Below are 57,060 nucleotides of genomic sequence, written 5' to 3' on the forward strand. Positions count from 1 at the left end.
GTGTCAACGGCCTGGAAGACGTCAGCCAGATTGAAACCCTGACGCTGGAACTGCTGCGCAAAGGCTATTCCGAACAGGATATCGCTAAAATCTGGGGCGGTAACCTGCTGCGGGTGCTGGGCCAGGCGAAAGTGGCGCCGTAACGCCGTAGCCGTGCGCCCGGAATTTTTCCGCCATTCCAACGCAAGGCCGGGTAGCGGAGTCTTAAGCAGAAACGGTCGTTGGCTATGAAACCAATTCAGTTGCTTTGGGGCCTGCTGTGGCTGGTGAGCGCTTGTAAATCCGACAAAGTACAACCGATTCCCGCTACCCTTGAACGGATCGAACTACGGGCCGGTGATCGGGTTCAGGAAGAGGTGGTATGGAACCGGCAGGCCAATCGGGTTGATATCCGGCTGTACGAAACTGCGTTGGTGGATTCCAGCGGTAAGCCGCCCTTACTGGCCCGAAATACGTATTTTTTCAATGCCCAAAACCAGCTTTCCTCCAGCGAACACGAGGGCTATTACACCATCTGCGGATTTTGCTCGACGCCCATCCCTCCATCAAAGCACCCCACCAGTTCCTACACCATGACGTATCAGTATCAAAACGGGGTGCTGACCCAGGCCGAACGGCAGGAAGTTCGAAATAACCAGACGGTTGTTGTGGGCAAGCAGGTTTTCCACACCGATTCCAAAGGCCAGATCGGCCGTGTGGAGCAATGGTACGGCTTTTCTGGTCCGCTGGCGTTATTTGAAACGCTGACCTTCCGGTACGACTCCAAAGGCAACCTACAGCAGCGGGAGACGTTTGCGGCCAATGGATTTCGTCAGGAAGTTCTTACTTTTCAGTACGATAACAAACCGAATCCGTTCCGGACGTTGGGCCTGATTGATTTCGAACCTCGTTATTTGAGTCCCCATAATGTTGTCTATCGGCACCGGCGAATTTTTGAAGACGCCGACCCGCCGGGCACCGTCCGCCAGAACGAACAAACTATCCGGTACACGTACCATGCCTCCGGGTGGCCGGTAACGATGGACGACGGAAACCGGCTTCTGAGGATTAGCTACGACTAAAACTAATGCAAGAAAAAAGCCGGTAACGCTACGTTACCGGCTTCATTTTTTAAAAGCTATTGCTTATGCTTTTTCGCAGAACTCTTCGAACGCCATTTCCAGGTGTTGAGCGATCATTTGCGCCGAACGTCCTTCAATGTGGTGACGCTCAATGAAATGCACCAGCTCGCCATCCTTGAAAATACCAATGGCAGGTGAAGAAGGAGGATAGGGCAGCAGGTATTCGCGCATCCGGGCCGTAGCTTCCATGTCGACACCGGCAAAAACCGTTACGAGTTTGTCGGGTTTAATCCCGCTGTGGGCCAAGGCCGCCTTCACGCCCGGACGAGCCGCACCAGCCGCACAGCCGCAAACCGAGTTAACAACTACCAGCATGGTGCCGTCGGCGTTTTGCATCACCTCATCAACCTTCTGGGCCGAATTCAGGTCCTCAAACCCGGCGCTCAGGAGGTCATCCTTCATCGGGGCAACTAAATGTGGAGGATACATTGTATGGAGTTTTAAAGTTTATTTTGAATGATTACTATGTGTATGATCAGATGGTTAGGAGTGGATTAACCCACCGGCCACCAAGGCCATTTTAACCCCTAACCACAACAACCGCCTAACCGTTCCTTTTACATAAAGCCTAATTCCAGTTTGGCCACTTCCGACATCATTTCGGTGCTGTAAGGCGGGTCAAAGGTCAGCTCGACGCTCACGTCGTTTACGCCCTCAATGGCCCGTACTTTGGCTTCGATCTCCGCTGGTATCGTGCCCGCCGAAGGACAGGAGGGTGAGGTCAGCGTCATCAGGATGTAAACGTTGTTGATCGGAAATATCTTGATTTCATAAATCAGGCCCAGTTCGTAGACATCAACCGGAATTTCCGGGTCATAAACGTCTTTGAGGGCTTTTATCACTTCTTCTTTCAGTTCGGATTCACTCATGACTGTATGCATTAAAGAGTTGACTGTTCCGCCGTTTGGTTTTTGCCCGCCTGCTTGGTAGCAAACTGTTTCATTTGTTGAATCATGGAAGCCAGACCACCGGCGCGTCGCGAGGTTACCAGGTTACTCAAACCGATTCGGTCGATGAAATACAGATCGGCGTTGGCAACGGCTTCGGGTTTTTCATCCGACAGAATCCGGATGAGCAGACTGACCAATCCTTTACTGATCTGGGCCGTCGGTTCGCTATCCGCTTCAAAATGGACGTGATTGCCCTGCATTTCGGAATGCAGCCACACTCTCGACTGACAGCCCCGGATCAGATTGTCATCCGTCTGAAACTGCTGCGGCATGGGAGGGAGCTTTTTGCCCAGATCAATAATATATTGTGTCTTATCGAGCTGATCATCAAACAGATCAAATTCTTCGATAATCTCGTCCTGTTTCTCGTTAATTGTCATAATGATAAGGTACCCAAAAGTAGGGCTTGTTGGGCGACGACTTCAAGCAACCGGCGGCCGTTACAGCATCATCTTCTGAACGCGGTGCAGACCCTGCACCAGCCGGTCAATTTCTTCTTTTGTGTTGTAAACCGCAAAGGAAGCCCGGGTGGTTCCCGTAATGTTAAACCGGCGCATCAGCGGCTGGGTGCAGTGGTGACCTGTCCGGACGGCAATGCCCTGCTGGTCGAGAATAACGCCCGTATCCTGGTGGTGAATACCGTCCAGAACAAACGAAACAACGCTGATTTTTTCGGCACCCTGACCAATGATTCGCAGCCCTTCGATGCTCTGGAGCGCTTCCGTGGCGTATTCAAGCAGGCTGTGCTCGTAAGCCGCTACGTTTTTCTTCCCGAGCGTTTCCAGGTATTCCAGGGCCGCATACACCGCAATAACGTCGGCAATGTTGGGCGTTCCAGCTTCAAATTTATAAGGCAGATCGTTGTAAGTCGTCTTTTCAAACGTAACCTCTTTGATCATTTCACCTCCTCCGCGCCAGGGCGGCATGGCGTCCAGCACATCCCGTTTGCCGTAGAGCACCCCCATACCGGTCGGGCCGTAGAGTTTGTGCGCCGAGAAAACGTAGAAGTCGGCATCCAGGTCCTGAACGTCAATGTCGAGGTGTGAGCTGGCCTGCGCGCCGTCAATTAGCACTTTGGCGCCGACGGCGTGGGCTTTCTCAATGATGGTTTTCACCGGGTTGATGATGCCCATTGCGTTGGAGACGTGCACGACCGAGACGAATTTGGTCCGTTCGGAAAGCAGTTTTTCGTATTCTTCCAGAATCAGATCTCCGTTGTCGTCGATGGGAATTACTTTCAGCACACAGCCTTTTTCCTCGCACAGCATCTGCCAGGGAACGATGTTGGAGTGGTGCTCCATCGTGGTGATGATGATCTCGTCACCCTCCTTCAAAAACCGGCGGCCGTAGGTCTGCGCCACTAGGTTGATACCGTCCGTGGTGCCGTAGGTAAAAATAATTTCTTCCACGTGGGCGGCATTCAGAAACTGCTGAATGGCCCGGCGCGACGACTCAAACGCGGAGGTGGCTTTTTCCGCCAGCGCGTGAATCCCGCGGTGGATGTTTGCGTTGTACCCCTCGTAATACCGGGTCAGAGCGTTCAGCACCGGCAGCGGTTTTTGCGTGGTGGCCGCATTATCAAAATAAACCAGCTGCCGACCATTAACGAGCTGATCAAGGATCGGAAAGTCCCGGCGGATGGCTTCTATATCAAGAATTTCGTGTGGTGCAAGTTGCATAGGAATGGGTAAGCTGTCAAAAAATAACACGAAATGGCGGAGAATGGTGCGGGAAATTAACGTAAAAAACGAATAGCGAACGCTGTTTACGTCGCTATTCGTTTCACGGAGATCGGTAGAACGATTCGGCTATCTGGCCAGCTTGGCCTGGATCCGACGTTCGATCTGCTCGCGCAGCGGATCGATCTTGATCTTTTTGATGACATCTTCGGCAAAGGCATACATCAGCAGCGACTGCGCTTCGTCTTTCGGTATACCGCGTGAGCGAAGGTAGAATAAGGCTTCTTCATCGAGTTTACCGGTCGTGGTGCCGTGTGAGCACTTCACGTCATCCGCAAAAATTTCCAGTTGCGGCTTGGTGTTCATCGTGGCGTCGTTTGAAAGCACCACGTTTTTACACGACTGGTAGGCGTTGGTCTTCTGGGCGTCCTGCCGCACGAAAATCTTGCCGTTGAAAACTCCCGTCGAACGGTCTTCCAGAATCCCCTTGTACAACTCGTTGCTGTGGGAATTCGGTTGACGGTGATCCACCAGCGTGTGGTTGTCGATGTGCTGGCGGCCGTTCGGGAAATACAGACCGTACATGTGCGCTTCGCATTCCGAGCCGTCGAGGGCGATGTTCAGGTTGTTCCGGATAAAACCGCCGTCGAGCGTCACCGTGGCCGAATAGAAGTAGCTACGGTCTTTCTGATCGACCTGCGTGGTCCCAATGTGGTAGGCCATATCCGACTCGTTCTGGACTTTGTAGTATTCCATCCGGGCGTCTTCGGCTACCACGATTTCCGTTACGACGTTGGTAAAACTGGCCTGATCGCCCAGCGTGCGGAACGATTCGGCAATTTTTACTTCGCCGTTCTTTTCAACGATAAACAGGTTTCGGGGTTGCGAAGCGACGTTTACCGAGCGGGCATCGGAGATAAACCGCAGAATCGTCGGGGCTTCCACCGTGGTGTTGGCCGGAACGTGAATCACCACGCCTTCCTGGGCAAACGCCGTATTTAAAGCCGTAAAAGCATCTTGCTGGTAGTCGGCGTACTTGGCAAAATATTGGTTCAATAAATCCGGCGAAGTTTTCAGGGCTTCGTCCAGCGTGGTAATGGTCAGCTGATCGGCCGGGCTGACAATCTTCGACAACTGGGGCTGATACAAACCGTTGACGAAATACAGCACGTTGCCTTCCAGCCGGGAGGATTCCAGTTGCACCAGGTCTTCGACCGTGACCTGCGAAGCCGCATTGAACTCGAATACCTCTTTAATTAAACTATTGACATTGGTATATTTCCACTCTTCGTGCTTGATGGTGGGAAAACCCAGCCGGTCAAACTGATTGAGTGCTTCCCGCCGAATTTGGTGCAAAGCCGTCTTACTGGCACCGTTCAGCCGCTCTTCCAAGCGCTGGAAATCGGCCAGCAGTTTAGCTTTCAAGTCGTTATTCTGATTAGGAGTCATTCTAAAGGAGTTAAAGTTAAGACGGGTCCGCCCGCGCGGTTAAGAAGTAAGAATGAGAGGTAGACCGTACAAAGAGAAAGCCGTCAGCCAACTCATCATTCATAGCTCATCCCTCTTAACTTAAAATTAAACCGTTTCCACTTCGGCCTTGATCCAGTCGTAGCCTTTTTGTTCGAGTTCGAATGCCAGTTCTTTCGGACCCGACTTCACGATGCGGCCTTTGTAGAGAACGTGCACGTAATCGGGAACGATGTAATCCAGCAGGCGCTGGTAGTGGGTCACCACGATGGTGGCCCGTTCCGGCGACCGCAGCTGGTTGACCCCTTCGGCCACAATCCGCAGGGCGTCGATATCCAGACCCGAGTCGGTTTCGTCGAGAATCGCCAGTTTCGGTTCCAGCATGGCCATCTGGAAAATTTCGTTCCGTTTTTTCTCACCACCCGAGAAGCCTTCGTTCAGCGACCGGCTCAGCAGCGATTGATCGATGTTGACCAGCTTCATCTTCTCCTTCATTAACTTCAGAAACTGAACAGCGTCCAGCGGCTCCTGCCCCCGGTATTTCCGGATCTCGTTCATGGCCGTTTTCAGGAAGTTGGTCGTGCTGACGCCCGGAATCTCGACGGGATACTGGAAAGCCAGGAAAATGCCTTCAGCGGCCCGCTCTTCCGGCGCCATCTCCAGCAGGTCCTTGCCTTCGAACGTCACACTGCCGTCGGTTACGTCGTAATCTTCACGGCCCGACAAAACCGATGCCAGCGTGCTTTTACCGGAACCGTTGGGACCCATAATGGCGTGTACTTCACCGGCTTTGACTTCCAGGTTGATACCCTTCAATATTTCTTTACTGCCAATGGATGCTTGTAAATTGCTAATAGTTAGCATGATGGAAGTTTGATTGCTACTTAATTAAACTGCAAAGGTAATGCATGAAGCGATAGCTACACGATAATGTAACAATTTAGAGTCGTTAAAAGTTGACACTCACCGCATTTCGTGAGCCGCCGAAGGGCTGCTTTTTTTTTCAGTACCCAAAGCCGTACTTTGTAACCTGAAAGTTGAGATTTTTTTGGCAATGAGTGCGATGCAAAACAGTAAACAACAGATCGACAGGCAGGAAATCAGCGTAACGTCCGAAGTCGGAACGCTGAAACGGCTGCTGATTCACAGCCCCGACCGCGGCCTGGGCAAGGTCGTTCCGTCCAAGGCGCAGGACTGGCTCTTTGAAGATATTGTGCACCTGGAAACGATGCGCAAGGATGAGTACGATTATTACGTAAAAATTCTGCTGTACTTTCTTGACCCCGATAAAATCCGGGGGAAGCTGGCCCAGATCGATTCGGACACCCAGCGGAATTTCTTCAAACCCGACAGCCCGGACTATTTTCGCTCCGATGCCGTCATTGATATTCAACTCCTGCTGACCGAAATTCTGGAAGATGAAGTAATCCGGACCCGGCTGATCGCGGGCATCTGCGCCGTCGAACGCTGTAGCTTCGCCATTCAGAATCAATTATATACTTACGATTCGGTGGAACTTGCCAAAATTCTGATTTCCGGATCACTGCCCGATCGGACGATGCTCTTTGCGCCCCTGCCCAATTTTATCTTTACGCGCGACATCGGGATTGTCATCAACCACCACATTCTGCTCAACAAACCCGCCAAACTGGCCCGCACACGCGAAGCCTTCCTGGCGCAGTATATCTTTTTTTATCACCCGCTGTTCAGCAGCTACCGCGACAAAATCATTGAAATTCCGGACAACGAACACCATTTTCTGCTGCCCGACAATGACCTGACGCATACGTACTCCCGGTCGACGCTGGAAGGAGGGGATGTCATGACGGTTTCGCCGAATCACCTGCTCATCGGTTGCAGCGAACGCACCACCCTGTACGCGGCCCAGCAGGTGATCCGGCTGCTGTTTGAAAAGAATGTAGTTCAGAAGGTGACGATTATCCAGATTCCCAGAAAACGGGATTACATGCACATCGATACGGTTTTTACGCAGGTCAAACGCAACGTCTGGGTGCTGCTGGGTTCGCTGGGGCGTCTGGGTGAGGAAGCTAAAAAACGGGATTTGCTGCATTTTCTGGCCCCGAGAGATGCCTCGGAAGATTTGCGGATCATTCAGTTTACGAAAGGGGCGGAGCAAAAGCCCGTTGAGATTGAAAATCTGGAGGATCTGCTAACGTCCATCAGCCGGGATGATTTGGGGTGTACCGAGCCCGTCCGGTTTATCTATTCGGGTAATAACGAATTTCCGTTCGGCGCCCGCGAACAGTGGACGGATTCGTGTAACTTGCTGGCGCTGAAAGACGGCGTGGTGATTGGCTACGACCGGAACGACAAAACCCTGGAAGCGTTTCGGCAGGCCGGTTTCGAAGCCGTTGGGGCGGCCGAGTTGCTGCAACGGTTTGAGCGCGGTGAGGCCGATCCCGAGCGGCTGGAAAATACCTTTATCATGTTACCTTCGGCAGAATTGTCGCGGGCGCGGGGCGGTTCTCACTGCATGAGTCTACCCTTGTTACGCGCTGACTTATAACATTTATCCTATTCCATGCAATCACAGGCAACGTCCAACATACTCATGATCCGGCCTATGCGGTTTGGATTCAATCAACAAACTGCCGAAAGCAACGCATTTCAAAACGCCGATCTGGCAAGCTATGACCCACTGGCTACCCAGGCCAAGGCCCTGCGCGAGTTCGATGAAATGACCCACCAGCTGATTGCCGCCGGAGTGAATGTGATTGTCTATAATGACACGGCGGAGCCGCACACCCCAGACTCTATTTTTCCCAACAATTGGGTGTCCTTTCACTACAGCGGTACAGTTGTGCTGTATCCGATGCAAGCCCCTAACCGGCGGCTCGAACGGCGGCTGGACATCATCGACGATTTGGCGAAGAGGTATCAGGTTGCCAAAATTGTGGATTTGACCCGCTATGAGCAGGAAGGCAAGTACCTCGAAGGGACAGGCAGCATGGTGCTTGACCGGATGAAACGGATTGCCTACGCCTGCCTGTCGCCCCGCACCGATACCAGCGTGCTGGCTGAGTTTAGTAAACGCACGGGCTATCAGGTGGTTACCTTTTCGGCGGCTGATGCCAACGGGGTTCCGGTGTACCATACCAACGTGGTCATGTGCATCGGTGATGTTTTTGCCGTGGTCTGCCTGGCGGCCATTTCCGATCCCGATGAGCGTCTGATGGTCCGGCAGTCGCTGGTCAACAGCGGTAAGCACGTTATTGATATTACCCTCGAACAGATGGCCCATTTTGCCGGTAACATGCTGCTGACGGTTTCCAATAAAGGACAAAAACTACTCATTATGTCAAACCAGGCGTTTGACTCACTGACTCTCCGGCAGCGCGACGAATTGGACGATTTTGCTACTCTGTTTCATTTTGATCTATCCACGATTGAAGGCCACGGGGGCGGTTCGGCTCGCTGTATGATGGCGGAAATTCATCTGCCTCTTAAATAATTATCTTTTTTTCAGGTGGTCTTTCCGCAAAAGCCGGCAAAATTATTTTACTAGTCGGTTTTATGGTACTTTTTTTATATTTTTTTGAATTACTACTACCGTTTGATAATATAATTGTTGATACAACTATTATTCATTTTTGATTTTGACAACTACTTCTGTCATTTGTCTCAATAAGTGCCGACTATGGTCGTTAAATAATTGTTTTTACAAACTAATTTTTATTAAGTTTGTTTAATTTGTAATTCAGTAACATATCTTTATTGACTTACATTAACCCTAGCAATCATGATCGCAGAGAAACAACGGATCTCAAAGTACAGTAACTGCCTAAACTTTACGGCCAACGCCTTAGCCCGTGTGATGACGAACATTTCCGACGAGGAATTTGGCCGCTTGGGTCTGACGGCTTCGCACGCCTTTGTATTGAAAGAAGCAATTGAAAACCCGGGCATCCAGCCGAAGGAACTCAGCGGAGAGTTGCACCTGACGCCGTCGACGATTACCCGCCTGATCGAGAAGCTTGAACTGAAGAAACTCGTTGAGCGGAAAATCGAAGGAAAACATACCTTGGTTTACGCGACCGAAAAAGGAATCACAATGTTGCCGGACATCAAAAAGGCCTGGGAAAATCTGATGCGTCGTTATGCTGAGATTCTGGGCGATGAAAGCTCCCGGAAAATGACAGACATGCTGTACGGCGCCGTGAAAGCGTTGGGTAAAGACGCCTGATTGCCGTTTTATACGGATCGGCGTATTGATTGCGCAATCATGGATGAAATGCCTCCTGAGCGCACAACCGCTTTTTTAAACAATTTCGGTGGTTGAATTGTAGAATTGATACGGTTACAACAGACGCAAGCGGAAACGTTGTTCAATTCTATAATTCAATCGTCGAACGTATGAACACCAACCACGAGAAAGTTGCTTTGGTGACCGGTGCTAACCGGGGCCTCGGAAAAGAGATTTCGAAACAGTTGTGTGCAAAAGGATATGCGGTTTTTATGGCCTCCCGCGATATTGAAACGGGCCGGGAAGCCGTTTTTGAATTGTGTGACCAGGGCTACGAAGCCATTTTCCTCCACATGGACGTGACCGACCCGGTCAGTATTAAAAACGCCTACGGTACCTTCTCTCAAAAAGCCGATCACCTGGATGTTCTGGTGAACAACGCGGCCATCCTGGAAGACACGGATCGGTACGTTTCCATTCTCAGACTCAGCATCGAATCATTGGAACGAACCATGAAAACCAACCTCATTGGTCCCATTATGGTGGTTCAGGACTTCATGCCGTTTCTGGAAAAGAGCAAGGAGGGAGGTCGAATCATCAACATGACGAGTGATCTGGGATCGCTGGCCCACATGCAGGACAGCTATCCGGGTTACAGCCTTTCCAAAACCGCCCTCCACGCAATGACGCGGCAGTTCGCGGCCGCACTGGTGGGTAAAAACATCGCCGTCAACTGCGTCAATCCCGGTTGGGTACAGACCCGCATGGGCGGCCCCGGTGCCAACCGGTCGCTCGAGCAGGGGGCCGAAACCACCGTCTGGCTGGCTACGGAGGCACCCCTTCAGGAAACCGGTAAATTCTGGAAAGATAAGCGCGAAGCGCCCTGGTAATCGGAATATGCTATATTTGTGTATTCCCATACCTTAACAAAATTCTCATGCATTTTGGTCAAAAAGCCGGATTCCTCTTCACGGTTCTGCTGCTGTGCAGCGCAAAGACGTACAGCCGCGGAGCCGAACCCGGGCGAGCCGATTCGGTGAAAGTAACGGCGCCGGGCGCTACGCCGAAGCAGATTTCCAGCCAGTTTAAATTCACGGAAGGACCCGCCGTCAACAAGAAAGGCGACATCTATTTTACGGATCAGCCTAACGACAAAATCTGGAAGTACGATACTGACGGAAAACTGTCGCTGTACATGGACAAAACGGGGCGCTCTAACGGGCTTTATTTTGACCAGAAAGGTAACCTGATTGCCTGCGCCGACGAAAAAGACGAGCTGTGGTCGATCAGCCCGAAGGGAAAAGTAACGGTTTTGCTGACGGATTTTGAAGGCAAACGACTCAACGGCCCCAATGATCTGTGGATCGACTCGAAAGGCGGTATTTATTTCACCGATCCGTACTACCAGCGCGACTACTGGGAACGCACCAAACCGGATCTCGACGGCCAGAAAGTTTATTACCTGCCGAAAGGGAAAAAGCAGCCGGTCATTGTGGACGATAAGCTGATGCAGCCCAACGGAATTGTCGGAACGCCCGACGGGAAATTTCTGTACGTGGCCGACATTCGTGATAATAAAACGTATAAATACCAGATCAACAACGACGGCTCCCTAACCAACCGTCAGCTTTTTGTTCCGCAAGGCTCCGACGGGATGACGCTTGACGAGCAGGGCAACCTGTACCTGAGCGGCCGGGGTGTTACGGTATACAACCCCAACGGCGAAAAGCTCCAGACGATTCCGGTGCCTTCCCGCTGGGTCGGCAACATTTGTTTTGGCGGGAAAGACCGTAAAACGCTGTTTATCACGGCTTCAGAGTCGGTCTACACGATTGACATGCAGGTGAGGGGTGTCGAGTAGAAGAATTAAGATTTAGTAATAAGTCACAAAAAAGCCGTTCCCATTCAGGAACGGCTTTTTTATTGACCTCATTCGGTTTATGCCAGAATTCGGATCCGAACCGGTGTAGCCGTGATCTGGCTGCCGTCGTCCAGCGTTACCAAGAATATGAAAGCGATTTCCCGGAAGTTGGGCAGCGCCACGGGAGTGATCGGAACCGTGGGGCGCTTCGTCGCAAAATCCTTCAGCGTGGTGGTAAATTCTGCCGTGGTGCCGTTGACGGCGATGGGATTCGCGTTGTAATTTCCCGCCGTTCGCAACGTACCGGCGTTGATGCTGGTCGCACCGGCTGCTATTTTACTGATTTCCTTAATGGTCCGCCCGCTGGAAGCCGGGATTGACAGGGTAATCTTGATGTTACCGCCACCGGCTACCGACGTTTCATAATAGGGGTCGAAACCGTAGGTAGTAGAACCCGGAAACGTAACCGGTACGAGCGGTCGGTTATCCTGAACCAGTTCGCTATACACGTAATCGTCTTTGCAGGATGTGCCCGCCAGCGCCACCAGGGCCAACAGCAGAAGTTGAAAAGTTATCTTTTTCATGAGTGTGTTTCGTTAACGAATGTTTGATTAATCGACATCCCACCAGACGCGTTCGTTGGACTGCGGACCCGGGTTGGGGAAGTTCGGATTCCGTTCAATTTCCTGGGTGATGTAAGCCGCCCGCACCGGCCGGGTGCCGTCAATGCCCACCGCATTCTGGGAAGCGGTTAGCCGGGGGTAGCCTGTGCGTCGCCAGTCGTTCCAGGATTCCAGGCCGTTACCCGTCCAGGCAATCCACTTCTGGGTGATGATTTGCTCCAGCTTTTGCTGCGTGGTTCCAGTCAGCGTTGCCACGGTGGGGTTGGCCGCCAGATACGCCGTAATATCTTCTTCTTCAATCTCCGCCAACCGCATCGACGCTTTAATCCCTTCGGTATACAACGCCTGCGGATCGCCGGGCGTACCTAGCGTCAGGGCGGATTCGGCCAGGATGAACGCCCGCTGGAAATTGGTCAGCAACCGAACGGGGCCTTCGCCCTGTTCACCGGTAATGTACGGCGCGTAGCGGGACCAGGAGCTCGTTGGCGTCGGCAGCGAACCGCGGAAACCGTTGTCGATCGTTACGTAATCAGCGCCAGGTTTGGTAAAAAATACCGGGAGCCGGGGGTCGGTTTTCGTCGGGTCGGCGGGGTTGGGCCGCAGAACGTTCAGGAAGCGGGTACTCATGATCAGTTCGTTGCTGAAGGACCCGAAGATCGCCAGGTTCCAGATGGGCGAGGTACTTCCCACGCTGCTGCCAAACTGCACGTTCAGGTCCTGCGAGTTGTCGGTGATGTACATGTTTTTCTGGAGAACTTCGTTGATCACCTGCGTGGCCAGTTGCGGCTCTTTCCGGCTGATGGTGTTTGCAAATTTGAGCATCAGCGTGTACCCCGCCCGTTTCCAGTTGTTTACATCCCCACCGTAGGCGATATCGTCCGTGCTGGGAGTGAGCGTCGACGCGCTGTCGAGGTCGGCAATGCCTTCCCGCACCAGATCGAACAGGCTCTGGATTTGCAGCGAGGCATTTCCTTTGTAAATATCCTCCTGTTTGTCCCGGCGGGGTTGCAGGTTGGCTTCGCCTTGTAACGCCTGGGAATAAGGCACATCGCCCCAGATATCGGTCACCAAGCTGAACGTGTAGGCTTTCATGATCTTGGCAATACCGGAATACACCTTCGAATCGTTGGCATCGGCCACCTCAATCAGTTTCTGGTAGTTGATCAGCGCCCCGTCGTACAGGTCGAAGCGCCATTGGTTGCCGAAGTCGGCGCCGTTGGTGTTAAAAATGTCGTAAGTCGCCGGACTGCCCCCGGCCCCGGCCAGGTAGTTCATCAACACCGAAGCAAAGCGGTTCAATTCCCCGTTGTTGGCAAAGGCGGTTCCGGCCAGCGCGTTGGGGAGCAGGGCCGACGGTTTGGCCGTTGGCGAGTTGTTCGGCGATACGTTGATGTTATCAACGAAGCCACCGCAGGCACCCATGGTCAGCAGAATGGGCACCAGCAGAAATTTTTTATAGTTTGAAAAGTTCATTGTCAGCGAAAAAATAAGATTCGTTAAAACGTAAACCGCAGATTGACCCCGTAATTCCGGGTGTTGGGCGCGCCGTTCAGGTCAAGCCCCTGAATGTTTCCAGCCCCTTGCGTATTGACCTCCGGGTCCATGTAATAATTGGGTGCGAAGTAGTAGAGGTTGCGGCCGCTGATGCCCACCGAAATGCCCCCGAAAGGCGTTTTGCCGATTAACCGGGTGGGCAGGCTGTACGTCAGGGCTACTTCGCGAAGCCGGTAAACCGTTGCGTCGAACACGGCGGCTTCGGACGCCAGCCCGCCGAGGTTGGCCCAGTAGGTTTGCGCACTCACCTGGATGTTGTTGGGAACGTACGATTTAGAACCGTCGGTGTTGGTAACTTCAATCACCCCCGGCAGAACGCGTGGCTGATCCCGGTCGATGCCCGTAACCTCCAGGTGTCCCTGACCCCGTAAATCGATGGCGCCGAACGAATAAAGCTGGCCCCCCTGACGCGTATCCACCAGCACCGAAAGCGACAATCCCTTGTAACCGAAGGTATTTGTCAAACCGGCGGTCCAGTTCGGGTTGGGGTTGGCAATGACCTGCCCCGCAATCCCCGGCACGAACAGACCGGTATTGGGATTGATCAGGTATTCCCCCTGCGGGCTGCGGGCGTTGGCCGTTCCGACAATCACCCCGTAGGGCTGCCCCAGTACGATAGATGGGTTGATGCCAATAAACGCATCACCGGTAATGGGCGATTGGGTAACCCCCGGCGCGATTTCCTCCACTTTGTTGCGAATCCGGGTGAAGTTCAGGACCAGGTCCCATTTGAAACCGTTGGCGAGCCGAACCGGCGTGGTGTTGAGCACCAGTTCAATACCGCGGTTGCGCATCGAACCGACGTTGACCGTCCGGGTGTCGTAACCGCTGGAATTGGATACCGAAGCGTTGAAAATCTGGTTGGTGCTCCGGCTGTCGAAATAAGCAAAATCAATACTTGCCCGGTTGCGGAACAACCCCAGATTGAGCCCGAATTCGTAAGAGCGAATAAACTCCGGTGTCAGGTTGTTGTTGCCAATCTGGTTGTTGATGCCGAAACCCAGCAGGGGAGCGCCCCCGACCGTAATCGGAAACGTCAGGCTGGCGGAGTTGTTGCCGTACGAAGCGGGAACATAAAGCGTATTGAGCAAATAAGGGTCGGCATCGCGTCCCACCCGGGCAATGCTGGCCCGCACTTTGGCGTAAGACAGCACGTCCGAATTCAGCTTAAAGGCATCAGTGGGAACAAAACTGACGGCCGCCGAGGGGTAAAAATAGGTGTTGTTGGCTTTCGGCAGCGTCGATGACTGATCGACCCGGCCCGTCAGCTCCAGAAACAGGTAGTTCTGGTAAGCCAGCGAAAGCTGACCGTAATAACCGGCCAGCCGGCGCATGGTGCTCGACTCGGTGCTGGACGAAAAAACCGATCCGTTGCTGACGTTGTAGAAACCGGGTATGGTCAATTGCTGGCTGACGATCGTGGGGTTCTGCGTTTTACGCTGATTCAGGTTGTTGCCCAGCAAAAGCGTGGCGTTCAATCCTTCCAGAAACAGGTTGTCTTTCTGGGCCGTGATGATCAGGTCGCCGTTCAGCTCCGAACGGAAAAATATATCTTCCCGGATTTCACCCGCCGGTGAGCGGGCGGCTCCGATAGCGGCCACAAATTTCCGCCGGTCGGTGTAGGTGTCGGCCGTTGCCCGGTACGAAATGTTCAGCCATTTGGTGACGTCGTAGCCAATCTGGATGTTGCCGAAAACCCGGTCGACCTGGCCCTGCAACGTTTCGTTGTAAGCGCTCCACAAGGGGTGGTTTTGGGTTAAGCTGTAATAAATGCTGTTTCCCTGCTCGTCAGCGTACGGACGACCCACCAGATCATAACTGCGCGGAATACGGGTAAGCTGCCCGAAGGCGCTACCGCCATTTCCACCCGGAACGCCCCGCTGAACGGTCTGCACGTAGGTTACCGTACCGTTAACTTTGATCCCGTTATTCAACCGCGATTCCCCGCCGACCTGCACGTTGGTCCGGTTGAATCTCGTATTTGGGATAACCCCTTGCTGCGCGGTATTACCCACGGCCAGAATGAAGTTCCGGCGTTCGTCGCCCGACGCAATGTTAAACGAGTTTTGCAGGATGCTTCCCTGACGGTAAAAATCCCGGACGTTGTTGGGATACGCCTGATAGGGAACGGTTTCGCCCTGGGTGTTTACCACCTGCGTGATCGGACCGCCAAAACGGGGTCCCCAGGAGTTGGCCGTGTTGTTGACGTAGTTGTTCTGCGTACCCTGGCCGTACTCATTTTGCAGATTCGCCAGACCGTAAACATTCTGGACGTTAAACGAAGAGTTCACCGTAACCTCCGTCTTGCCCTTCATGTTCCGGCCCGTTTTGGTGGTGATGACAATGGCCCCCGCCGACGCCCGCGAACCGTACAGCACCGCAGCCGCCGGGCCTTTCAGGACGTTGATCGATTCGATGCTTTCGGGGTTGATGTCGGAAAGCCGGTTGGCGGGTTGCGAACCAAACAGGGTATTTTCGGACTGGTTCAGATCGTTGCTGAAAATAATACCGTCGACCACGATCAGCGGCTGGTTGCTCCCGTTGAATGACGTAATACCCCGGATGTTGATGTTCGTGGAAGCGCCCGGCGCACCGCTGGAGGACGTGATGTTTACCCCGGCCAGTTTACCCTGGAGGGCATTCAGCACGTTGGGTTCCGAGCGCTGGGCGATGGCCTCACCCCGCACATCCTGCGTTGAATACCCCAACGAACGCCGGTCCCGTTCGATGCCCTGGGCCGTTACCACCACTTCGGTCAGCTGGCTGGCGTCCGATTTAAGCTGCACATTGATGGTCGTTTGATTCCCCGCTTCGATTTCCTGCGTAGCGGTTCCGATGAAGCTAAAAACCAGCCGGGCGCTGGCTGGTACATTCGTCAGGCTGTAATTTCCCTCGGAATCAGTTGTGGTACCCCGGCTGGTACCTTTCAGTTGGATGCTCACCCCAGGGAGAGCAGAGCCGTCGTCGGCGGAGGTGACCTTACCCGTCACCGTCCGATCCTGGGCCAAGGCGGGCAGGGCAAAAAGCACGCACAGAAGCCAGAATCCAGTTAAACATTTGCTCATGGATAGGTTATTTAAAAGATGAACTAGGACAATTGTCGTAAAAGTACGCCTTGGCGCCTAATAAACAGGCCGTTGAATAAGTTTGGCCGTTCTTTATTTGGTTAGGGTTAGAGCAAACCGTTACCGGCGTTTTCGAAACGAATCCAGAAGCCGGCTTGTAAACGGAAAAGCGCTGCCCTAGAGAATAAAAAGGGCCTTCTGAATAAAAATGGAAGGTTTTCTGAGCTTTTTTGCTGGATGAATTTACGACGGGTCTTCAGTCTTCCCGCATGGAATGATCAGCACCTCGTCAAGAAGAAGAGCCTCAATTTGCAACGGCACGTTAGCCAAGGAGAGATCCTCAACAGAAGCAGGCAAACGCGTCGGACAAAGTGATTTTTGGGAAAAGTAGGGCAGCTGTGCTGGGATAAAGAAAGCAGCAAGGTGTTGTTACACTCATAGAAATAGGAAGGAAATAGGCGTCTTACCGTATATTTGTTTAGGATATTCGTAAAAATGCTTCTAAATTTTTTTTGCCGATTGCCGTTTACCTGCGTTTTTTGATAACCCGTAGAAATCACGCAAGAGAATCTTATGAAAACTGCTACAAGATCAGCGCTTTCCTTCTTCAGTATTGTTTCCCTGACGTTCGGTTCGGTGCAGGCGCAGTCATCGCTGAAGCCTCAACTCACCAAGCTGGCAGACGGTGTCGAGAAGAAGGTTGTCACCTGGCGACGCGAAATTCACCAGAATCCGGAGTTGGGAAACCGCGAATTCCAGACCTCCGCCAAGGTAGCCGCCCACCTTCACGCCCTGGGTATGGAAGTCAAGACCAACGTAGCCAAAACCGGCGTTGTAGGGATTTTGAAGGGGGGCAAACCCGGGCCGGTGGTTGCGTTGCGGGCCGATATGGACGGTTTGCCAGTTACCGAACGCGGTGATCTGCCCTTCAAGTCGACGGCAACGACGGAATACAATGGCCAGAAAACGGGCGTGATGCATGCCTGCGGACACGATTCGCACGTCGCCATTATGATGGGGGTGGCCGAAGTGCTGGCCAGCGTGAAGAACGACCTGAAAGGAACCGTTAAATTTATTTTCCAGCCCGCCGAGGAGGGCGCTCCGGCGGGTGAAGAAGGGGGGGCGCAACTGATGGTGAAGGAAGGTGTGCTGGAAAACCCGAAAGTTGACGCCATTTTTGGCCTGCATATCAATTCGCAAACCGAAGTCGGAACGATCAAATACCGTCCGGGAGCAACCATGGCGGCCGTTGATTTCTATAGCATAAAGGTCAAAGGCAAGCAAACCCACGGAGCGGCTCCGTGGTCGGGGGTCGATCCGATTGTTACCTCATCACAGATTGTAATGGGACTGCAAACCATCGTCAGCCGGAACCTGCCCATCACAGAATACCCGGCCGTGGTAACGGTAGGAGCCGTGCACGGCGGGATTCGGCAAAACATCATTCCGGAAGAAGTAAACATGATCGGGACCATCCGTTCGTTTACGCCGGATATGCAGAAAACCATCCACCGCCGGATCAACGAAATTGCCACGAACGTTTCGGAAAGCGCCGGAGCCAAAGCCGATGTGAAGATTGACGTGATGTATCCGGTGACGTACAACGACCCCGCGCTGACGGATCAGATGGTGCCAACGCTCGAAGGGGTGGCCGGAAAAGTTAACGTAATCATCCGCCCGCTCGACACCGGAGCGGAAGACTTTTCGTTTTTCCAGCAGAAAGTGCCCGGCTTTTTCTTTTTCCTGGGGGGAATGCCCAAAGGACAGAAAATTGAGAATGCGGCCCCGCACCATACCCCGGATTTCCACATCGACGAAAGCGGTTTTGGCCTGGGCGTCAAAGCGCTCAGTCACCTGACGGTGGATTACATGGACCAGTGGAAAGGCGCCGGAACGGCAAGCGCAAAGAAGAAATAAGGCAACAGGCCGGGCACAGAACGCCGGTTGTGAGCGGGTCAGTTGGCCGGTTCACAACCGGCGTTCGTGGTGAATGGAGACGCTGTAGCCCCGGTAGTTCCCGGCGATGCCGTTGCCCGCATCGGCCGGTTTGAAGCTGATTACCAGGGCGCCTTTGTAAAAAATCTGCCGTTCCGTCAACTCCGACCCCGCGACCGTTTCGGCGGGTTTAAACCCCATCGCCATCAGTTCAGTCCGCAGAGCCGTCTGCACGGCTTTGGACGGTTGCTGAAAATTCAGCAGCCCCAACTGTCCGTTGCAGATGTACTGGACCAGCGTAGTGGTTTGGGTAAGCTCGCTGATATACGGGAATCGCTGAAATTCATAAATCAACGCTTGATTGGACACGCTCTCGGAACGGGCTTTTAGCTGAAATCCTTTCCGGAACATGCAGGAGTCAAATTGCGCTGTTTGTAGGCAAGTCATGTCGATGAGTTCGCGCATGGTCAGCTGCTGGGCCAAGACCGTATTGGCTGTCAACAGAAGCAGGATGAATAAAGGGATGAAACCTTTCATGGCACTAAAATACATGATTGTAGTTTATACAAGCAAATTTAAAGACTTAGATACCTATAAAAGAAAAAAGACAGCTTGAGCCGTCTTCTTTCAATACACGCTTTATGTGTCTTACTCCGGTCTGGAAAATTTAGCACCAAACAGAAAAATAACGGCGTAGCAGATAATGGGCAGGTAGTAGGCCGCAGCCACGTCGTAGTCGGCTACCGCACCCATGGCAAACGGGAAAAACGCGCCACCGCAGACCCCCATCGAAATGAAAGAAGACGCCTGCTGCGTGTGGCGGCCCAGATTTTTCAACCCCAGACTAAAAATGGTCGGGAACATGATACTGAAGAAGAAATTCAGCATCATCAGCGCGATGAAAGAAGGCCATCCCCAGCTTTGCGCGACAATAAGGCACATAACGATGTTGCAGGCGGCAAAAATGGCGAGCAGCGAATTCGGCGCAATGAAACGCATCAGAAACGTACCCACAAACCGCCCGGCCAGCATCAGTGCCATAAACATAACCATGTAGTTTCCGGCAACGGCGTCGGAAAATCCCATTTTTTCGTGGCCGTAGTTGATGAAAAACGCCCAAGTACCCCCTTGGGCCGCTACGTTGAAGAACTGCGCGATAACCGCCCAAACGAAATGCCGGTGCTGAAAAAGCGTTTTTCCCGGTTCGCTGTCGACGTTAACGGCTTCGGGGTCCGCGGAAGCGTGCGGATCGGTTAAGTCGGGCACTTTTACGAGAGAAAACAACACGGCAATACCGGCAATAACGCTGCCAATCACAATGTACAGGGTTTTGACCGAAGTCAGGTCGGTGCTTCCTTCGACGTTGTTTCTCAGGAGAAAATACGATCCAATCGCCGGACCCGTGATGGCACCCAGGGCGTTAAAGGCCTGGGCAAAGTTGATGCGCTGATCGCTGGTGCGTTGGTCGCCGAGGGACGCTACAAACGGGTGCGCGACGGTTTCCAGGGTTGAAAGGCCACAGCCGAGAATAAACAGCGCCAGCCCGAAATACGGGAAGGAGGCTGCGTTGGCCGCCGGGACAAACAGGAAAGCGCCAGTGGCAAAAAGGCCCAGACCCAGCAGAACTCCCATTTTGTAGCCAAACCGTTTCATGAACAGACCGGCGGGGATGCCCATTACAAAATAGGCCCCAAAGATGGCAAACTGGACAAAAGCGGATTGAGTTTTGGTCAGGCTTAGGACGTGCTGAAAGTGTTTGTTGAGTACATCACCCATCGTAATGGCAATGCCCCAGAACATGAACAACGAAGTGACGAATACCAGCGTGACGAGGTATTTCTTTTCGGTGAAAGCCGCTGGCTTCCGGTTACTTACGGTTGATTGCATGGGTAAAGAAATCTTACTATCGATTAGCTATGGTTAAAATGAAAGAATTTGCCGGGACAAGGTACGCTTAATTTTAATTTGATAAATCGCTCCCAATAAAAAAGCCAACCCGTAAATGGGTTGGCTCTCTAATTTATCGCCCGTGCTAATCGGTTACTTCTCGTGTTTGAAAACTTTCACCAGGTAAACATTTTCCTGGATCTTTTTGATCTGATCCTTGCGGGTAAGTTTGGCCAGGCCATTTTTCCGGCTCATCCGGATGGAGCTATTCTTGAGCGAATCCGTTGGGATGGCAGAAATGGCCCGGAACAGGTAGTCGGTTTTGATGGCAAATGTAGCGCCTTCCGTGGCCGTCTGCTTCCCACTGATAATTCCGATCACGTTGCCTTTTTCGTCCAGCAACGGGCCTCCGGAGTTACCCGGGTTTACGCTGATGGCTACCTGATAAGCCGTCGAATCGCCCCGGAAACCGGTTTTGGAACTCAGATACCCCTCGCCGTAGACAATCTCCTCGCGCGGAAAGCCGAGCGTAAAGACGCGCTCGCCCAGATCCGACGGGCCGGCTTCAAAACCGTAAGGCAGTGCCATCTTGCCCCGGAACGTGCTGTCGTCGCGAACCTGCAAAATAGCCAGATCGTATTTGTGATCGGCGTAAACCACCTTTGCTTTGTAAATATCCCCCTTCGTGCTCTGGATATAAACCGAGTCGGCATCCTGGATGATGTGGGTGTTGGTGACCAGGTAACCGTCCGGCGAAAGCAAAAATCCGGAACCGGCGACCTGCCCGGGGTTAATCTGCAAGGCGCGTTCGCGGGCGTTGAGGTCCTGCAAAATAGCGTTTTGCGACCGCCGGATGGCCTGCAAATCCCGGCGCATCATGGTGTATTGTTCCTGCTGCTTGTGGCTCGACTGGTATTGCCGGACGAGCATCAGGGTTCCAAACGTTGTAATGAGCGCAACCGTAGCGGCCACGGCCAGGATGGGTCGGTAGGTTTGCCACAACTGCCGGATCGTACCGTTGTTGCGGTGCAACGGCCGAACCGGGGCTTCCTGCCCGGCTTCCTTTCGAACGGCATCCATATCCAGACCAGCGTGAATCTGGTTCAACCGCTTGCGGAAATCCATGCGCTGACCATACTGCTGCATGGCCTGCGCCAACTGCTGTTGTTCACGGGCCCGTTGCGACAAAACGGGATCAGACCGGCGGAGGGCTTCAAACTCCCGCTGTTCAGCTTCCGTCAGCTCATTGCGGAGCCATTTGTCGGTCAAATCGGTGAATTTTTGGTGGTCAATCATTTTACTCTTCTTTAAAAACCGCGAAGAACAACCGTTTCAGCCGCATCAGGCATTTATATTTCTGCGTTTTGGCATTATCGGCGTTCGTATAGCCAAATTTTTCGGTGATGTCCTGCATCGACAGGTGGCGGATGTAAAAATCCTCCAGCAACGTCCGGCAGGGTTCCCCCAACCGCTCCAGCGAATCCGCCATCAGCTCAAATTGACGGTCGCGGGCTTCGTGATTGATCAGATCATCATCAACACTCGCAACATCTTCGGTATCCATTAGCGAAATCCCATTCCGGTTTCGCAACGATAACTGCTTGAGCCACAGCCGCCGACTTATTGAGTAAAGATACGTTTTCAGCTGGCAGTTCAGCGCCAGCGAATCCGTTGTAACTTTCTCGTACAGGACAATCAGCGTTTCCTGATAAACATCCTTGGCATCGTCTTCCGAGCCATTGTTGTTGATAATCAGGTGCAACACCATTGGGAAAAACCGTCGGTACAGTTCCTCCAACACCGTGTCCGAACCGTTAGCCAAGCCTGCAAGCAACTGGTCGTCAGATAAATGCAAACGGTAGGAATTTGTCATTGGTTCCTTGTATACTTAATACGATTCCGGGTCAAATGTAACCCAAAAATAAATTTTAATTTTTTTCAAAAAAGGTGGGTTACCTAACGGCCTTTCCGGTATTAAGGGCGAGATCTGTTAAACATAAACTGACTACTTTCATGAAACGTATTGTAAAATCTGTATTGTTCGTTGCAACGGTGGTTTCTCTGGCAGCTGCTTGCCAAGGCAAAAAAGCTGAAGATACTACGTCAACGACCGACTCGGCTACGATGTCTTCTGACTCAACGATGATGTCTGACACGACAATGGCAACTGACAGCATGTCTGCTGATTCAGCCCAATAAGACTACAATCTTATAACGTACGAAAGCCGCCTAGCAATGGGCGGCTTTCGTTTTTTTATGCGGGTTTGACTAATTAATCAGGTAGTGTTGCTCTTTGCAATTGTGTAAAGCCAGTTTATCAAGATAAGCCCAGAAGCCGACGCCCCATCGAGACCCGGCCAATTGTACATCGAAGTATTTATCCGAAAAAGATAACGAGACCGTATTACCAGCCGTGTTATCCACTGAATTTAATGTGGCTCATATTCATAATGTAAGATTTCGGTCACATCACCATTGCGTGTTGTCGTGCGGGTGGTTGGCAGGTTAGCCGCGTTGTAAGTATAATTATAAACGTACGTAGCCAGTATGCCGGAGGAGAGCGCGGCCGTTAGCACGTTATTCTGGCTTAAGTTGTAGGGGTTGTCCACTCCGCCGTACAAGGTGTAAGATGGACCAAACATGGAAGGAGTAGTCGGGAATTGGAGAAAAACCCCCGGTGCAGGAATAAGAAAGACTCCATAGAAGGGATTAATTTTGTCATCGAACGTATAGGTAGCGTTCACGACTCGGCTGTAAACAATTTGGCCCGACGGTCCCCCCGTCCGATTTACTGAAAATTCCTCGTAGGCACGAGTTAAGTTGTTACCCGTAAAGGTAAACGAGCTTGCTCCAGTCGACTGAAGTCCGCCTATGTTAACCCCCCTGTTGTAGCTCGAAACCTTATTATCGGAGTTGTATCGTGGTTCTAGTCTAAAGGTAGATGGCTCGTTTGTCAACTGGGTCATTCGACCCGTGTTATCATAGGTAAGGGTATAGGTTTCCGTAGCTGAGCCCCGGCGGACGGTCGAATGCTGTACTTGAGTGAGTCGATGCTGGTTATCGTACTGGTAAACGGTATTTTCAACGGGCGCCACGGCACTATCGGGCAACTGATAAGCCACGATCAACCTTATCCGGCCTTGCCCATCATAGGAAAAGGCGCTGACGGTACTGACACTGCTGCTACCGCTCACGTGTTGGGTGATTGACTTTACCCGTAACCGATCTGCACCGGGTGTAACGACCTGTAAACGGTGATCTGCGCAGCCAAAAAGTTCAAAAATCAAAAGCAGGCTAACAAAGCCTGAACCTAAGCGGGTGGTTGTCATGGCTTTTATCGATTAAGTAAATGGTTCACCTTGTATGAATACTGTTACCTATTAAGTTTTGAATCACACTACATATACTATTGGTAATCAGTGCGTTTCCAGGTTTCTGCTAGCTGTGAAGATATTAATTTTGTATAAAAAACTAGGAATGTCAAATTGCCTATTGAGGGTACGGTGATCAAAACCAACTTCGCGAATAATTTACTAGCCAGGTCCTGTTTGCTTGGTGCAGTTACACATAAATCGATAGACCCCGCTGAGTGAAGATGGACTCGATTATTAAGAATCATTAAAAATAATCTGGGTGAACGGTTGTTTATTTAGAAATAGTCTAATTAATTTGCGTTTACCAATGACACAATTGAAATGACTACGAAAATCCGTTGGAGTGTTTTCCTGTTCCTTTTCAGCCTGACTGCGTATGCGCAGGGCACTAAACCGGAACGCATTGTTTCGCTGAGTGGTACTCTGACGGAGATCATCTGCGAGCTGGGTCTGCAAAACCAGATTGTGGGCGTCGATGTAACGAGTACCTATCCAGCCGCGATGGCGAAAGTGCCCAAGGTCGGCCACAACCGCAACATTGGGGCGGAAGCCGTGCTGGCCCTGCGCCCGACGGTCATTATGGCCGTACGGTCCAACGGCAGCATGGATATCAAGCCGGAGCTAATTCAACAGTTCAAAAGTGCCGGGGTGAAAACGCTGGTTTTTGATCAGGAAACCAGCGTGGCCGGTACGAAAAAAATGATAAACGAGGTTGCCAAAGAATTCAATGCGTCGGCCAAAGCCGCAGCGATTACCCGCAAACTGGACGCGGATTTAGCAAAAGCCCGGAAGCCTGCCAAAGTTCAGAAAGTCTTGTTCATCTACGCCCGCGGCACCGGAACCATGATGGTTTCGGGCCGGAATACGCCCATCGAAAAAATTGTACAACTGGCGGGCGGCCAGAATGCCTTTAACGATTTTGACAATTTTAAACCCCTGACCCCCGAAGCGTTGGTTGTTGGTAATCCGGATGTTATCCTTCTGTTTACGAGCGGTTTAGAAAGTTTGGGTGGTATTGATGGCTTGCTGAAAGTGCAGGGGGTCGCCCAAACCAACGCGGGTAAAAATCGCCACGTGATTGAGATGGACGGCCAATTGCTCACCGGTTTTGGCCCCCGCCTGGGCCTGGCTGTGCAGGAACTGAGCCGCAAACTCAACCAGGAACTGACCCTAAAATAGTTTACTCCAAACAAACGCTCATGCAAACGGACCTGCAACCTGCCCTGACTTCGACACCCGCCCGACCGGTTTCTCCGACTGGTCCGTCGCGCAGCCGGGGCTGGTGGCTGAATGGGGCGCTGGCGGTTCTGCTGCTGCTGGTGATGATCTGGTCCGTGGGAATCGGTGCGGTGTCCATCCCGGTGCCGGATGTACTGGCGATTCTGTTCAAGCAGATCGGGTGGGAAATCGGAGCCGCTGAAGTCCAGCAGGAAACCGTCTTGACCGTTATCCGGTTGCCGCGGATTTTGCTGGGCGTGCTGGTGGGCGGGGTGCTGGGCATTTCGGGCGCGGCCATTCAGGGCCTGTTTCGTAATCCACTGGCCGATCCGAGCCTGATCGGAATTTCGTCGGGAGCTTCGGTGATGGCCGTGCTGATGATTGTTTTGCAACTGAAAATTTTCCAGCAATTATCGTCTCTATCCGGCTTGTATGCCTTGTCGCTGGCGGCTTTTGCCGGGGCGGTGGCAACAACCCTGGTGGTCTACAACCTGGCGCGCCGGGACGGCCGGACCGTGGTTTCAACAATGTTGCTGGTTGGTATTGCCATTAACGTGCTGTGCGAAGCCCTGCGTGGACTGATGATGTACCTGGCTGATGAGGCCCAACTCCGGGCGATTTCCTACTGGAGTCTGGGTAGTCTGGGCGGGGCAAGTTGGGAAGTGCTACAGGTTGCCACGCCGTTTTTACTGATTCCGATTTTGCTGATGCCGCGGCTGAGCAAACCCATGAATGCTTTTGCGCTGGGGGAAAGTCAGGCCGGTCATCTGGGAGTGGACGTATCGAAACTAAAGCGAAATGTTGTGATTCTGGCGACGATGGGCGTGGGCGTAGCGGTGGCGGTTTCGGGCGTGATCGGTTTCATCGGACTGGTGATACCGCACGTAATCCGGCTTATTGCCGGGGCTAATCACCGGACGGTCCTGCCGGGTTCGGCCCTGTTCGGCGCCATTGTGCTGACGCTTTCCGATCTGGTAGCCCGCACCATCGTGGCACCCGCGGAATTACCGCTCGGCATCATTACCGGAATGATCGGGGCGCCCACGTTTTTGTTCATGCTCCTACGGGGGGCGGGCAACCGGGCGTAGTGACAGGAATAGAGTAGCGGCAGGCGGGGAGCGGAGTTAAAACGGAGCCTTAATCACTAAGAACAATGCTGGAAGCACAACACATAACCCATCAGATCGCCCGGAAAATTTTGCTGGACGACGTGTCGCTGGCGGTCAGGCCGGGCGAACTGGTGGCGGTGGTCGGCGCCAACGGAGCCGGGAAATCGACGCTGTTGAAGACCTTTAGCCGGGAACTAACGCCCACGAAAGGGCAGGTGGTGCTCGGCAACAAACCCATCAACCGGTTTTCGGCCCTCGAACTGGCCCGGCAGCGGGCGGTGCTGGCGCAGCAGAATCCGCTGGCCTTCGAGTTTACCGTCTACGAACTGGTGATGATGGGCCGGTATCCGCATTTTGAAGGCCACCCGCGACCCGAAGATATGTCGATCGTCGATTTTGCGCTGGAACGCACCGGCATTACGCAACTGGCCGGCCGGTCGGTGCCAACCTTGTCGGGCGGGGAGCAGCAGCGGGTTCACCTTGCCAAGGTGCTGGCCCAGTTAATGACCAGTGACGAAATTCAGCAACCCCACGCATCGATTCGGCAAGCGAAATACCTGCTGCTGGATGAACCGACAACGGGCTTGGACCTGTACTACCAACACAGCCTGCTCGATGTAGCCAGTGAACTAACCCGGCGCGGCTACGGCGTAGTGGCGATTCTGCACGATCTGAATCTGGTGATGCAGTATGCCGATAAAGTATTGTTGCTGAAGGAGGGCCGGGCTTTGGCGTTTGGGAAACCCATCTCGGTGCTGACGACAGACGCCATTTTCAGCGCGTTTCATTTATCCGTTCAAATTCTCCACCAGCCGGAGCTCGATTATCCGCTGATTATCCACAACCGACAGACCGTTCCTGTACCCGCATCTACTCATCTTTAGCCATTAACGATAATGACAACAACCGTTCTGGATCTGAAAAAACAATACGCGGCTTTTAAGGCCGAAAACCCCAAAGTTCGCATCCGCGACGCGGCTCAGCAACTGGGCGTGAGTGAAGCCGAACTGCTGGCCACGGGAGTTGGCGAAACCGTTGTCCAACTGGAGGGAGACTTCCGGGAATTGCTGAAGGAAGTGCCGACGCTGGGCTACGTAATGGCCCTGACCCGCAACGAAAGCGTGGTGCACGAACGGAAAGGCGAGTACAAAGATGTTTCGTTTAACGGCCACGTGGGGCTGGTGCTGGGCGAAGACATTGACCTGCGGTTGTTTATGCACAGCTGGAAGTTTGGGTTTGCCGTCCACGAAAACGACCGCAAGAGCCTGCAGTTTTTTGCGGCCGACGGGGAAGCGGTTCATAAAATTTACCTGACCGAAAAAAGCAACGAGCCGGCCTACGACGCCATCGTGGCAAAATACCGGGCGGAAAAACAGGACGGTGTGCTCGACATCGAGCCGAAACCTGAAGCACCGGTACTGACGCCGGACGCCGAAATTGACGTGACGGCTTTTCGGCAGGCATGGCTGGATTTGAAAGATACCCACGAATTTTTCGGTATGCTGCGGAAGCATAAGGTGTCGCGCCTGCAGGCCATGCACCTGGCGCCGGAAGGATACGCTCTGCCGACCACGATGGAAGCCGTGAAAAGCGCGTTTGCCGAAGCCTCCAAAACGGCCCTGCCCATCATGATTTTTGTGGGCAACCGCGGGGTGATTCAAATTCATACGGGCGAAGTGCGCAAACTGGTGCCGATGGGTCCCTGGTTCAACGTACTCGACCCGCAGTTCAACCTGCACCTGCGCGAAGACCACGTCGCGTCGGCCTGGGTGGTGAAAAAACCGACCACTGAAGGAATCGTTACCAGCCTGGAGCTGTTCGATGCAGACGGTAACCAGATTGCCCTGATCTTTGGGAAACGCAAGCCCGGTATCCCGGAGAAAACCGAATGGCGCGAAATCATTACCCAGACGGCTCTGGCGGCAAACGCATAGTTTTTTTACGCTATCGGCTTCCCGATGCATCGGGAAGCCGATAGCAGAGCGTAACCATTTAAATAACTAGACGGCCGGTTATCTTTCGTTTGTTTAAATGATAACAGTAGCCTGAGCTCAACACCGTGAACGTGCTGGTTTTTCGAACAAACATCAATTCCGCGCAGCGGCTCCACAAGGCGGCTTGCCGATTGTGCAAACTGCGGAGCATCTGCCGCTGGAGCGTTGACATGGAAGACCGGGATTGCGTATTACGGATTGAAACACCGACGGATTCGACGAATCCCTACAGCGAACAGGCCATCATCCGCTTGCTGACCAAAGCCGGTTTGCAATGCGAAGTATTGACATAGGAAAACATTAAACCAGACGCAAGACCGTACACCGTGAACCAATTCGCTATCCTCCTAATCAATTTACTCATTGGCGCATCCGGGGCATACCAACCCGCTCGGGCGCAGGCGGTAAAGGTGGAAACCATCAACGACCTGCCCGCCGATCCGGCCAACAATGATCCGCAGTCGGGCCGGCCACTGGGCGCTGCCAACCGGTTTACGTTTTTCAGCCTGAAAGACGGCAAACAAGTCGCCAACAGCGATTCGGCTACGGCAAAGTGGGACATCGGCTTCCGGTCAACAACAATCATCGTCAACGGCGGTACCGGCCGGGCGGGGAAGGGGGGCGCTTACCTGCACAACGGAACTTTTGAAAGCCTGACTACGGTGCCCGAAAACGCCCCGTTCAGCGTCGATCAAAGCCTGAATCAACTGGCTATTCCGACCGGTTCGGGCAACGGCTGGTACACCTACGGGGGCGGAGTGATTTCGCCGACGCCCGAAAAAGTACTCGTGATCCGAACGGCCGACGGAAAATACGCCAAGGTGGAAATCCTGAGCTACTACAAGGGCGGACCCGACGGGCCGGGCAGCGAAAGCCGGTATTACACCTTCCGGTATGCCTACCAGCCCGACGGCAGCAAGAAACTCGACTAACCGATCTATATCCACACCTTCTTCATTATGATTGACCGCGACGCTTATTTTATCACGCTAACCCAGAACGAACACGGCGAAATTCACCTTTGCCGGGGTTGCAAAGCCAATCTTAGTTTCCGGTTTAATAACATTTTTCAAATTATGTCGCCCGCGGAGTTCAGGCAACTGTTCTTACACGTAGAGTCCATCGACATCGACGGCTTTTTTGGCCTGCCGATGACCGATTCCTGCGGAGAAGCCCGGCGGCTTTACCTCGGCACGACCGTCGAACCCCTTTATTTTTGCTTTACCCGCCCGGAGCTGGAAAACCTGCGGGGGCTGTTACATGCCGCTATGGCGCGGCTGAGCACGCTGGAGAAAGCATGGACCGAACTGAACTAATGCCTCTGCTGGTCCGGCGCTACGCCGGTGCCGGTAGCTACCGATAATACAGTAAAAGCTATAGTGAGTAGGATGGAAAAAGCAGTGTCTTTGACGCTGCTTTTTTTTATTGAACAATACATCAAAACTTTGTGCGTACTAGTTAATAGAAGAAAGGGACGATCAGACGGGAGAAAAGTGGTCCGTTGGCGGTTCAAACCGACCGGATGTGGCTTTTGGTTTCGGGCTATCGTCTTAACCGCTAAAAATTATTATGAGTCAATTGTATCCATTCCGGCGAACGGCTTTGTTATTCACCACCGGCCTCGCCCTTGTGCTGGCGTCCTGCGCTGAACCGCAGGACGAAAATCTCAAACCATCCTTTTCCATTCCGCTCGTCTACGACAGTGTTGGGTACCGATTCCACAGCGAATCGTTGAAACCCCTCATCGACCAGTTGGCGGTGCTGAATCAGGAAGTAGAAAAGGGCAATCAGGGGGGCGTTTATGTCTCGGAAGAGTCGCTCAATGCGGCTTTCACGCAGGGAACGTTTAGTTTGCAATCGGTTACAACGCCGTATTACCAGAGCCGTCTGCTGGCCCAGAACAACGGTTATTTTGCGGAACTGTCGAAAGCCAGCGGCTCTTATTTCAATCCTTTCAGCCGAAACTGGGAGGGCGGGGTCTATAACGCACTCTTGTTTGACGAATACGGACTGGAAACGGGCCAGTTGATCGAGAAGGGCCTGTACGGCGCGGCCTTGTACAATTACGCCATATCGCTGACCGAAGGAAAATTTACTCCGGCTACGGCCGATCAGATGCTGTTTCTGTACGGGGCCGATCCTATGTTTTACAACAGCGACAACACCACCTTGTATTCAAATGCCGACCGGCGAATGGCGGCTTATGCGGCCCAGCGCGACAACGGAAGCGGTACGGGATTATACAGCCAGACCCGTCAGGAATTTATCAAGCTGAAAGCCGCCCTGAAAGAAGGAGAGGATTACAACGCCTACCGCGACGAAGCGCTGGCGGCCATCAAACTCAATTGGGAGAAAATCAACGCGGCAACGGTGATTTACGACCTGCATGAAGCGGTTTTACGCCTGAATTCGGGTGATCTGAACGATGCACAACGGGCGGAAGTGATGCACCTGGTGAGCGAGGCCGCGGGCTTTCTGCACGGCTGGCGGACCATTGACGCCCGGCACAGAAAAATAACCGATGGCCAGATCGACCAGGTACTGGAACTGTTGAATGTGCCCTACGACCGGTCGGCTGCGGTTTACCGCTTTGTTACCAATGCGGGGGAGGAATTGCCCAAGCTGATGAAAGCCGTCGGCAAAATTCAGGGAATTTACGGTTTTACAAACGAAGAGGTGGAAAGTTTCCGGCGCAATTACGTCGCGGATCAGGGGCGGTAAGCGGTTTTGATCGGTCGACCTGGAAAGGGCAAACAAAAAGCGGGCAATCGGTTTAATGGATTGCCCGCCCGTGCCTGTACTTAACTTACGCTTTCTTAACCAGTTTGTATTCGATATTCGGATAGCCCCGCACCCCGCCGTCGGCCGAGTGGAAGTTCAGGAATTTAAGCTTGTAAACATTCCCGGCGGCATCCTTGATGACGTAGAAGCGATCGGTTCTGACACCGACGGTTCCGGTCGTTGCCCGCCAGCTGCTGCCAATTACGTTCCGCTCGCCCTTGAACGTCGTCGTTGCCATGTTGCTTTCGCCGTAATTGTCGTACGAAACCGTGCTGGTCAGCACTTCTGCCGCCTGCACCCCCGCCAGGTGGTTGATGAACACCAGATCGGAGAACGAATAGGGGAATGTGGCCGTGTAATACAAGCTGTAAGTCCACTGAAGGTCCCAGTTTGCTTTGGCCGGTTCAACGTCCGCGGCTCCTTTATCCACCGAAACATACTTGAAATTGTAAGCGGCATCTTTCGCAACGTCCAGCGTTTTAAACGTGGTTTCGTTGATGCCGGCGTATTGCAGCGTGTAACCGGTACCTTTCCGCAGCACCCGGATTTTGATCAGGTTGGCCACGTTCGGAACCTGCCCCGAGCCACCCACGCGGCTGACCACGTAAACCTTGTTGTCGGCGTCGTTGGCCGCCACTTCCGCGATGGCGGTTTTGGTCAGGTCGCCCTGCACGTTGTCGTACAGCTTGAAAGAGCCTATTGCTCCGCCCACAGCCAGGCTATCGGCTACCACGTCTTTGGCGGTTACCTGCGCCAGATCGGTTTTGTTGACCGGCCAGACCGATGCCCCGCTCGTGTTGTTGACGATCACCCGGAAGGCGTCACCGCTGTAGAAACCAAAATCCCAGCTTGTACGGGCCACAGACTTCTGCGAGTTGTTACTGAAATCGACAAATACCGAGTTGGCGGCAGCCGCTCCACCTTCCCCTCCTTCAAGTTTCATCTGTGAACCCGTCGAAACGATGGACGAAAACTTCAGCATCAGGTCTTTTTTCTCCCCAACCAACACCGGGCTGGCGGCCGATTTGATGCTAAACTTGATTGACTCCGTGCCGCTCAGAAACAGATTGGCGCCTTTGGTTACTTTAAAGGAACCCGTACTGCTGCCCGCCGGAATCGTTACCGTCAGGCTGTTGTTGGTAGCGGCCGGGGCGGTGGAAAACTGCGTTCCGTAAGCAATTCCCGTGGGGGCCAGATCAACCGTGATGGCGGTATTGGCTTCGGCGGCCCGGCTCAGGGTCAGTTTAATTTCAGTATCGGCTTTGTCTGATTCAAACCCCTGTTCGGTGGCTTCAAATTGGGCGAGGTTGTCGGGTAGTGGCGGATCGTCCTGCTTGCAGGCATTCAATACCGTGGCAAAAGCCAGCATGACAATCAGTGAGCGTACTTTTTTCATGGGTGTATTGGGATTAAAAGGGACTGTGTATTGGGTTGAAAGAGGAAGTTATTGTTGGCTCCATTGGAAGTTCAGGCCGAGGAAGTACGAACGCCCGTAGCTCAGCGGCACCGCCCCGCCCGTGCTGTGGGAGCCGCCTACGTCGCCCGAGGTGTTGTTCAGGCGGGTCACGTTGAACAGGTTTTTCACCCCGGTGTTCAGCGTAAGGTATTTCGTCAGGGACTTATTAACCGTGAAATCGGCCCAGTGATAAGCCGCGGTTTCGGCCAGATGAATGGTCGCGGTACCTTCGCTGTTCATCAGCGTCTCGTAGATGGGCCTTCTGCCGGTGTATTTATAAAAGAAGCTGACCTTGGTATCGATCTTTTGCAGGTGATACGTAAGGTTCGAGTTGACTTCGGGCGACCAGACAAACGCCGGCAGCTCCCTGTCGTTTTCGTTCAGGCTGTTGTAGCGGCCAACGTGTGAGAAGCCGAGCGTAAACTGGAAGTTTTTGGCGTTCAGAGTATTGTTCAGCGTACCGCCGGTGGTTTTAAACCGGTTGATGTTGATCGTCATCATCACCCCGGGGCTGGCCGGGTCATAGCCGTAATCGATGAGGTTATGAAAATCGTTGTAAAAGCCGGTCAGGGTAGACGTCAGTCGGAGGGTCGGGGTGGTGATGGAGCGCCAGGTCAGCGAACCGTTGAAGCTGTTGGAGTATTCGGCTTTCAGGTCCGGGTTTCCCTTGATGGAGTGGCTGGCGTCGAAGAAGTTAAAGTAGAGTTCTCGCAGGGCCGGGGAGCGAAAACCGCGGGCATAGGCAAACCGCAAATCCGTGTTTTTATGCAGCACAACCTTGGCGTTCAGCGACGGAATGACCGGGGGCGCGTCGTACACCGAATTTTTGATAAACCGCAGCCCGGGGCGCAGCGTAATGGTCGAAGTCGGTTTCAGTTCCGAGGAAACAAAAACGGCGTAGTCATTGATGGAGGGCGAACCCAGAATCCGGGCACCCGATGCGGCATCCAGGTTGATGTCAACGCCCGGCTGGAACGAAACCGCGTTGGAAACCCTGTACTGGGCCGTTGCCCGGAAAATTTTGGTATCGAAGAGCGACAAATCCTGCTCGCCCGCGCCCAGCGAGAGCGTCCGGCGGCCCGTGTTCAGGTCAATGTTGGTTGTCTGGGTCCTGCGGCTGTAGTCAGTGTACGACAGAATCGCGTTGATTTGCCATTGTTCGCTGGCCTTCCAGTCGCTCTGGAGCTGGTGGGTAAGCCGGCCGGTGATGTAGTTCTGATCGCGGGCCTGGTTGGTATTGATGTTGGCGGGGCCCATCGCGTCGATGGTTTCGTTCAGCGCGTCCAGCCGGTACCAGATGGTAAACGCTTCGTTCCGGTAGCCCAGCTTCACATTGCCCAGCAACTGCTCTTTCGGATGCCAGTCTTTGGCGCGGGTGGTTGAAAGGCCCCGCCAGCCGCCAAACCCGTTGTGGGTACCACCGACGTACGCATTCCAGCCTTTCCGCTGCCAGGTAACCCCCAGATTTTGATTATGAACGCCCTGGCCCGTCAGCGGACGGTATTCCGTGCTGGCGGTTTCTTCCTGAAGACGGGCGGTCACCGAAAGCCGTTCCTGACCCGGCTTTTTGGTAATGATGTTGATGATTCCGGCCAGCGCATCGGTGCCGTACGAAACCGACATGGGTCCTTCGACGATCTCCACGCGCTCGATGGTGTTGATGTCGATCTGGTTCAGGCTTTCGCGGGTATCCCCCCGGTCGACCATCGGAACGCCGTCGAGCAGAATCTTCACGTTCCGGCCCGACATGCCCATCAATTGAATGTCGGAGGTGCCCAGAACCAGGTCGTTGGAAAACCGGATGCCCAGTTCGTTGTTCAGTACGCTAATCAGGTTGGTGGCACCCCGCAGTTGAATCCGTTCGCGGTCGATGGTCCGGATTTGATAGACCGACTGACGCAGGGACTGCGGTTCGTACTGGCCCGTTACGACCACGTCGTCCAGTTGTCGGCTTGCTTCCTTGAGGAGCAGGGGCTGAACGGTGACGGTTTCGCCCCCTCTGACTCGGACGGGAAGCGTCTGCGATTCCAGGCCGAGCCGTTGAACCACCAGCGTATAACGGCCTTCGGGGACCTCCAGGCTATAGGAGCCGTCCGCTTCCGAGGAGGCACCATACCGGGTATCTTTCAGCAGAATAGTTGCCGCCATCGCCGGTTTGCCGTCGGCCGTAAGCGCAGTTCCCCGAAGTTTCCCGGTGGGAGTCTGCGCGAGAACAAACTGATGAATTAGTAAAAAACAGCCCGTCAAGAGGTAGTAGTGTCTCATTGCAGCGCACCCTTTTTATTATTTAGACTTAATAACTATTCTTATTAAGACTGATTATAAGTTAGGCAAAGGTACGACTTCATCCGAGCAATGCTAGAATTGATCTGGCTTTTTGAAAAAAATTACCAAAAGGTGATTTAGGCCGATGGACCGTAAAAAATATTACCCGATCGACTGACCGGGCAATGATTGTAGGTAAACTCTACTTAAAACACTGATTGATTTTTACTAAAGTGCGGGTACTTGCTGGGTGATGCAGTGCATACCGCCCCCGCCCACCGTAATGGCGTCGGCATCCAGTTGCTTGACTTTTCGGGTGGGGTACAGGCTTTTGATCAACTGGTTAAATTCCTCGTCTTTTTGCTGCAAACTGGCATCCCGACCCGGTTTATAGAATTTAGGAATCAGCACGACATCGTTCGTAACGACGTAGTTCATGTAACCCGCAGCCATGACAAACTGGACCGGGCTGCCGTCCGTCGGGAAGTGCTGGATTCCTTTCATTTCTTTCAGCGACTCGTACATAACATCTCCGGCATTCAATTCGACCACAATCGGGCTGGGCTCCGGGGCCCGGATGATCGTGAGCGGTTTGCCGTCCTGATTCGTTTCGTGGGACAAAATCTGGTAGGCATCTTCCAGCGCCTGGTAGGATACCTGGGTAAACGGATTTCCGCTGGCGAGCTCGGAAGCAGGCACCTGCGGGAGCAGCACGGTATGGTCGTCAATCCAGGACACCATCTCGTCGGCATGCCACACGCCAAAGTTGAAATAAGCTTGACCGTTGAACAGCTTGGGCGACTCCAGAACCGGATGCGAATCCGATGCGGTATTTTCGTTCAGAAAAATAACCTTTTTCAAATTAAAAACCCGTTTCAGTTCGGCTTCGATCTGCGACAGCGTCAAGCTCGGGTTGCTGGCCAGCAGGGACTTTTTGACGGCAATAACCGTTCCCTTGCCGTTGAAGTGCAGGTTTCCGCCTTCGGTAATCAGCGTGGAGCGGAGAACACTAGCTCCTTTGGCCGCCCCCGTGCCCAGCGAAACGTCGTTGTCGAGCTGGTAAATGGCGTAGCTGGCGTCGGGGATGTACTCTTTCGTCCGGTAAGCGTCGAAATCGAAGTCCACGACCTGATAGCCCCCTTTTTTGTTTTTCATGAATGTACCGCCGGTGTCCCGGATCCAGAGATCGCCGTGGGAAACCGTATGAAAGTGAATGGCCGTGTCAATGGCAGCCTGCGCAACGCCCCGGCTGATCAGCGCCGTTTTTAGAGCATCAATGTCTTCCGGCGAGTTGACGGCATAATCCACTTTGGTGGTTGTGGGCAAAATTTCCTTGATCATTTCGGCCTGAACGGCAAGCATCGAAAGGCCGTTTTTGTAATCGACCGTCGGCGCGGATAGCCAGACCGACGCCAGGGGCTCAAACTCGGCGGGCATGTAAAAAGCCGCATCCGGGTCGGCGCCGGGCCCCGTCGGATCGACATGGTCTTTTAGGCAACTGGATAAGGTAACTGCGAGGAAGGCAACAAGGAATAGCCAAAAAGGTATCCGTTTCATGTCCATTAACTGATTTGTTGTGAGGTTTACTTGTAAATGACCTCACAAAACTATCCGCTCAGATCACACCGGGCGGACGGGCGGCTGAACAAGGGACGAAAACGGCGGTTGGCTGCCTAAAAAGACGGACTAAGGGGATAACTGAGCGAACGGTTGACGATGGGGCAGAAACAGTGTAAGCCGGTCGCCCGGAGTTAGTTTGGGCTGACGACTTAATTGTTACCAGACAATGGTAAACTCGGTCCAGCCGTCCGGGTTGGTTTTTAGCGAGAACGGAAAGCCGTGGTTAACCAGAATGTCGCGGGTCAGGGTCAGACCGATGCCCTGGCCGTCGGGTTTGGTGCTGAAGAAGGGGTTGAAAAGATTCGCTTCCAGGTTGGGGCTGATGGGTTGGCCAGTGTCGCGGACGACGAGGTGGGTGCGGTCAACCACCACTTCAACCAGTTGGCCGGGCGTGCAGGCTTCGAGGGCATTTTTGATCACGTTGACCAGCACCTGCTCCATCTGCGCGGGATCGACCGGCACCTGAATGGTATCCGCTGGCAGTTCGTATTGCAGCGTAACGCCTTTTGCGTCGGCCTGGGGCTGCATCAGCCGACCCACGTTGCGGGCCATTTCGGTCAGGTCGGTGGGGACTTTCTGCGGCTGGGGCAGCCGCACGACGTCGGCAAACCGGCGCATGAAGAGGTTTAGGCGGTCGTTGCGTTCAATGGCAATCTGGAGCGCGTGATTCACATCCTGCTGTTCGGGCGCGTCGACGTACGTTTTGGTGACGTTCAGGATGGAGTTGATGGCACCAATGGAATTGTTGACTTCGTGGGCCATCATCCGGATCACCTTGCTGTAGGCTTTCTTCTCCGATTCCAAAATTTCGCTCGTCAGTTCTTCAATCAGCATGAAATCGCGCCGGAAGCCGCGGTCCATGAAGTGCGAACGTTGCACCCGGTAGGTTTCAATGCCGTTGCCTTTCAGGGTGCGCGTTTCGGGATCGTTAAATTCCGTCAACTGGTTGAGCAGCGGGTGATCAATTTCGGATAAAAGTCGGCCCTGGAGCTGCTCGTTTGTTTGTTGCAGTAATGCCGTGGCTTTGGGGTTGGCCGATGCAATGCGCCGGTCAAAATCAAAAATAAGGGTGGCGATGGGGGAGGCTTCGATGAGCTTTTCCAGAAAAAACTGCTGTTCCATTTGTTTGGTGCGTTCCTGCCGAAGCTGGTCAATCATCAGGTTGTACACGTCAATCAGCCCATCGACTTCGCGGTTGCCGGTCGGCACAAATTTGATCGTAAAGTCCTTTTCCTTAATGGCTTCGATACCGGCCGAGATAAATTGCGACGGCTGCCCGAACGCCTGGTAAATCTGAATGGCAATCCCCGCTGAAACCAGTACCAGCACTTCCGAAACGATAAAGAGCACTTTGTTTTCCTGAAGCCATTTAAAAATCAGAAAAATCAGGGCCGCGTGAACGGCGACAATGTACAGCAGGTAGTTCGTTCGAAGGGATAGCTTCATAAATCGTCTTGATCGGACCGCGGCACGGCCTGGATTACACGGCTGAAAACGGTCGGTACGGGCCGTCGCGGAGTTAACGAAGATGCCTCAACCGCCAGGCATTCTAGTTACCTCCTTAATCGGTGGAATCCAAGGCCAGGTATTAAGAATCGGTGGTATACGGGATGCCATACTTTTCCAGGCGTCGGTAGAGCGCAAAACGGGTAATGCCCAGCGCCCGGGCAACCTTGGAGACTTTGTTGTTGTAAAACTCCATCGCCCGCCGGATCATCTGGTACTCCAGTTCGTCCAGCGTAATGGTGCCAACCTCGGGCAGCGGACGGAGCGGCTGTGCTACGGGCGTAGCCGGAATGTGTTTCTGGAAGTCGCTGATTTCCAGATCGTCTTTGCTCGACAGGAGAACTGTGCGTTCGACAATGTTTTTGAGTTGACGGATATTGCCCGGCAGCGCCAGCGTCTTGACCCATTTCAGGGCCGCCGGGGTTACGGTTAGTTTGGGCCGTTCGTAAATGGTTTTCAGGTTGTTAACGAAATAATTTACCAGGGGCGGAATGTCGTCCGGGCGTTCGCGCAGGGCGGGAAGTTTGACGGTAATCAGGTTGATGCGGTATAACAAATCTTCGCGGAACGTGCCTTTCGCGACCATTTCCTCCAGGTTGCGGTTGGTGGCGCAAATAACCCGTACATCAACGGTTTTGCTCCGGCTGCTGCCCAGCGGCTCAAACGTGCGGTCTTGCAGAACCCGCAGCAACTTGACCTGGCTCGAAAGGTCCAGATCACCGATTTCATCCAGAAAAATACTGCCTTTGTTGGCGAGTTCGAACCGTCCGACGCGGTCGGATTTGGCGTCGGTGAACGCACCCCGCAGATGCCCAAACAGTTCGCTTTCGAACAAAGTGGAGGAAATACCGCCCAGATTGACCTTGACAAACGGTTTGCTCCGGCGTCGGCTGTTCTGATGAATGGCTTCGGCAATCAGTTCCTTACCCGTTCCGCTTTCGCCGGTAATCAGCACCGGGGCGTCCGTCGGGGCCACACGTCCGATGGTTTCCAGAATGTCAAGCAAATGCGGGTCTTCCCCGACGATGTGCCCAAACTGGTACTGCTGGTCGAGTTTCCGGCGGCCTGTCGACCGGGTTTGGGTGGTCTCTGCTGCCTGCTGGTTCAGGTTGAGCAGCGTCCGGACGGATTGCAGCACGTAGTCGTTCTGCCACGGTTTGGTAATGAAATCCTTCGCTCCGGCTTTCATGCCCTGCACGGCCAGGTCGATGGTTCCCCAGCCCGTGATCAGAATAACCGGGATCGTCGGGTAACCGGCGCGGATGACCTTCAGCAGTTTCAGGCCTTCCTCCCCGGAAGTTTCGATGGAAAAGTTCATGTCCAGCAAGATGAGCTCGGGCGTTTCGGCTTCGAGCGCGGCCAGGGCCTGTGCCGGGTCGGAGGCTGTTTGCACGGTAAAGCCGTCTCTCCGCAGCAGGAGAGAAAGGGAGGTTTGTACGGCAATATCGTCGTCGATGATCAGAAGCATAGCGTAAAGTTATTTCGCAGAGTTAAGTAGAGAAAATCAGAGTTGAGCAGAGGGGCATTTTTTCTCTGCTCAACTCGTTTACCTCCGCTAATCTCCGCGGAACAGCTTAAGATTTTTATTCCTCATGCAATGCCACCGCCGGTTGGATGTAAGCGGCCTGGCGGCTGGGGAGGAGGGCGCAGAGGGTGACAATACCGTAGATGATCAGCACCGATACCACGATGGCCGTCAGGTAGATGCCTGCTTCCATATCAAAGACGTTCAGGAGCGGGAACTGGGCAGCAAAGAGCAGACCGATCAGCAGACCAAACGTTGCCAGTACCCAGATTTCGCCGATGAACTGCCGGGATATTCCGTTGCCCGTTGCGCCCAGCGCCCGGCGTAAACCGATTTCGCCCCGGCGTTTGGCGATGCTCAGGTTTAGCACACCAAACAGGCCCAGGGCTACGTTGATGAGCAGGAAACCGCTGACGATCAGGAAAATGATGACGGGTACGAGCGTCAGGTTGTGTTTGTTTTTGCGCGAATCCGTCAGGTGATCCACTTCCACGCTCCAGCCCGGCACCATCGACGTGATGTCTTTCACAATTTTGGCTTCAAACAGCGCGTCGGTTCCGGGTTTAACGCGGATGACCAGGGTCCGGTCCCACGGGTTTTTGGCCTTCAGAAGTTCAAACACAGCGGGTTGGTCGGCCATAAATTCCCCCCGCGATTTAAAGGTGTTGACCACCCCAACAACTTTGAACCGGGTGCTGATAATTTTTCCCAACGGGTTCTCGTCGCTAAACAGCTCTTCCCGCGTCTTTTGATTGATGACAACCGGTGAATACTTGCCCACACTATCGGCGCTTCGGTACCAGTGCCCGGTGGTTACGGGGATGTTCATGGTTTCGGCAAAGTGTTCATCGGTGGTAAAGAAGTCCGCCATGATGTGCTTTTTGTTGTAATCAATGCCGTTGTTCATCTGGCTACCCGAAAACGGAAAGTTACTGCTCATACGGGTGGCGGATTCAACTTCGGAGTAGCCCTTCAGGCGTTGCAGAATTCGCTGCGTTTTTTCGGCCACCTCGACGGTGTCCTGGTTGTTTCCCAGGCTAAGCGCCCAGCCGTTCTGGTATTCAAAGCCCAGCGGCTGGGTGTAATTCCGGACGTTGTAAATGATCAGGGAGGTGAGTCCGAACAGGACGAGGAACGAAGCCCAGATCTCGACCAGCATCAGCGCGTGGCTTTTCTTCTTGTTCCAGATGAGTTTAAACAGGTGACGGATCATGGCCATTTTCAATTTTGAATGATCGAATAAGTGCGTGGTCGAATGAGTCTGCGTTTGTATTCACTCATTTGATCAGGCGCTCATTGAGGATTAGGATTTCAGCGCTTCAGCGATGGTTAGTTTCGACATCCGCAGGGCGGGCGCAACCCCGGAAAGAAGCCCGAAAATCAGGCAGACCAGGATGCTGACGGCAAAGACGTTGAAGTTGATCGTCAGGTCGGCGTAGGCAATCCATCCGCTGTGGTTGATCAACTGGATCACGATCAGGGTCAGCACCAGGGCGATGGCTCCGCCGATGAACGTGATGAAGATGTTTTCGACGATGAATTGCCACAACAGGGTCCGGATTGGAGCACCGAAGGCTTTTCGGATGCCGATTTCAGATGCCCGTTCCATAATCCGGCTGACATTGACGTTGACCAGATTGATCGCCGGAAGGCCCATCAGCATAAACATGATAAAAACCACGATGCCGAAGAAAATGGCTTTCAGGCTGGGGTTTTCACCAAAGGTTTTCACGAAGGAATCCAGATACGGTTCACAGCCTACCTCCAGGATGCCGTACTTAAAGCCGTCCTGCACGCCGGGGAGCGGGATTCGGCGGATGCCGCTTTGGAACTCGTCCTGAATGGCTTTGAGATCGGATGGGTCGCGGGCCAGTATCATGGCAACAAAGTTGCCCCGGTAGCCGGTATTCTGGTAGTTGCTTTTCGGAGCGGTATACGGAAAATAGACGTCGCCATAGGTAAAAAGCCGCGTAACGGGACTGCCCCGGACCACGCCAATAACCCGGTAGTGAACATTTTCGATCTCGATATCCTTCCCAACTGCTGGTTCGGTTGGATCGTCAAAGTATTGCCGTTTAAAGTCGTCGGTGATAACGACCACGTAATCGCCGTTGGCAATGTTCTGCTCGTTAAACGGTTTCCCTTCCAGAAACTCAAATTCGGTAACATCCCAGAAGTCCGCGTCGGTGTATTTCGTATTCAATTTGATTTTCCGGGAGCCCGAGTAGGCGTTGGACGTGCTGAAAAACGAGCAGATGGTCACTTTTTCCGGCGTTTTCAGGGATTTGGCAAAGTCAGTCAGGAATTTAAAACTCATGGGGCCCATTTGCCGGGAAGTCCGGCCCGAATCGGTCATCATCATTTGCTGGATGTAAAGCGTGCGATCCCGCTTGGTTTCGGGGTAGTGGGTTCCGAACAGGTGGTCCAGAAACGACGTCAGCACCATCAACACCGTCAGGGTCAGGCTGATGCCGAAGAGCGTAATGAAGGTGTAAAACGGATGCCGCAGGAGCACCTTCCAGGCAATTTTTATGTAATTAGCTAGCATGTTAATTCCGAGTGAGTGAATGACAGGATAAGCGTTACTCTTTTACTCGATCATTCAAATTTTATAAAACCTGTGTTCCGTCGAAAAGCCGGATGAGCCGGTGGGTGCGTTTGGCCATGCTTTCGTCGTGGGTAACCATCACGATGGTAGCGCCTTCGTTGTTAAGCCCCTGCAGGATGTTCATGATTTCGTTGCCCATCGCGCTATCGAGGTTCCCGGTCGGTTCGTCGGCCAGGATGATTTCGGGATTGCCAACGATGGCCCGGGCGATGGCGACGCGCTGTTTCTGACCGCCCGACAATTGCTTTGGAAAGTGCTTGATGCGGTTGCTCAGGCCCACTTTTTCCAGGGCTTCCTTGGCGTACGTCTGGCGCGGTTTGCCGTTGGTTGCCCGGTACAGCAGCGGTATTTCCACGTTATCGACCACCGATAAGTCGTTGATCAGGTGAAAGCTCTGGAAAATAAAACCGATTTTCTGGTTGCGCAGGTGGGCCAGTTCCTTGTCGCGGTACGAAGCCACCCGCTGCCCGTCCAGTTCCACGGTTCCCTTCGATGGTTCGTCCAGCAGGCCCATAATGTTGAGCAGGGTAGACTTTCCGCAGCCCGATGGCCCCATGATGGAGACGAATTCGCCCTTGCGGATGGACAGGTTGACGTTGTTCAGCGCCAGCGTTTCAATGCTGCTGGTGCGGTACACTTTTTCGATGTTTGTGAGGTTGATCATCGTATTTGTCGGCTATTTTATCTTTTCGTTTCGTTCAAAATCGTACAGCGTCAGCAGGCGGATGGTGTAGAAAGCCGTCCAGTAATCCCGCAGCGCCAGAATGGCGTCGCGCCGGGCGCGGTCCTTTTCCTGCATCGCAATACCGAGGTCTGTTACGCTCAGGTCGCTCAGGATAAACCGGTTCTGGGCAATCTGATACCGTTCCTGTCCGATGCGGTCGGCCTCGGCGGTCAGCTTCACCTGTTGCTGCAACATCTGGAGCAGCGTCACCTGCGTGTAAATGGCCTGCTCAAACGTCAGCTTGTCCTGCTCAACCGACTGGGTGGCTAGTTGCTGGTTGGCCTTCGCGGTTTCGGTCCGGGCCTGGGCGCGCCCCCAGGTCATGATGGGCAGCACAAACTGGATCTCGAAGTACTCCCGATCCTGCGGACGGATGTACACATCACCCAGATGAGCGCCCCGGTTCGAGAGGCCAAACGATGCATTCAGCGTCGCATTCAGGCCGTTGTCTTTACGGGCTTTGTCGACATCGCGCTGCGCTTCCAGAATTTTGCGCCGGAACGCAATGGCGTCCGACCGGTTGCTAAACGCTTCCTGGAGAGCCTTTTTGACATCAATGGTCAGTTCCACGATCTGGGTCGGCACGGCCAGTTCGAGCGTCTGTTCATTGCGGTATCCCATGTAGGACCGCAGCCGCAGGGAAGCAATTTCGGCATTTTGCCGGGCCGACGCGTAATCTTTCTGGGCCGTCAGCACGCTGAGTTGCAGTTGCAGCAGGTCGTTTTGCGAAATCTTGCCCAGTTCCAGCTTGTGCCGCGCAATCTTGTAGAGTGTGTCGGTGTTGTTCAGGTTTTTTTCGGCAATTTGCAGGTTCACCTGGGCCACCAGCAGCTCGAAGTATAAACCCGTAGCATCAACGGTTACCTGTTCCATCGCTTCGATGAACTGCTGGTTACTTTCGTCAAATTTCAGCGGTTCAATCTTACGGTCCCACTTCATGGCGTTGAACTGAAACAGGGGTTGCCGCACCCCGACGGCAAACGGAATCCCGTTATAGAGCCGGTTGTTGCGCTGAAAATCATCGAACCGCTGGAGCTGTTTCTGCACGAAAACCGACCCGCCCGTCAGCGCAATGTTTTGGCTCAGTGCCAGATTCAGCACGGAGTTGTTGTTGGAAATCGGCTGAAAGCTGATGGTGCCGTCCGGCTGCGTAACTTCGGTAAATGACCGCTCAAAGCTGGGCAGATAGCCGTCCAGACTCAGTTGAGGCCGGAAGCCAGCCAAAAACGTGCGGTATTGCCAGTAGTTGGTTTGCTTCTGCGTGGCCGCCTGTTTAGCCGCAATTGACTGGGCCTTTGCCATCTGCACCACGTCTTCCAGCGTCACGTGCTGCGGTTGGGCAACGGCGGGAAGTGGTTTGAGCAGGAAATGGGATAGCAAACCAATCAGCAGGAGTAGCTTTTCAGTCTTCATGGTTGATTGGATCTCAGTTCCTGAGTGCTGTTGTTGATGGTAATTTCCTGCAAGTGCTCGTATTCGCTCAGGTCGGTAATGATCACTTTTTCGCCCGGCTCGATGCCTTTCTTTATTTCGACAAAATCGAAGTTCGATAGGCCCGTTTCCACCTCCCGGCGCTCCGCCACTCCCTGCTTGGTCTGTACGTAGATAACCTGCCGCTTTTTGCCTTTGAAGGCCGGACCGTTGGCTACCCGCACGGCTTTGCCCGTACGGTTTGTCACCACAAACACCTCCACTTTCATGTTGGGCCGCAGCGATGAGTGCCGGTTGTCGTCGAGCTGCACAACGAACTGTACCACTCCGTTTTTCACCGACGGTTTTACCTGCGTAATGGTGCCGCGCAGGTTGCTTTCGTTGACTTTCACGATTACCGGCAACCCCGTTTTTACCTGATCGGCGTACACATCCGAACACGAGCCCTCAACCCGGAAGCTGCCCAGATCGGCCAGTTTGACCAGCATTTCGCCTTCATTGACCGCCGATCCAATGTTTTCGTTAACCCAGGTCAGCACTCCGGGCCGGTCGGCGATGATGTTGGCCTGGGTCAGTTTGTGATCCAGTTCTTTCAGGTTTTTTTCCTCAATCTGCGCCTGTAAGGTGGTTTCCTTCAGGCTGGCGCTCATCGACTGGCGGTTGTAGGTGAGGTCATTTTCGAGCTTTTTCTTTTCGAGTTCGGCAATGTGAAGGTTGTTTTCGGCGCGGGTCACGTCTTCCTGCGTCCGACCGCCTACTTTCTGCAATCGCCGGGTATCTTCCAGTTCGGCTTTCAGCCGGTTGATGTTGAGCGACTTGATCTGATCGTCGGCTTCGGCGTCGAACAGGTTTTTGTTTAGCTTCATTCGCAACTGTTCAATGCTGTTGCGTTTAAGTGCCAACTGATCCTGCATTTTTTCGTAGTCGATGAGGGTCAGCGATTTGTCGAGGTCAAGAATGGCCTGGCCGGGGCGGACCTGCGTACCGGGCGTAAGCAAAACCCGCCGGATGCTGGCGCGAATGGGACTGGTAATAATCTGTTCGTAGGCCGGAATGACTTCCCCCGTGGCGTTGAGGGCGTTTTCGACGGGACCAACCTCCGCCGTTGCCGTCCGGATGCGGTCGGCTTCGACGGAGGTTTTTAATACATTCCGAAAGAGGAAGATCGCGATGGCTGCCCCTAACAGTCCTACCAGTGCGATGGTGTAGGTTTTGGTGCGGCTTCGTCTAACGATTTCGGGAGCGAGTTCTCTGTCCATTAGCTTGTTGTTCTGTACCAATGGAGTTTCAAACGCCATGCCAGTAGTTAATAGTCAGTAAGACAGAGTGTTACATGTAAGGGCAAAAGGTGAATGTGTGCGGTTTCGCACGGGTTGTGCGGGTTTGCACCACAAAACGAAAGCCCCGTACCGGCGGGGCTTTCGTTTACAATCTATACCGTCTTTTTTTACTTTTTCTCCGCCAACTGCACGGTTTTAACATCCACGGTAATCTCTTTCAGCCGCTTGGCGACGTTTTCCGGCATGGATTCCTGGTAGCGTCCGCCGAGGTGTTTGGCCAGGAATTTTTCGGCGGCTGCCAGCATGGCCATGTTGTTAACGGGTCGCTGGAAGCCGTGGCCTTCGTCGGGAGCGCAGATGTATTCGACCGGGTAGTTCCGCTCGCGCAGGGCAATGACAATCTGATCGGATTCGGCTTTGTTGACGCGGGGATCATTGGCGCCCTGTACCACCATCAGGGGCGTTTTGATCTTATCCGCCGAATTCAGCGGGGATTGTTTCATTAGTTGGGCCTTGCCTTCGGGCGTATTCGGGTCGCCCATCCGTTCGTGGAACGTTTTCCGGACGGAGGCCCAGTAAGGGGGAATGGTGTTTAGCAAGGTAATCAGGTTGGACGGCGCCACGATTGCCACACCGGCTGCGTACACATCGGGCGTAAAAGCAACGCCGGCCAGCGTGGCGTAACCGCCGTACGAACCGCCCATGATTCCGACTCGTTTCGGGTCGGCAATCCCCTGCTCAACCAGGTATTTCACCCCCCACGTGATGTCATCCTGCATTTTCTGCCCCCACTCCTTGTTGCCCGCGTTCAGGAATTGTTTGCCGTAGCCGGTTGAAGCCCGGAAATTCATCGACAACACGGCGTACCCGCGATTGGCCAGAAACTGGTGGTAAGAGTTATAACCCCAGTAATCCCGACCCCAGGGACCGCCGTGGGGTACCACAACCAACGGCAGTTTCTCCGGGTCCATTCCTTTGGGCAAGGTCAGATACGCCGGAATCTCCAGACCATCGGACGACCGGTAACGAATGGGTTTCATGAGCGACAGGGAACTGATGGGCAGCTTCGGCCGGGGCCGGTACTGGAAGGTCAGCTCCTTGGTTTTACGGTCAAACAAAAAGGTGGCTCCCGGGTCGGTGTCGCTCGTGGCGGATAGCAGCCAGAACCGCTCGTCGGCTGTTGAAGAACCAAAGTAAACATCTATGCCGGGCAGCTTCTGATCGATGACTTCCTTGTAATCTTTTTCAAACGACTTGTCTTTCCAGTACCGGCGCATCCGTTCATCCTCGTAGGTCGTGTAAATCGGTTCGTGCGTGACGTCCGAAAGGGAAAGTCCGCCGAAATCAACCCGCTTGAGCGGATCTTCTTCCACAAAGCGTTCCTTCATGGTCACGGGGTCCAGCAGGAGGAGTTGTTGCAGATTGCGGTTTCCCTTGTCGGTGGCCAGGTAAATCTTCTTGTTGTCTTTGGTGAAGGCGATTGGATAGCTGGTTTCCGTTGTGGCCGAGCTGTAAATTTTGGTCAGGCCAGTTTCATCCACCCGCAGAATCTCGTTGCTTCCATCTTCGGCCGTGCGGGTGGCTAGCCGGGGCTTATCCGCCCAATCGAAAACCCAGCCCGTAATTTGGTCGGTGTTTTTGCGTAGAAGTTCTTTCTCGCCGGTGGCAATGTTGAGTTTATAGAGGTCGTGCCAGGCTTTTTCGCGGTCGTTCAGGCCCACGTACAAAATGTTGGGGTCGGTTTTCGGAACGTTGTAAATGTACACCCGGACGCCCTTCAGATTGGTCAGGTCGCGGGCTGTCGGCACATCCTGACCGGCTTTCAGCGATTCCGCGGGATTGACGGCGTAAACGTTGAAGTTTTCATCGCCCCCCTTATCCTGCGAAAAAAGAAGGTATTTGCCGTCCCGCGACCAAAAATAGCCGCGGATGGGGCGCGTCGTATCGGCCGTCATCGGTTTGGCGGCTTCAAACGGTTCTTCCCGCTTTTTCACCCAGATGTTACGGGTTCCTTTGTAGGGTTTGATAAAAGACATATACGTCCCGTCGGGCGAAAGCTGGGCTCCCGTAATTTCCGGATCGCCAAAAAAGAGTTGCCGGTCAATGACCGCGGGCATCTGCGCCACGGCTGACGAGAAAACGGCAAAAAAGATGACGAGGAAGGATAGCTTTTTCATAGAAATGTAGCTGTTTAACGACGAGTAAGTTACGGAAAAAATACAAAAAACCACGGCAGGGTCTAGCCGTGGTTTTGTACGTCAAACGTATTTGAAATTAAGCCTTTGTAGCCTGAATCGGCATACCCGGCATAAAGGCCGTAATGTCTGTGCCTAGACCCTGCGCGATGGCGAGCCCCAACTGGATGTTTGCCCGGAAGAAGTGGCACAACTGCCGGTTGATGATCTCGTCTTTCTTCGGCCCTTCAATGCCTTTCATGCTGGCTACGATGTTGTGTACCAGGTTCACCCGGTCCGTATCGTTCAGCGCCTTCGTGTAGAACCAGCCCGGCTGCGTGTAGTGATCGTCTTCACCCGGCGCGTTGCGGTCGTACCAGTCGGCCAGCGTCGATTCCAGCGTCAGGCCAGGTTCTTTGTAGGAAGAATCGGCCACGATGTTGTCGAACGAATTCGGCCAGTAGTTGGGTGAACTGCCGCCGTTGCCGTCTACGCGCATGGCACCGTCGCGTTGGTAATTGTTAACCGCAAATGGGCAGCGGTTGACCGGAATCTGCTCGTAGTTGGCTCCCAGCCGGTAGCGGTGGGCGTCGGGGTAGGAGAGCAGCCGTCCCTGCAGCATTTTGTCGGGCGAGTAGCCAATGCCGTCGACGATGTGGGCCGGGGCAAATGCCGCCTGTTCTACCTGGGCAAAGTAGTTGTTCGGCACTTCGTTCAGTTCGAGTACGCCAACGTCAACCAGCGGGTAGTCGGCATGGGGCCAGATTTTGGTCAGGTCGAACGGGTTGAAGCGGAACTCGCGGGCCTGTTGTTCGGTCATCACCTGAATTTTCAGTGCCCAACGGGGGAAATCGCCCCGGTCGATGGCTTCCACCAGATCGCGCTGGGCGTGGTCGGGGTCTTTGCCGCGCATGTCACCGGCCTCTTCGTTGGTGAAGTTTTTGATGCCCTGCTGCGTCTTGAAGTGGAATTTAACGTAAACCCGCTCGTTTTCCGCGTTGATCAGGCTGAACGTATGGCTGCCGTAGCCGTTCAAATGCCGGTATCCAAACGGTGTTCCACGGTCGCTCATCAGAAACAGGACCTGGTGCAGACTTTCGGGGTTCAACGACCAGAAATCCCAGATCATCGTGGCCGATTTGCAGTTTGTGCGCGGATCGCGCTTCTGCGTGTGAATGAAATCGCTGAACTTTTTGGGGTCTTTGACAAAGAAAATAGGCGTGTTGTTCCCAACCAGATCCCAGTTACCGTCTTCGGTGTAGAACTTCACGGCAAACCCGCGCGGATCGCGTTCGGTATCCGCCGAACCTTTTTCTCCGCCAACGGTCGAAAACCGGAGCAGGACCTGGCATTGGTTACCAACTTTACTGAACAGTTTCGCTTTGGTATATTTTGTAATATCGTGTGTAATGGTAAACGTTCCGAAAGCACCGGAGCCTTTCGCGTGAACAACCCGCTCCGGGATTCGCTCGCGGTTAAAGTGCGCCATTTTTTCGTGCAGAATGTAGTCCTGCAACAACAGCGGACCCCGCGGACCAGCCGATTGGGTATTTTCGTTTTCGAAGTAAGGGCGACCGGAAGCAGTGGTCAACTTTCTTGTTTCGTTGCTCATGATGTGAGTCGTTTTAAATTGGCGCTGCAAGGTAGAGAGAAGGTAATTATAGAAAAAATCAATTGTTTTTATGGATTATAGAAGGAGTCTATCTATCGGATATCGATAATATCTATATGAATTGAAAATTTTATAAATTAAGAGCACGTAGAATCCGCGTAACTCCTTAAGCGAAACGCGTTTACTCTACGTAAAGCCAGTGAACCTGATGAGTACAATTCAGCGCGTAAACCCGGACGGTATGATGAGCAGTCCGGGTTTTTCGCTGGCCATCGTTGCAGAAGGCAGCGGAAAACCGTTGACATCGGCGGGCAGAACGCCGTCAACGAGTAAAACGGGGTAATCGGGAAAGGCGACTTAGCGGCTCAAACCGAGCCGGTTCTGAAGAACATTCAAACGATTTTGGAGATTTGCGGGGCCACGTTTGGTCAGGTGGTAAAAATGACCATCTATCTGGTCCAGGGGCAGATCCGCGGGTGGGCTTTGGGCTACCCCAAAATTTAGACCCAAGCAGTCAGCCATCGCAGTGGTTTAACGGCCCGGTTTCATCAACCACCCGGTGTTGGCCGGGTGGTTGATGAGTGTATCTTTTTCAAGCGGAATAGCCGCGACCGGCAACGTCCGAGACCGTTTCCCCCGAAAGTTCTTCCACAAACTGATCGTGGGTCATGGGTTTGGAAAACATCGGAAAGTTCTTGGCGCAGGCAAACTGCTGTTCCTCTTCGCTCAGCGTAGCCGTGCAATCGGTCAGTGTAATGACCTCGAAGCCTTTTTCGTAGCCCGAGCGCATGGTCGATTCCACGCAGCAGTTGGTCAAAAAACCGCCCAGGGCGATAGTTTCGATGCCTTTACTGCGGAGAATAAAGTCGAGGTTGGTGCTGGCGAAGGCATCCAGACCGCGTTTCCCCTCAAGCACAATGTCGCCCGACTCCGGTTTCAGGTCGTCAATAATCTCGACGCCCCAGGTGCCTTTCCGAAACGACTGGCTGTCGACAACGCCTTTCAGAATACCGTACGGATGCGCCGTAATTTCGTAGTAACCGTCGTGAAAGCTGATCGGCGAATGAATAATGGTGGCTCCGGCTTCGCGGGCTTTTTTTACCACATCCCTGGTGTTTTCCAGCATGTTCGTGGAGTCCATTACTCCCTTGACGGCGTTGTGCAGCGTGCCGCCCTCGGAGGTGAAGTCGTTCTGGTACTCGATCAGGACCAGGGCCGTTTTGGTTGGGTTCATACCTGAAATTTGTTGTTAGAAGGTGAGCGTTAAAGCTAGGCAAATTCGCTCGGATAGAAAAGCAATACCGTTTGACCGGTCGGCCTGGTGCGTTTGTCGGAGAAACCGGCGGGTTGCAGTCGCCGGTGCGATCACTCGAGCGCCTGATACACCGCAATGCGAAACTTCCGGCGGAATTCAGCGGAGTGAACGTAGGGTTGCACATTTGTGAAAATCAGCAGAACCAGGTTCTCCTGCGGGTCGATGGTGTATTCCGAGCAGTACATGCCGCCCCATGAAAAGGAGCCCGGACTGACTTCGTTGCCGTAACTGCTTTCTTCGGTGACGATCTGAAAACCAAGGCCGAATTTGTCTTTGTACGAGCTCGTAGTTGCGTCGCCGATCTGATTTCTAAGCATCATGTCCACGATTTTCCGACCCAGAATCCGTTTGTTGTTGAATGTGCCGCCGTTGAGCATCATCTGGCAGAACTTGGCGTAATCTTCCACGGTGCTGACCAGCCCGGCGCCGCCCGAGAAATAGGTTTTGGCGCCTTCCACCGTAAACTGGCGGTAAGCGTTGTTCTCGTGGAGCGTCAACGGCTTTTCGGCGCTGCTTTTGGAATACAGCTCCACCAGTCGGCTGGCTTTGTTGGCCGGCAGGTAAAAGTAAGTGTCGTTCATGCCGATGGGGTCGAGGACGCGCTCGCGAAGGGCCACATCCAACGGTTTGCCGGCCAGAATTTCGACCAGTCGGCCGATGATATCCGTATTCAGGCCGTACACAAATGCTTCGCCGGGGTCTTTGGTCAGCGGACGGGCGGCAATCCGGTTGACGACATCTTCCAGTTTGTCGGGTTGCAGCGAATTGAAAAACGGTACCTTAAATTCCGGGCGCTGGTCGAGCGGGTGTTCGTAGGGAATCCCGGCATTGTGGCTCAGCAGGTGCCGAATGGTAACATCGCGTTTGGCCGGACGGGTTTCGTAAGTGCCTTTCTCTTTGTCGACGCTGACGAGCACTTTCGGGTTTTTGAACGCCGGAATGTACTTGGAAATCGGATCGTCGAGCAAAAACTTTTCTTCTTCGTACAGCGTCATGAGCGCCACCGACACCACGGCTTTCGATTGGGAGGCAATGCGGTAGATGTCGTCGCGTTTGAGCGGAGTTTTCTTTTCCAGGTTGCTGTAACCAAACGCTTTGTAATGAACGATTTTCCCGTTGCGGGCTACGAACGTCACGGCGTTGGGGGCCATTCCCTGGTCGACAAAACGTTGGAGATACTCATCCAGCCGCTTTAGCCGCTCGGCCGAAAACCCGGCTTCGGCGGGCGATTTGGCGGTAATAAAGGTTTGAGCGGGCTGGGCGGAAAGCGTAAACGGAAGGGCAAAGAAGACGGAATAAACGAGCGCGCGTAATCGTTTTTTCATTGCAACAAGCTTGAAGGGTTCAGGAAAAAAGGATCCGCGAACCACTGGTTCGCGGGTTCGTTAGAGCTGGGCCAGCAGATACAAAACCGCCATCCGAACGGCCACCCCATTCTCGACCTGGTCGAGAATGATGGAATGATGCGAATCGGCCGCGTCGGAGGTCAGCTCGACGCCCCGGTTGATCGGACCCGGGTGCATCAACACGATGGGCCGGTCCAGTTCGTCCAGCATTTTTTTGGTAATCCCGTAATAGAGCGAATATTCCCGCAGCGACGGGAAATACTTGATCTGCTGCCGCTCCAGTTGAATCCGCAGCACGTTGGCCACATCACACCAGTTGAGGGCTTCGCGCACATTGTGACTGACTTTAACGCCCAGTTCGTTGATATGCTTGGGAATCAGCGTTGTGGGGCCGCAAACCATGACTTCGGCGCCTTGTTTTTGCAGGCAGAAAATATTTGACAGGGCCACGCGCGAGTGCAGAATATCGCCAATGATGGCCACGCGTTTGCCCGCTACTGCACCCAGTTTATCTTGAATGGAAAACGAATCCAGCAGGGCCTGCGTGGGGTGTTCGTGGGTGCCGTCGCCCGCGTTGACGACGTTGGCCCTAATGCGGTCCGAAAGGTAATGCGGAGCCCCGGGGCTGGCGTGGCGCATGACGATCATGTCGACCTTCATTGCCAGAATGTTGTTGACGGTGTCCAGCAGGGTTTCGCCCTTTTTCACGGAACTGCCCGAAGCCGAGAAGTTGACCACATCGGCCGATAGCCGTTTTTCGGCCAGCTCAAACGAAAGCCGGGTGCGGGTCGAATTTTCGAAAAAAACGTTGGCAATGGTAATGTCGCGCAGCGACGGTACTTTTTTGATCGGTCGGTTAATGACGTCTTTGAACTCGCGAGCCGTTTCCAGAATTAATTGAATGTCGTTCTCGGTCAGGTTCTTAATGCCCAGCAGGTGTCGGACGCTGAGTTGTTGCATGGCGCGAATGAGGAGGAAAAGTTTGGCAAAGATAGCTTTCGCTTTGCCGGATTTCAAATGCTGACGGAACTCTGTTCGGATTCCGAATGGCTTTTTGAACCGGCAGCGCGTCAACCGTTCACACAAAACTCGTCCATAAACATCAAGTTAACTCCCGGAAATTGCGGATGGTATTTGCTAACTTCTTTATTTTTAGCAGGCTATCCATTAACCGTTGTAGGCGATGCTGCAAGACCTGTTCCATTTTTTAGGGCGTCTGTATAGTCGGCTTGTTTCCGTAATTTTAATTGCCCTGTTGGCGGGGGCCACGTGGTTGTTGGCGTATTTCTACCAGGAAGAGAAACTGCAGAATCTTTTTTTGAAGGAAGGCCAGTTTGTCCAAGTGCAGGTTGCGGACGTTGATCTGGCGCAGCGTTCCTGGCGGGATGCGTTCAGCAACACCAGTTACATTACGTTCCCGTATCAACAGAAAACCTACCAAACCCGCTACGTGATGGACTCTGTCTGGGTCGGTGCCGGAGACCGGGTTCAGCTTCTTTACCATCCGGGTCGGGACGCATTCCGCCAGCCGCACGGCGAACGAAAGCCCGACCGAACGGTGTCGCGGCTGGTTCGGTGGAGTTTGGTAAATGATTTTAGCACGGAGTATAAACTGCTGGGCGGGGTTCTGGTGCTGGCCACCTTCCTGTTTTTTTTGGCGAGCGGGCTGGTGGTTTCCCTGTTTCCCGGCCTGACCTTCCTGCGGACCATCGCCCGGCTGGTGCTGGTGGTCGTGCTGGGCGCCGTGGCCGTGTTTTTTACCTACGATGCAATCGCCTATCACCGGTATTACCAGCGCATTAAAACAAATGGCCGCCCGCTGGAGGTTACGGTTCTGGAAACAGACCGCCAGCGGATTGGCCGAAGCAATCGCCGTTCCGTATTGAAGAGTTACCGGTACAATGCAACCTGTCGTTTTGAAAAAGGCAAACGAACCATCCCGATTACCGAAGACGAATACGAAACCCTGAAGCCCAACGATCGGCTGACGGTGTTGTACGACGAGTCGCTGGACGATTCCATGTCGGCCAGGTATTCCGGCAATAAATTGGACTACGTTGCTCCGGTGTTTTTCTGGATCCTGTTCCTGGTTTTTCTCTGGAACTTGTTTTTCAAACCGCAGAAACGGCTTGCGTAGCGAGAACCGCACGGTTTTCCCTTTTCTGTCTCCACGGTGCTCCATCCGAAAGACGGAAAATAAAAAAGCCAAAACCTGTTCAGTAACGGATTTTGGCTTTTCCAGTGACGGTATTCGGTTGATTACTGAACCTTCCCGGAGTTCAGGATGGTTGGTTTTCGCCGGAAGCTGCTGACCAGCAGGTAGACACCTGCCAGTACCGCCGGAATGCTCAGAATCTGTCCCATGTTCAGCGCGAGCGAATTTTCAAACTCCACCTGGTTTTCCTTCAGGAATTCATAGAAAAACCGCAGACCGAAGACGCCAATCAGGAAGATGCCAAGCAGGCTGCCGCGTGGTGTGTTCTCCCGGTAACGGCTCCAGAACCAGAACAAAAACAGGCAGATCACCAGGCACGACAGGGCTTCGTACAACTGCGCCGGATGACGGGGAATCTGTAGGTACTCTGTGTTGTTAACAAAAACGAAGGCCCAGGGAACATCCGTTGGACGGCCCACGATTTCGGAGTTCATCAGATTGCCCAGTCGAATGAAACAGCCGCCCAGCGCAACGGCAATGACGATGCGGTCGGTAATCCAGAGAAACGTCTGGTTCGTGGCAACACTGGATTTCCGGCGGGAATAAAGCCATAAACCGGTTAGAATACCGACCGTGGCCCCGTGGCTGGCCAGCCCGCGGTAGGGCGGCAGGATTACCTCCAGTGGGTTTCTGAACAGAACTTCGGGTTCGTAAAAAAGGAAATGCCCGATTCGTGCTCCCAGTACGGTCGCAACGACCATGTAGATGGTCAGGGCGTCGATGTCGCTGACGGGTTTTCCTTCGCGTTTGAAAATGTAAAGCATGATTTGCTGGCCCAGCAGAAAGCCGAGTGCGAACAGCAGACCATACCAGCGAACGGAAAAGGAACCGATGGAAAATAATTCGGGATTAACATCCCAGATGATGTAGGAGAGCATCCGATTTAGTGACGTGTTAAAGAATAGACCCGCATTGGCGGCTCAGGGTTTGAATTCGACCAAACGAACCGACTGCCTACCATCCGGGCCGGCACGGAAAGCAAAGATAGAAAAGATTTAACGAAGGAGTGGTTACCGCTTATGAAAACCGTCTTGATAGGATTTGTCCGGTTGTACCAGGGAGCAATTTCGCCCTACCTGCCCAACGCGTGCCGGTACACACCGACCTGTTCGCAGTACATGATTGAAGCGATTCAGAAATACGGGCCGGTGGAGGGCGGCAAGTTGGGCTTGAAGCGAATTTCCCGCTGCCACCCGTGGGGCGGGAGCGGCTACGATCCCGTACCCTGACGGCGGCAACCGTTCCAGCAGGAGGCTGACAATTTGTCGGATCGATGCGCAAACCGCGGGGATTGCCTGATTCTTGTTGGGGCGTGCCTACCCGATCCGACGGGCATGAAACTGATGACTGATTGACAAACATGGAAATAACGGCAGATAACCGATTGAGAAGGTTAATTGTGGTGGGCGACCGGGTGCTGGTCAAACCCAAAAATCCGAGTGATCGCACGAACAGCGGGCTGTATTTACCGCCAACCGTCCACGAAAAAGAACAGGTGCAGAGCGGCTATGTCATCAAGGTAGGACCGGGGTACCCGATTCCGACCCCCGCGGAAGACGAGCCGTGGAAGGAGACCGAAGAAAAAGTAAAATACATGCCGTTGCAGGCGCAGGAGGGCGATCTGGCCATTTATCTGCAACGGAATGCGGTTGAACTTGAGTACGAGGGCGAAAAGTACCTCATTGTTCCCCAGTCGGCTATTCTGCTGCTGGAGCGTTCCGAAAACCTCTTCGAATAATCTGGGTTATAGAAAGAAGCGTAAGGGCTTGAGATTCGTATTCTTACACTTCTTTTTTAAACACTATGGGCACGGGCTGGTTGATGGGTATACTGATGAGTATAACCCTTTTTGGAGCAATGGAAAGTAACGGAACGCTAAAAAAATCGCTGAAAGCCATTCTGGAGGAAAAACAGGACCAACGTCGTGTGCTGGTCTTGTATGGCCGCGAGGATGCCCAGCACCTATTGATTGAACAGCAGGAAACCCTGCACGCCGAAAGAGATCAGTTGGCGGAACGCGATCTGGATGTGATTGTGCTGATAAGCTACGATCTGCCAGAACCCGACCGGCAGTTTCTCATGCAGCAACCGTTCGGACTGATTCCTTCTGAGAATTTTCAGGGCTGGCTGATCGGCAAAGACGGCGGGGTGAAGCACGTTTTCAAAAAGCCGATCGAAACCGCCGAGCTGTTTGGCCTCATTGACAGCATGCCGATGCGAAAACAAGAAGCTAAAAAGCAATAAGAAAAACCGGGGAACGCTCACGGACTGGAGCATTCCCCGGTCTTTTTATTTAAACGTTGCGGCCTCGGTGATGCCTTTCCAGGTGTCGGTCCGGAACGGAACTGCCGGCAACCCTTCTTTATTGTACAGATTGACTTCGCCGTTATCGTCTGCCCAGCCGTAGTGCACCGACACGGGCGTGGCCACCTCGTTGGCGTACACCACCACTTTATCGCCCTGAATCTCGGCTTTGGCCCAGTAAAATTTATGGTCGGCTCCGGCCACTTCAAAGCCTTTCAAATACCCGTATTTATCGGTTGTCTGTAACCCGCCCCCCACGTGGTCGAAGGTCAGCATGGCTTTGTTTCCGTTGATTTCCATGGACTTAAAAACCGGCCCGGAAGACACGCGGTCCAGCCCGTAAACGGTTTTTAGCGCGTTCACGGCCAGCCGTTTGCCCACATCCTGTTTATTTTTCGGGTGAATATCCCCGGCTTCACCAATGTCGGAGGTGACGGCCATACCGGTATTGGGCAGGGCGAGCGTCTGCGTCTGGGCTTCGCGGAGTTCGGCCCAGGTGCTGCCGTTGGCACTGTTGCCGTTGGCCGCGTTGAAACTGGCTAACTGAACAAACAGGAACGGAAAATCGCCCTGGCCCCAGCGTTTCCGCCAGTCGCTGATCATGAGCGGGAACGCCTTGCGGTATTGATACGCCCGGCCCGCGTTGGTTTCGCCCTGGTACCAGATGACGCCCTGCATGGCATAGGGAATCAACGGGTTAATCATGGAATTGTACAGAATGGTGCCCGTCAGGTTGGGGTTGGTCAGGGCGAATGTCCGGTTGTAATCGGCCACCCGAAACTTCCAGTCGCCGGCCAGCGAGAGGATTTTGCCGTTGCCCGTCATTTGAAACTGATTGTCTCTGGCCATGAAGCCGC

Annotated in this window: 54 protein-coding genes (2 of these 54 cut by a window edge); 23 read left to right on the top strand and 31 right to left on the bottom strand. The window is 53.5% G+C overall.

Annotated elements, in window-relative coordinates; all coding sequences use genetic code 11:
- Together OQ371_RS15415 and OQ371_RS15420 are read left to right on the top strand one after the other, a co-directional pair.
- Positions 1-143, top strand: partial view of a dipeptidase gene (locus OQ371_RS15415; protein ID WP_265988980.1) — the final stretch only. It extends 1,051 nt beyond the left edge of the window; 143 of the gene's 1,194 nt are visible here — the last part of the coding sequence; its start codon lies beyond the left edge, outside the window; the stop codon is at positions 141-143.
- 84 nt (positions 144-227) lie between these two features.
- A complete protein-coding gene (locus OQ371_RS15420; protein WP_265988981.1) occupies positions 228-1,061 on the top strand; it encodes a hypothetical protein in 834 nt (277 codons plus the stop codon).
- Positions 1,062-1,124: 63 nt separating this feature from the next.
- Here the strand turns inward: OQ371_RS15420 and OQ371_RS15425 are convergent, their stop codons facing one another.
- From OQ371_RS15425 to sufC, 6 genes are all read right to left on the bottom strand, one after another.
- Positions 1,125-1,550: a BrxA/BrxB family bacilliredoxin gene (locus OQ371_RS15425; protein WP_265988982.1), complete on the bottom strand. Its 426-nt coding sequence runs from the start codon at positions 1,548-1,550 to the stop codon at positions 1,125-1,127.
- A gap of 128 nt (positions 1,551-1,678) precedes the next feature.
- Positions 1,679-1,990 (bottom strand): SUF system Fe-S cluster assembly protein, encoded by a 312-nt coding sequence (locus tag OQ371_RS15430; RefSeq protein ID WP_265988983.1) that lies wholly within the window; start codon positions 1,988-1,990, stop codon positions 1,679-1,681.
- 11 nt (positions 1,991-2,001) lie between these two features.
- A complete protein-coding gene (locus OQ371_RS15435; RefSeq protein WP_265988984.1) occupies positions 2,002-2,451 on the bottom strand; it encodes a SufE family protein in 450 nt (149 codons plus the stop codon).
- Between the two features lie 60 nt (positions 2,452-2,511).
- Positions 2,512-3,750, bottom strand: a complete 1,239-nt coding sequence (locus OQ371_RS15440; protein ID WP_265988985.1) for a cysteine desulfurase — start codon at positions 3,748-3,750, stop codon at positions 2,512-2,514.
- A gap of 129 nt (positions 3,751-3,879) precedes the next feature.
- Complete coding sequence (sufD, locus tag OQ371_RS15445; protein ID WP_265988986.1) at positions 3,880-5,199, bottom strand: Fe-S cluster assembly protein SufD; 1,320 nt, start codon at positions 5,197-5,199, stop codon at positions 3,880-3,882.
- Between the two features lie 126 nt (positions 5,200-5,325).
- Complete coding sequence (gene sufC / locus OQ371_RS15450; protein ID WP_265988987.1) at positions 5,326-6,081, bottom strand: Fe-S cluster assembly ATPase SufC; 756 nt, start codon at positions 6,079-6,081, stop codon at positions 5,326-5,328.
- 199 nt (positions 6,082-6,280) lie between these two features.
- On the opposite strand from sufC, the gene OQ371_RS15455 reads away from it, so the two are divergent.
- The 5 genes from OQ371_RS15455 (at position 6,281) to OQ371_RS15475 (ending at position 11,282) form a co-directional block, all read left to right on the top strand.
- Positions 6,281-7,744 carry an arginine deiminase family protein gene (locus tag OQ371_RS15455; protein ID WP_265988988.1) on the top strand — a complete coding sequence of 488 codons (1,464 nt, stop codon included), beginning with the start codon at positions 6,281-6,283 and terminating at the stop codon, positions 7,742-7,744.
- 15 nt (positions 7,745-7,759) lie between these two features.
- Positions 7,760-8,689: a citrulline utilization hydrolase CtlX gene (gene ctlX / locus OQ371_RS15460; protein WP_265988989.1), complete on the top strand. Its 930-nt coding sequence runs from the start codon at positions 7,760-7,762 to the stop codon at positions 8,687-8,689.
- Between the two features lie 363 nt (positions 8,690-9,052).
- A complete protein-coding gene (locus tag OQ371_RS15465; RefSeq protein WP_265994317.1) occupies positions 9,053-9,421 on the top strand; it encodes a MarR family winged helix-turn-helix transcriptional regulator in 369 nt (122 codons plus the stop codon).
- Positions 9,422-9,591: 170 nt separating this feature from the next.
- On the top strand, positions 9,592-10,311 hold the full coding sequence (locus OQ371_RS15470) for an SDR family NAD(P)-dependent oxidoreductase (RefSeq protein ID WP_265988990.1): 720 nt from the start codon (positions 9,592-9,594) through the stop codon (positions 10,309-10,311).
- A gap of 47 nt (positions 10,312-10,358) precedes the next feature.
- Positions 10,359-11,282 (top strand): SMP-30/gluconolactonase/LRE family protein, encoded by a 924-nt coding sequence (locus OQ371_RS15475; protein ID WP_265988991.1) that lies wholly within the window; start codon positions 10,359-10,361, stop codon positions 11,280-11,282.
- 77 nt (positions 11,283-11,359) lie between these two features.
- Here OQ371_RS15475 and OQ371_RS15480 read toward each other — a convergent pair whose 3' ends face one another.
- The 3 genes from OQ371_RS15480 to OQ371_RS15490 are packed head-to-tail and all read right to left on the bottom strand — an operon-like array spanning position 11,360 to position 16,524.
- Complete coding sequence (locus OQ371_RS15480; RefSeq protein WP_265988992.1) at positions 11,360-11,866, bottom strand: hypothetical protein; 507 nt, start codon at positions 11,864-11,866, stop codon at positions 11,360-11,362.
- A gap of 27 nt (positions 11,867-11,893) precedes the next feature.
- Complete coding sequence (locus OQ371_RS15485; RefSeq protein WP_265988993.1) at positions 11,894-13,378, bottom strand: SusD/RagB family nutrient-binding outer membrane lipoprotein; 1,485 nt, start codon at positions 13,376-13,378, stop codon at positions 11,894-11,896.
- A 23-nt stretch (positions 13,379-13,401) separates the two neighbouring features.
- A complete protein-coding gene (locus OQ371_RS15490; protein ID WP_265988994.1) occupies positions 13,402-16,524 on the bottom strand; it encodes a SusC/RagA family TonB-linked outer membrane protein in 3,123 nt (1,040 codons plus the stop codon).
- Positions 16,525-17,097: 573 nt separating this feature from the next.
- Here OQ371_RS15490 and OQ371_RS15495 point away from each other — a divergent pair.
- The gene (locus tag OQ371_RS15495; protein WP_265988995.1) at positions 17,098-18,441 is read left to right on the top strand and encodes an amidohydrolase; all 1,344 of its coding nucleotides are present in this window, start codon (positions 17,098-17,100) and stop codon (positions 18,439-18,441) included.
- Between the two features lie 51 nt (positions 18,442-18,492).
- On the opposite strand, the gene OQ371_RS15500 is transcribed toward OQ371_RS15495, so the two are convergent.
- The 4 genes from OQ371_RS15500 to OQ371_RS15515 form a co-directional block, all read right to left on the bottom strand.
- Entirely contained in the window at positions 18,493-18,996 is a 504-nt protein-coding gene (locus OQ371_RS15500; protein ID WP_265988996.1) for a hypothetical protein, read from the bottom strand.
- A gap of 111 nt (positions 18,997-19,107) precedes the next feature.
- Positions 19,108-20,346 carry an L-fucose:H+ symporter permease gene (fucP, locus tag OQ371_RS15505; protein ID WP_265988997.1) on the bottom strand — a complete coding sequence of 413 codons (1,239 nt, stop codon included), beginning with the start codon at positions 20,344-20,346 and terminating at the stop codon, positions 19,108-19,110.
- A 153-nt stretch (positions 20,347-20,499) separates the two neighbouring features.
- The gene (locus OQ371_RS15510) at positions 20,500-21,642 is read right to left on the bottom strand and encodes a S1C family serine protease (RefSeq protein ID WP_265988998.1); all 1,143 of its coding nucleotides are present in this window, start codon (positions 21,640-21,642) and stop codon (positions 20,500-20,502) included.
- Position 21,643: 1 nt separating this feature from the next.
- Positions 21,644-22,219, bottom strand: a complete 576-nt coding sequence (locus tag OQ371_RS15515) for an RNA polymerase sigma factor (protein ID WP_265988999.1) — start codon at positions 22,217-22,219, stop codon at positions 21,644-21,646.
- Positions 22,220-22,359: 140 nt separating this feature from the next.
- Between OQ371_RS15515 and OQ371_RS15520 the strand changes: the two genes are divergently transcribed.
- Positions 22,360-22,545, top strand: a complete 186-nt coding sequence (locus tag OQ371_RS15520) for a hypothetical protein (protein ID WP_265989000.1) — start codon at positions 22,360-22,362, stop codon at positions 22,543-22,545.
- 230 nt (positions 22,546-22,775) lie between these two features.
- On the opposite strand, the gene OQ371_RS15525 is transcribed toward OQ371_RS15520, so the two are convergent.
- The gene (locus OQ371_RS15525) at positions 22,776-23,675 is read right to left on the bottom strand and encodes a hypothetical protein (protein WP_265989001.1); all 900 of its coding nucleotides are present in this window, start codon (positions 23,673-23,675) and stop codon (positions 22,776-22,778) included.
- 366 nt (positions 23,676-24,041) lie between these two features.
- Here OQ371_RS15525 and OQ371_RS15530 point away from each other — a divergent pair, with 366 nt between their 5' ends.
- From OQ371_RS15530 to OQ371_RS15565, 8 genes are all read left to right on the top strand, one after another.
- Entirely contained in the window at positions 24,042-24,899 is an 858-nt protein-coding gene (locus tag OQ371_RS15530; RefSeq protein WP_265989002.1) for a heme/hemin ABC transporter substrate-binding protein, read from the top strand.
- 20 nt (positions 24,900-24,919) lie between these two features.
- On the top strand, positions 24,920-26,026 hold the full coding sequence (locus OQ371_RS15535) for a FecCD family ABC transporter permease (protein ID WP_265989003.1): 1,107 nt from the start codon (positions 24,920-24,922) through the stop codon (positions 26,024-26,026).
- A 65-nt stretch (positions 26,027-26,091) separates the two neighbouring features.
- Complete coding sequence (locus tag OQ371_RS15540; RefSeq protein WP_265989005.1) at positions 26,092-26,931, top strand: heme ABC transporter ATP-binding protein; 840 nt, start codon at positions 26,092-26,094, stop codon at positions 26,929-26,931.
- 12 nt (positions 26,932-26,943) lie between these two features.
- Positions 26,944-27,981 (top strand): hemin-degrading factor, encoded by a 1,038-nt coding sequence (locus OQ371_RS15545; protein ID WP_265989006.1) that lies wholly within the window; start codon positions 26,944-26,946, stop codon positions 27,979-27,981.
- A 125-nt stretch (positions 27,982-28,106) separates the two neighbouring features.
- Positions 28,107-28,334 (top strand): hypothetical protein, encoded by a 228-nt coding sequence (locus OQ371_RS15550; RefSeq protein WP_265989007.1) that lies wholly within the window; start codon positions 28,107-28,109, stop codon positions 28,332-28,334.
- Positions 28,335-28,367: 33 nt separating this feature from the next.
- Positions 28,368-28,973, top strand: a complete 606-nt coding sequence (locus OQ371_RS15555) for an HmuY family protein (protein WP_265989009.1) — start codon at positions 28,368-28,370, stop codon at positions 28,971-28,973.
- A gap of 27 nt (positions 28,974-29,000) precedes the next feature.
- The gene (locus OQ371_RS15560) at positions 29,001-29,357 is read left to right on the top strand and encodes a DUF6686 family protein (protein ID WP_265989010.1); all 357 of its coding nucleotides are present in this window, start codon (positions 29,001-29,003) and stop codon (positions 29,355-29,357) included.
- A gap of 253 nt (positions 29,358-29,610) precedes the next feature.
- Positions 29,611-30,762 (top strand): hypothetical protein, encoded by a 1,152-nt coding sequence (locus tag OQ371_RS15565; RefSeq protein ID WP_265989011.1) that lies wholly within the window; start codon positions 29,611-29,613, stop codon positions 30,760-30,762.
- Positions 30,763-30,847: 85 nt separating this feature from the next.
- On the opposite strand, the gene OQ371_RS15570 is transcribed toward OQ371_RS15565, so the two are convergent.
- The 12 genes from OQ371_RS15570 to OQ371_RS15625 form a co-directional block, all read right to left on the bottom strand.
- Positions 30,848-32,218 (bottom strand): HmuY family protein, encoded by a 1,371-nt coding sequence (locus OQ371_RS15570; RefSeq protein ID WP_265989012.1) that lies wholly within the window; start codon positions 32,216-32,218, stop codon positions 30,848-30,850.
- Positions 32,219-32,266: 48 nt separating this feature from the next.
- Positions 32,267-34,543 (bottom strand): TonB-dependent receptor, encoded by a 2,277-nt coding sequence (locus tag OQ371_RS15575; RefSeq protein ID WP_265989013.1) that lies wholly within the window; start codon positions 34,541-34,543, stop codon positions 32,267-32,269.
- Positions 34,544-34,771: 228 nt separating this feature from the next.
- Positions 34,772-36,100: an agmatine deiminase family protein gene (locus OQ371_RS15580; protein WP_265989014.1), complete on the bottom strand. Its 1,329-nt coding sequence runs from the start codon at positions 36,098-36,100 to the stop codon at positions 34,772-34,774.
- A gap of 219 nt (positions 36,101-36,319) precedes the next feature.
- Positions 36,320-37,609: a sensor histidine kinase gene (locus tag OQ371_RS15585; RefSeq protein ID WP_265989015.1), complete on the bottom strand. Its 1,290-nt coding sequence runs from the start codon at positions 37,607-37,609 to the stop codon at positions 36,320-36,322.
- A 142-nt stretch (positions 37,610-37,751) separates the two neighbouring features.
- The gene (locus tag OQ371_RS15590) at positions 37,752-39,137 is read right to left on the bottom strand and encodes a sigma-54-dependent transcriptional regulator (protein WP_265989016.1); all 1,386 of its coding nucleotides are present in this window, start codon (positions 39,135-39,137) and stop codon (positions 37,752-37,754) included.
- A 115-nt stretch (positions 39,138-39,252) separates the two neighbouring features.
- Positions 39,253-40,407: an ABC transporter permease gene (locus OQ371_RS15595; RefSeq protein ID WP_265989017.1), complete on the bottom strand. Its 1,155-nt coding sequence runs from the start codon at positions 40,405-40,407 to the stop codon at positions 39,253-39,255.
- A gap of 90 nt (positions 40,408-40,497) precedes the next feature.
- A complete protein-coding gene (locus OQ371_RS15600) occupies positions 40,498-41,742 on the bottom strand; it encodes an ABC transporter permease (RefSeq protein WP_265989018.1) in 1,245 nt (414 codons plus the stop codon).
- Between the two features lie 61 nt (positions 41,743-41,803).
- On the bottom strand, positions 41,804-42,466 hold the full coding sequence (locus OQ371_RS15605; RefSeq protein ID WP_265989019.1) for an ABC transporter ATP-binding protein: 663 nt from the start codon (positions 42,464-42,466) through the stop codon (positions 41,804-41,806).
- Positions 42,467-42,478: 12 nt separating this feature from the next.
- The gene (locus tag OQ371_RS15610; protein WP_265989020.1) at positions 42,479-43,939 is read right to left on the bottom strand and encodes a TolC family protein; all 1,461 of its coding nucleotides are present in this window, start codon (positions 43,937-43,939) and stop codon (positions 42,479-42,481) included.
- Positions 43,936-45,216 (bottom strand): efflux RND transporter periplasmic adaptor subunit, encoded by a 1,281-nt coding sequence (locus OQ371_RS15615; protein WP_265989021.1) that lies wholly within the window; start codon positions 45,214-45,216, stop codon positions 43,936-43,938. The genes OQ371_RS15610 and OQ371_RS15615 overlap by 4 nt, the downstream gene beginning before the upstream one ends.
- Positions 45,217-45,404: 188 nt before the next feature.
- The gene (locus tag OQ371_RS15620) at positions 45,405-47,414 is read right to left on the bottom strand and encodes a S9 family peptidase (protein ID WP_265989023.1); all 2,010 of its coding nucleotides are present in this window, start codon (positions 47,412-47,414) and stop codon (positions 45,405-45,407) included.
- A 97-nt stretch (positions 47,415-47,511) separates the two neighbouring features.
- Positions 47,512-49,023, bottom strand: a complete 1,512-nt coding sequence (locus OQ371_RS15625) for a catalase (protein WP_265989025.1) — start codon at positions 49,021-49,023, stop codon at positions 47,512-47,514.
- Between the two features lie 208 nt (positions 49,024-49,231).
- Here OQ371_RS15625 and OQ371_RS15630 point away from each other — a divergent pair, with 208 nt between their 5' ends.
- Both OQ371_RS15630 and OQ371_RS26355 read left to right on the top strand, forming a co-directional pair.
- Complete coding sequence (locus OQ371_RS15630) at positions 49,232-49,366, top strand: hypothetical protein (RefSeq protein WP_265989026.1); 135 nt, start codon at positions 49,232-49,234, stop codon at positions 49,364-49,366.
- 47 nt (positions 49,367-49,413) lie between these two features.
- On the top strand, positions 49,414-49,527 hold the full coding sequence (locus tag OQ371_RS26355) for a hypothetical protein (RefSeq protein ID WP_374761453.1): 114 nt from the start codon (positions 49,414-49,416) through the stop codon (positions 49,525-49,527).
- A gap of 88 nt (positions 49,528-49,615) precedes the next feature.
- On the opposite strand, the gene OQ371_RS15635 is transcribed toward OQ371_RS26355, so the two are convergent.
- The 3 genes from OQ371_RS15635 to OQ371_RS15645 form a co-directional block, all read right to left on the bottom strand.
- Entirely contained in the window at positions 49,616-50,257 is a 642-nt protein-coding gene (locus tag OQ371_RS15635; RefSeq protein ID WP_265989027.1) for a cysteine hydrolase family protein, read from the bottom strand.
- Between the two features lie 131 nt (positions 50,258-50,388).
- Positions 50,389-51,663: a serine hydrolase domain-containing protein gene (locus OQ371_RS15640; protein WP_265989029.1), complete on the bottom strand. Its 1,275-nt coding sequence runs from the start codon at positions 51,661-51,663 to the stop codon at positions 50,389-50,391.
- Between the two features lie 60 nt (positions 51,664-51,723).
- Complete coding sequence (locus tag OQ371_RS15645) at positions 51,724-52,644, bottom strand: aspartate carbamoyltransferase catalytic subunit (protein WP_265989030.1); 921 nt, start codon at positions 52,642-52,644, stop codon at positions 51,724-51,726.
- A 223-nt stretch (positions 52,645-52,867) separates the two neighbouring features.
- Between OQ371_RS15645 and OQ371_RS15650 the strand changes: the two genes are divergently transcribed.
- On the top strand, positions 52,868-53,821 hold the full coding sequence (locus tag OQ371_RS15650) for a hypothetical protein (protein ID WP_265989032.1): 954 nt from the start codon (positions 52,868-52,870) through the stop codon (positions 53,819-53,821).
- Between the two features lie 122 nt (positions 53,822-53,943).
- Here the strand turns inward: OQ371_RS15650 and lgt are convergent, their stop codons facing one another.
- Entirely contained in the window at positions 53,944-54,777 is an 834-nt protein-coding gene (lgt, locus tag OQ371_RS15655) for a prolipoprotein diacylglyceryl transferase (protein WP_265989034.1), read from the bottom strand.
- 141 nt (positions 54,778-54,918) lie between these two features.
- On the opposite strand from lgt, the gene yidD reads away from it, so the two are divergent.
- The 3 genes from yidD (at position 54,919) to OQ371_RS15670 (ending at position 56,143) form a co-directional block, all read left to right on the top strand.
- Positions 54,919-55,128: a membrane protein insertion efficiency factor YidD gene (yidD, locus tag OQ371_RS15660; RefSeq protein WP_265989036.1), complete on the top strand. Its 210-nt coding sequence runs from the start codon at positions 54,919-54,921 to the stop codon at positions 55,126-55,128.
- A gap of 131 nt (positions 55,129-55,259) precedes the next feature.
- Entirely contained in the window at positions 55,260-55,637 is a 378-nt protein-coding gene (locus OQ371_RS15665) for a co-chaperone GroES (RefSeq protein WP_265989038.1), read from the top strand.
- A gap of 119 nt (positions 55,638-55,756) precedes the next feature.
- Positions 55,757-56,143 carry a DUF4174 domain-containing protein gene (locus tag OQ371_RS15670; protein ID WP_265989040.1) on the top strand — a complete coding sequence of 129 codons (387 nt, stop codon included), beginning with the start codon at positions 55,757-55,759 and terminating at the stop codon, positions 56,141-56,143.
- 45 nt (positions 56,144-56,188) lie between these two features.
- On the opposite strand, the gene OQ371_RS15675 is transcribed toward OQ371_RS15670, so the two are convergent.
- Positions 56,189-57,060: the end of a sialate O-acetylesterase gene (locus tag OQ371_RS15675; RefSeq protein ID WP_265989042.1), read on the bottom strand. The gene runs 1,093 nt beyond the window's last position; only the last 872 of its 1,965 coding nucleotides appear in the window; the start codon falls outside the window, past its right edge; the stop codon is at positions 56,189-56,191.

This window comes from Larkinella insperata (assembly GCF_026248825.1).
Taxonomy (GTDB): Bacteria; Bacteroidota; Bacteroidia; order Cytophagales; family Spirosomataceae; genus Larkinella; species Larkinella insperata.

Bases quoted from the DNA above. Each gene is read 5' to 3' on its own strand.
- OQ371_RS15420 (WP_265988981.1), top strand. From the start codon at position 228: ATGAAACCAATTCAGTTGCTTTGGGGCCTGCTGTGGCTGGTGAGCGCT.
- OQ371_RS15425 (WP_265988982.1), bottom strand. From the start codon at position 1,550: ATGTATCCTCCACATTTAGTTGCCCCGATGAAGGATGACCTCCTGAGC.
- OQ371_RS15430 (WP_265988983.1), bottom strand. From the start codon at position 1,990: ATGAGTGAATCCGAACTGAAAGAAGAAGTGATAAAAGCCCTCAAAGAC.
- OQ371_RS15435 (WP_265988984.1), bottom strand. From the start codon at position 2,451: ATGACAATTAACGAGAAACAGGACGAGATTATCGAAGAATTTGATCTG.
- OQ371_RS15440 (WP_265988985.1), bottom strand. From the start codon at position 3,750: ATGCAACTTGCACCACACGAAATTCTTGATATAGAAGCCATCCGCCGG.
- sufD (WP_265988986.1), bottom strand. From the start codon at position 5,199: ATGACTCCTAATCAGAATAACGACTTGAAAGCTAAACTGCTGGCCGAT.
- sufC (WP_265988987.1), bottom strand. From the start codon at position 6,081: ATGCTAACTATTAGCAATTTACAAGCATCCATTGGCAGTAAAGAAATA.
- OQ371_RS15455 (WP_265988988.1), top strand. From the start codon at position 6,281: ATGCAAAACAGTAAACAACAGATCGACAGGCAGGAAATCAGCGTAACG.
- ctlX (WP_265988989.1), top strand. From the start codon at position 7,760: ATGCAATCACAGGCAACGTCCAACATACTCATGATCCGGCCTATGCGG.
- OQ371_RS15465 (WP_265994317.1), top strand. From the start codon at position 9,053: ATGACGAACATTTCCGACGAGGAATTTGGCCGCTTGGGTCTGACGGCT.
- OQ371_RS15470 (WP_265988990.1), top strand. From the start codon at position 9,592: ATGAACACCAACCACGAGAAAGTTGCTTTGGTGACCGGTGCTAACCGG.
- OQ371_RS15475 (WP_265988991.1), top strand. From the start codon at position 10,359: ATGCATTTTGGTCAAAAAGCCGGATTCCTCTTCACGGTTCTGCTGCTG.
- OQ371_RS15480 (WP_265988992.1), bottom strand. From the start codon at position 11,866: ATGAAAAAGATAACTTTTCAACTTCTGCTGTTGGCCCTGGTGGCGCTG.
- OQ371_RS15485 (WP_265988993.1), bottom strand. From the start codon at position 13,378: ATGAACTTTTCAAACTATAAAAAATTTCTGCTGGTGCCCATTCTGCTG.
- OQ371_RS15490 (WP_265988994.1), bottom strand. From the start codon at position 16,524: ATGAGCAAATGTTTAACTGGATTCTGGCTTCTGTGCGTGCTTTTTGCC.
- OQ371_RS15495 (WP_265988995.1), top strand. From the start codon at position 17,098: ATGAAAACTGCTACAAGATCAGCGCTTTCCTTCTTCAGTATTGTTTCC.
- OQ371_RS15500 (WP_265988996.1), bottom strand. From the start codon at position 18,996: ATGAAAGGTTTCATCCCTTTATTCATCCTGCTTCTGTTGACAGCCAAT.
- fucP (WP_265988997.1), bottom strand. From the start codon at position 20,346: ATGCAATCAACCGTAAGTAACCGGAAGCCAGCGGCTTTCACCGAAAAG.
- OQ371_RS15510 (WP_265988998.1), bottom strand. From the start codon at position 21,642: ATGATTGACCACCAAAAATTCACCGATTTGACCGACAAATGGCTCCGC.
- OQ371_RS15515 (WP_265988999.1), bottom strand. From the start codon at position 22,219: ATGACAAATTCCTACCGTTTGCATTTATCTGACGACCAGTTGCTTGCA.
- OQ371_RS15520 (WP_265989000.1), top strand. From the start codon at position 22,360: ATGAAACGTATTGTAAAATCTGTATTGTTCGTTGCAACGGTGGTTTCT.
- OQ371_RS15525 (WP_265989001.1), bottom strand. From the start codon at position 23,675: ATGACAACCACCCGCTTAGGTTCAGGCTTTGTTAGCCTGCTTTTGATT.
- OQ371_RS15530 (WP_265989002.1), top strand. From the start codon at position 24,042: ATGACTACGAAAATCCGTTGGAGTGTTTTCCTGTTCCTTTTCAGCCTG.
- OQ371_RS15535 (WP_265989003.1), top strand. From the start codon at position 24,920: ATGCAAACGGACCTGCAACCTGCCCTGACTTCGACACCCGCCCGACCG.
- OQ371_RS15540 (WP_265989005.1), top strand. From the start codon at position 26,092: ATGCTGGAAGCACAACACATAACCCATCAGATCGCCCGGAAAATTTTG.
- OQ371_RS15545 (WP_265989006.1), top strand. From the start codon at position 26,944: ATGACAACAACCGTTCTGGATCTGAAAAAACAATACGCGGCTTTTAAG.
- OQ371_RS15560 (WP_265989010.1), top strand. From the start codon at position 29,001: ATGATTGACCGCGACGCTTATTTTATCACGCTAACCCAGAACGAACAC.
- OQ371_RS15565 (WP_265989011.1), top strand. From the start codon at position 29,611: ATGAGTCAATTGTATCCATTCCGGCGAACGGCTTTGTTATTCACCACC.
- OQ371_RS15570 (WP_265989012.1), bottom strand. From the start codon at position 32,218: ATGAAAAAAGTACGCTCACTGATTGTCATGCTGGCTTTTGCCACGGTA.
- OQ371_RS15575 (WP_265989013.1), bottom strand. From the start codon at position 34,543: ATGAGACACTACTACCTCTTGACGGGCTGTTTTTTACTAATTCATCAG.
- OQ371_RS15580 (WP_265989014.1), bottom strand. From the start codon at position 36,100: ATGAAACGGATACCTTTTTGGCTATTCCTTGTTGCCTTCCTCGCAGTT.
- OQ371_RS15585 (WP_265989015.1), bottom strand. From the start codon at position 37,609: ATGAAGCTATCCCTTCGAACGAACTACCTGCTGTACATTGTCGCCGTT.
- OQ371_RS15590 (WP_265989016.1), bottom strand. From the start codon at position 39,137: ATGCTTCTGATCATCGACGACGATATTGCCGTACAAACCTCCCTTTCT.
- OQ371_RS15595 (WP_265989017.1), bottom strand. From the start codon at position 40,407: ATGATCCGTCACCTGTTTAAACTCATCTGGAACAAGAAGAAAAGCCAC.
- OQ371_RS15600 (WP_265989018.1), bottom strand. From the start codon at position 41,742: ATGCTAGCTAATTACATAAAAATTGCCTGGAAGGTGCTCCTGCGGCAT.
- OQ371_RS15605 (WP_265989019.1), bottom strand. From the start codon at position 42,466: ATGATCAACCTCACAAACATCGAAAAAGTGTACCGCACCAGCAGCATT.
- OQ371_RS15610 (WP_265989020.1), bottom strand. From the start codon at position 43,939: ATGAAGACTGAAAAGCTACTCCTGCTGATTGGTTTGCTATCCCATTTC.
- OQ371_RS15615 (WP_265989021.1), bottom strand. From the start codon at position 45,216: ATGGACAGAGAACTCGCTCCCGAAATCGTTAGACGAAGCCGCACCAAA.
- OQ371_RS15620 (WP_265989023.1), bottom strand. From the start codon at position 47,414: ATGAAAAAGCTATCCTTCCTCGTCATCTTTTTTGCCGTTTTCTCGTCA.
- OQ371_RS15625 (WP_265989025.1), bottom strand. From the start codon at position 49,023: ATGAGCAACGAAACAAGAAAGTTGACCACTGCTTCCGGTCGCCCTTAC.
- OQ371_RS15630 (WP_265989026.1), top strand. From the start codon at position 49,232: ATGAGTACAATTCAGCGCGTAAACCCGGACGGTATGATGAGCAGTCCG.
- OQ371_RS15635 (WP_265989027.1), bottom strand. From the start codon at position 50,257: ATGAACCCAACCAAAACGGCCCTGGTCCTGATCGAGTACCAGAACGAC.
- OQ371_RS15640 (WP_265989029.1), bottom strand. From the start codon at position 51,663: ATGAAAAAACGATTACGCGCGCTCGTTTATTCCGTCTTCTTTGCCCTT.
- OQ371_RS15645 (WP_265989030.1), bottom strand. From the start codon at position 52,644: ATGCAACAACTCAGCGTCCGACACCTGCTGGGCATTAAGAACCTGACC.
- OQ371_RS15650 (WP_265989032.1), top strand. From the start codon at position 52,868: ATGCTGCAAGACCTGTTCCATTTTTTAGGGCGTCTGTATAGTCGGCTT.
- lgt (WP_265989034.1), bottom strand. From the start codon at position 54,777: ATGCTCTCCTACATCATCTGGGATGTTAATCCCGAATTATTTTCCATC.
- yidD (WP_265989036.1), top strand. From the start codon at position 54,919: ATGAAAACCGTCTTGATAGGATTTGTCCGGTTGTACCAGGGAGCAATT.
- OQ371_RS15665 (WP_265989038.1), top strand. From the start codon at position 55,260: ATGGAAATAACGGCAGATAACCGATTGAGAAGGTTAATTGTGGTGGGC.
- OQ371_RS15670 (WP_265989040.1), top strand. From the start codon at position 55,757: ATGGAAAGTAACGGAACGCTAAAAAAATCGCTGAAAGCCATTCTGGAG.